60 protein-coding genes, 1 other RNA gene and 2 pseudogenes (1 of these 63 running past the window's edge) are annotated in these 54,496 nt (G+C 62.9%); 24 read left to right on the top strand and 39 right to left on the bottom strand.

The window, feature by feature from the left end:
• Positions 1-66 precede the first annotated feature (66 nt).
• The 3 genes from NKJ26_RS11610 to glmM form a co-directional block, all read right to left on the bottom strand.
• The gene (locus NKJ26_RS11610; protein WP_352600371.1) at positions 67-831 is read right to left on the bottom strand and encodes an outer membrane protein; all 765 of its coding nucleotides are present in this window, start codon (positions 829-831) and stop codon (positions 67-69) included.
• 213 nt (positions 832-1,044) lie between these two features.
• Positions 1,045-1,884 carry an outer membrane protein gene (locus tag NKJ26_RS11605; RefSeq protein WP_352600373.1) on the bottom strand — a complete coding sequence of 280 codons (840 nt, stop codon included), beginning with the start codon at positions 1,882-1,884 and terminating at the stop codon, positions 1,045-1,047.
• Positions 1,885-2,106: 222 nt separating this feature from the next.
• Positions 2,107-3,459, bottom strand: a complete 1,353-nt coding sequence (glmM, locus tag NKJ26_RS11600; RefSeq protein ID WP_352695343.1) for a phosphoglucosamine mutase — start codon at positions 3,457-3,459, stop codon at positions 2,107-2,109.
• 368 nt (positions 3,460-3,827) lie between these two features.
• Between glmM and NKJ26_RS11595 the strand changes: the two genes are divergently transcribed.
• On the top strand, positions 3,828-4,673 hold the full coding sequence (locus NKJ26_RS11595; RefSeq protein ID WP_352695342.1) for a hypothetical protein: 846 nt from the start codon (positions 3,828-3,830) through the stop codon (positions 4,671-4,673).
• A 101-nt stretch (positions 4,674-4,774) separates the two neighbouring features.
• Here the strand turns inward: NKJ26_RS11595 and NKJ26_RS11590 are convergent.
• The 11 genes and pseudogenes from NKJ26_RS11590 to ybgC all read right to left on the bottom strand — a co-directional run.
• Positions 4,775-5,013 (bottom strand): annotated as a pseudogene (locus NKJ26_RS11590) (transposase); the annotation flags it as partial.
• A gap of 276 nt (positions 5,014-5,289) precedes the next feature.
• A complete protein-coding gene (gene ftsH, locus NKJ26_RS11585) occupies positions 5,290-7,218 on the bottom strand; it encodes an ATP-dependent zinc metalloprotease FtsH (protein WP_027023575.1) in 1,929 nt (642 codons plus the stop codon).
• Positions 7,219-7,338: 120 nt separating this feature from the next.
• The gene (tilS, locus tag NKJ26_RS11580; protein ID WP_352695341.1) at positions 7,339-8,769 is read right to left on the bottom strand and encodes a tRNA lysidine(34) synthetase TilS; all 1,431 of its coding nucleotides are present in this window, start codon (positions 8,767-8,769) and stop codon (positions 7,339-7,341) included.
• 58 nt (positions 8,770-8,827) lie between these two features.
• On the bottom strand, positions 8,828-9,958 hold the full coding sequence (gene ybgF / locus NKJ26_RS11575) for a tol-pal system protein YbgF (RefSeq protein WP_352695340.1): 1,131 nt from the start codon (positions 9,956-9,958) through the stop codon (positions 8,828-8,830).
• Between the two features lie 228 nt (positions 9,959-10,186).
• The gene (gene pal / locus NKJ26_RS11570; RefSeq protein ID WP_352695339.1) at positions 10,187-10,693 is read right to left on the bottom strand and encodes a peptidoglycan-associated lipoprotein Pal; all 507 of its coding nucleotides are present in this window, start codon (positions 10,691-10,693) and stop codon (positions 10,187-10,189) included.
• Between the two features lie 94 nt (positions 10,694-10,787).
• Positions 10,788-11,327, bottom strand: a complete 540-nt coding sequence (locus NKJ26_RS11565; protein ID WP_352695338.1) for a four helix bundle protein — start codon at positions 11,325-11,327, stop codon at positions 10,788-10,790.
• Between the two features lie 32 nt (positions 11,328-11,359).
• Complete coding sequence (gene tolB / locus NKJ26_RS11560; RefSeq protein ID WP_352695337.1) at positions 11,360-12,670, bottom strand: Tol-Pal system beta propeller repeat protein TolB; 1,311 nt, start codon at positions 12,668-12,670, stop codon at positions 11,360-11,362.
• 40 nt (positions 12,671-12,710) lie between these two features.
• On the bottom strand, positions 12,711-13,871 hold the full coding sequence (gene tolA / locus NKJ26_RS11555) for a cell envelope integrity protein TolA (RefSeq protein ID WP_352695336.1): 1,161 nt from the start codon (positions 13,869-13,871) through the stop codon (positions 12,711-12,713).
• A gap of 7 nt (positions 13,872-13,878) precedes the next feature.
• Entirely contained in the window at positions 13,879-14,331 is a 453-nt protein-coding gene (gene tolR / locus NKJ26_RS11550; RefSeq protein ID WP_352600389.1) for a protein TolR, read from the bottom strand.
• Between the two features lie 11 nt (positions 14,332-14,342).
• Positions 14,343-15,053, bottom strand: a complete 711-nt coding sequence (gene tolQ, locus NKJ26_RS11545) for a protein TolQ (protein ID WP_352600391.1) — start codon at positions 15,051-15,053, stop codon at positions 14,343-14,345.
• Between the two features lie 281 nt (positions 15,054-15,334).
• Positions 15,335-15,805, bottom strand: coding sequence for a tol-pal system-associated acyl-CoA thioesterase (ybgC, locus tag NKJ26_RS11540; protein WP_352695335.1), 471 nt, complete (start codon positions 15,803-15,805; stop codon positions 15,335-15,337).
• A gap of 57 nt (positions 15,806-15,862) precedes the next feature.
• On the opposite strand from ybgC, the gene NKJ26_RS11535 reads away from it, so the two are divergent.
• Positions 15,863-17,113, top strand: coding sequence for a glycoside hydrolase family 5 protein (locus tag NKJ26_RS11535; RefSeq protein ID WP_352695334.1), 1,251 nt, complete (start codon positions 15,863-15,865; stop codon positions 17,111-17,113).
• Between the two features lie 4 nt (positions 17,114-17,117).
• Here the strand turns inward: NKJ26_RS11535 and NKJ26_RS11530 are convergent, their stop codons facing one another.
• From NKJ26_RS11530 to NKJ26_RS11505, 6 genes are all read right to left on the bottom strand, one after another.
• Positions 17,118-18,020, bottom strand: a complete 903-nt coding sequence (locus NKJ26_RS11530; RefSeq protein ID WP_352600395.1) for a metallophosphoesterase — start codon at positions 18,018-18,020, stop codon at positions 17,118-17,120.
• Between the two features lie 161 nt (positions 18,021-18,181).
• Complete coding sequence (gene ruvB, locus NKJ26_RS11525; protein WP_352695333.1) at positions 18,182-19,219, bottom strand: Holliday junction branch migration DNA helicase RuvB; 1,038 nt, start codon at positions 19,217-19,219, stop codon at positions 18,182-18,184.
• 43 nt (positions 19,220-19,262) lie between these two features.
• Positions 19,263-19,883 (bottom strand): Holliday junction branch migration protein RuvA, encoded by a 621-nt coding sequence (ruvA, locus tag NKJ26_RS11520; protein ID WP_352695332.1) that lies wholly within the window; start codon positions 19,881-19,883, stop codon positions 19,263-19,265.
• Between the two features lie 13 nt (positions 19,884-19,896).
• Positions 19,897-20,409 (bottom strand): crossover junction endodeoxyribonuclease RuvC, encoded by a 513-nt coding sequence (ruvC, locus tag NKJ26_RS11515; RefSeq protein WP_352600401.1) that lies wholly within the window; start codon positions 20,407-20,409, stop codon positions 19,897-19,899.
• 88 nt (positions 20,410-20,497) lie between these two features.
• Complete coding sequence (gene rcdA, locus NKJ26_RS11510) at positions 20,498-21,031, bottom strand: protease adaptor protein RcdA (protein WP_352695331.1); 534 nt, start codon at positions 21,029-21,031, stop codon at positions 20,498-20,500.
• 378 nt (positions 21,032-21,409) lie between these two features.
• Positions 21,410-21,790 carry a hypothetical protein gene (locus tag NKJ26_RS11505; protein ID WP_027027270.1) on the bottom strand — a complete coding sequence of 127 codons (381 nt, stop codon included), beginning with the start codon at positions 21,788-21,790 and terminating at the stop codon, positions 21,410-21,412.
• 334 nt (positions 21,791-22,124) lie between these two features.
• On the opposite strand from NKJ26_RS11505, the gene NKJ26_RS11500 reads away from it, so the two are divergent.
• Entirely contained in the window at positions 22,125-22,676 is a 552-nt protein-coding gene (locus NKJ26_RS11500; protein WP_352695330.1) for a DUF2269 family protein, read from the top strand.
• 42 nt (positions 22,677-22,718) lie between these two features.
• On the opposite strand, the gene NKJ26_RS11495 is transcribed toward NKJ26_RS11500, so the two are convergent.
• Together NKJ26_RS11495 and NKJ26_RS11490 are read right to left on the bottom strand one after the other, a co-directional pair.
• A complete protein-coding gene (locus NKJ26_RS11495; protein ID WP_352600407.1) occupies positions 22,719-23,489 on the bottom strand; it encodes a sulfite exporter TauE/SafE family protein in 771 nt (256 codons plus the stop codon).
• A 141-nt stretch (positions 23,490-23,630) separates the two neighbouring features.
• A complete protein-coding gene (locus NKJ26_RS11490; protein WP_352600409.1) occupies positions 23,631-24,110 on the bottom strand; it encodes an Lrp/AsnC family transcriptional regulator in 480 nt (159 codons plus the stop codon).
• A gap of 132 nt (positions 24,111-24,242) precedes the next feature.
• On the opposite strand from NKJ26_RS11490, the gene NKJ26_RS11485 reads away from it, so the two are divergent.
• From NKJ26_RS11485 to NKJ26_RS11445, 9 genes are all read left to right on the top strand, one after another.
• On the top strand, positions 24,243-25,148 hold the full coding sequence (locus tag NKJ26_RS11485) for a DMT family transporter (protein WP_352695329.1): 906 nt from the start codon (positions 24,243-24,245) through the stop codon (positions 25,146-25,148).
• A 145-nt stretch (positions 25,149-25,293) separates the two neighbouring features.
• Positions 25,294-25,941 (top strand): thiamine phosphate synthase, encoded by a 648-nt coding sequence (locus tag NKJ26_RS11480; RefSeq protein WP_352600413.1) that lies wholly within the window; start codon positions 25,294-25,296, stop codon positions 25,939-25,941.
• A 46-nt stretch (positions 25,942-25,987) separates the two neighbouring features.
• Positions 25,988-26,983, top strand: a complete 996-nt coding sequence (locus NKJ26_RS11475; RefSeq protein WP_352695371.1) for a tetratricopeptide repeat protein — start codon at positions 25,988-25,990, stop codon at positions 26,981-26,983.
• A 323-nt stretch (positions 26,984-27,306) separates the two neighbouring features.
• A complete protein-coding gene (locus NKJ26_RS11470; RefSeq protein WP_352695328.1) occupies positions 27,307-27,624 on the top strand; it encodes a UBP-type zinc finger domain-containing protein in 318 nt (105 codons plus the stop codon).
• 112 nt (positions 27,625-27,736) lie between these two features.
• Positions 27,737-28,303, top strand: coding sequence for an elongation factor P (gene efp / locus NKJ26_RS11465; protein ID WP_352600419.1), 567 nt, complete (start codon positions 27,737-27,739; stop codon positions 28,301-28,303).
• Positions 28,304-28,444: 141 nt separating this feature from the next.
• Positions 28,445-29,245: an inositol monophosphatase family protein gene (locus NKJ26_RS11460; protein WP_352600421.1), complete on the top strand. Its 801-nt coding sequence runs from the start codon at positions 28,445-28,447 to the stop codon at positions 29,243-29,245.
• A 103-nt stretch (positions 29,246-29,348) separates the two neighbouring features.
• On the top strand, positions 29,349-30,041 hold the full coding sequence (gene trhA / locus NKJ26_RS11455; protein WP_352600423.1) for a PAQR family membrane homeostasis protein TrhA: 693 nt from the start codon (positions 29,349-29,351) through the stop codon (positions 30,039-30,041).
• A gap of 463 nt (positions 30,042-30,504) precedes the next feature.
• Positions 30,505-31,530, top strand: a complete 1,026-nt coding sequence (locus NKJ26_RS11450) for a MotA/TolQ/ExbB proton channel family protein (protein ID WP_352600426.1) — start codon at positions 30,505-30,507, stop codon at positions 31,528-31,530.
• A 1-nt stretch (position 31,531) separates the two neighbouring features.
• On the top strand, positions 31,532-32,563 hold the full coding sequence (locus NKJ26_RS11445; protein WP_352695327.1) for a peptidoglycan -binding protein: 1,032 nt from the start codon (positions 31,532-31,534) through the stop codon (positions 32,561-32,563).
• A 96-nt stretch (positions 32,564-32,659) separates the two neighbouring features.
• Here NKJ26_RS11445 and NKJ26_RS11440 read toward each other — a convergent pair whose 3' ends face one another.
• The gene (locus NKJ26_RS11440; RefSeq protein ID WP_352600430.1) at positions 32,660-33,013 is read right to left on the bottom strand and encodes a DUF1304 domain-containing protein; all 354 of its coding nucleotides are present in this window, start codon (positions 33,011-33,013) and stop codon (positions 32,660-32,662) included.
• Positions 33,014-33,155: 142 nt separating this feature from the next.
• Here NKJ26_RS11440 and NKJ26_RS11435 point away from each other — a divergent pair, with 142 nt between their 5' ends.
• The 3 genes from NKJ26_RS11435 (at position 33,156) to NKJ26_RS11425 (ending at position 35,201) form a co-directional block, all read left to right on the top strand.
• On the top strand, positions 33,156-34,643 hold the full coding sequence (locus tag NKJ26_RS11435) for a carboxypeptidase M32 (RefSeq protein ID WP_352695326.1): 1,488 nt from the start codon (positions 33,156-33,158) through the stop codon (positions 34,641-34,643).
• Positions 34,644-34,707: 64 nt separating this feature from the next.
• Positions 34,708-34,989, top strand: a complete 282-nt coding sequence (locus NKJ26_RS11430; RefSeq protein WP_352695325.1) for a hypothetical protein — start codon at positions 34,708-34,710, stop codon at positions 34,987-34,989.
• Entirely contained in the window at positions 34,986-35,201 is a 216-nt protein-coding gene (locus tag NKJ26_RS11425; RefSeq protein WP_352695324.1) for a PIN domain-containing protein, read from the top strand. Before NKJ26_RS11430 ends, NKJ26_RS11425 begins: the two co-directional genes overlap by 4 nt.
• Positions 35,202-35,429: 228 nt before the next feature.
• Here the strand turns inward: NKJ26_RS11425 and NKJ26_RS11420 are convergent, their stop codons facing one another.
• Positions 35,430-37,229 (bottom strand): ABC transporter transmembrane domain-containing protein, encoded by a 1,800-nt coding sequence (locus NKJ26_RS11420; protein ID WP_352695323.1) that lies wholly within the window; start codon positions 37,227-37,229, stop codon positions 35,430-35,432.
• Between the two features lie 206 nt (positions 37,230-37,435).
• Between NKJ26_RS11420 and rpmE the strand changes: the two genes are divergently transcribed.
• Complete coding sequence (gene rpmE / locus NKJ26_RS11415) at positions 37,436-37,657, top strand: 50S ribosomal protein L31 (protein ID WP_006327661.1); 222 nt, start codon at positions 37,436-37,438, stop codon at positions 37,655-37,657.
• Positions 37,658-37,934: 277 nt separating this feature from the next.
• On the opposite strand, the gene NKJ26_RS11410 is transcribed toward rpmE, so the two are convergent.
• A complete protein-coding gene (locus NKJ26_RS11410) occupies positions 37,935-38,576 on the bottom strand; it encodes a TetR/AcrR family transcriptional regulator (RefSeq protein ID WP_352695322.1) in 642 nt (213 codons plus the stop codon).
• Positions 38,577-38,743: 167 nt separating this feature from the next.
• Here NKJ26_RS11410 and NKJ26_RS11405 point away from each other — a divergent pair, with 167 nt between their 5' ends.
• Both NKJ26_RS11405 and NKJ26_RS11400 read left to right on the top strand, forming a co-directional pair.
• A complete protein-coding gene (locus NKJ26_RS11405; protein WP_352695321.1) occupies positions 38,744-39,223 on the top strand; it encodes an anthrone oxygenase family protein in 480 nt (159 codons plus the stop codon).
• 71 nt (positions 39,224-39,294) lie between these two features.
• Positions 39,295-39,441, top strand: coding sequence for a glycine zipper domain-containing protein (locus tag NKJ26_RS11400; RefSeq protein WP_352600524.1), 147 nt, complete (start codon positions 39,295-39,297; stop codon positions 39,439-39,441).
• 16 nt (positions 39,442-39,457) lie between these two features.
• Here the strand turns inward: NKJ26_RS11400 and NKJ26_RS11395 are convergent, their stop codons facing one another.
• The 7 genes and pseudogenes from NKJ26_RS11395 to ssrS form a co-directional block, all read right to left on the bottom strand.
• Positions 39,458-39,754 (bottom strand): Rdx family protein, encoded by a 297-nt coding sequence (locus NKJ26_RS11395; RefSeq protein ID WP_352600444.1) that lies wholly within the window; start codon positions 39,752-39,754, stop codon positions 39,458-39,460.
• A gap of 12 nt (positions 39,755-39,766) precedes the next feature.
• Positions 39,767-40,516: a YebC/PmpR family DNA-binding transcriptional regulator gene (locus NKJ26_RS11390; RefSeq protein WP_352600446.1), complete on the bottom strand. Its 750-nt coding sequence runs from the start codon at positions 40,514-40,516 to the stop codon at positions 39,767-39,769.
• 213 nt (positions 40,517-40,729) lie between these two features.
• Positions 40,730-40,858 (bottom strand): annotated as a pseudogene (locus NKJ26_RS11385) (transcriptional regulator); the annotation flags it as partial.
• Between the two features lie 11 nt (positions 40,859-40,869).
• Positions 40,870-41,631 (bottom strand): TerC family protein, encoded by a 762-nt coding sequence (locus NKJ26_RS11380; protein ID WP_352600448.1) that lies wholly within the window; start codon positions 41,629-41,631, stop codon positions 40,870-40,872.
• 74 nt (positions 41,632-41,705) lie between these two features.
• Positions 41,706-42,530, bottom strand: coding sequence for a TIGR00282 family metallophosphoesterase (locus NKJ26_RS11375; RefSeq protein WP_352600450.1), 825 nt, complete (start codon positions 42,528-42,530; stop codon positions 41,706-41,708).
• Positions 42,531-42,594: 64 nt separating this feature from the next.
• Positions 42,595-43,182, bottom strand: a complete 588-nt coding sequence (locus tag NKJ26_RS11370) for a 5-formyltetrahydrofolate cyclo-ligase (protein ID WP_352695320.1) — start codon at positions 43,180-43,182, stop codon at positions 42,595-42,597.
• Positions 43,183-43,276: 94 nt separating this feature from the next.
• Positions 43,277-43,432, bottom strand: a non-coding RNA gene (gene ssrS / locus NKJ26_RS11365) — 6S RNA.
• A gap of 138 nt (positions 43,433-43,570) precedes the next feature.
• On the opposite strand from ssrS, the gene NKJ26_RS11360 reads away from it, so the two are divergent.
• From NKJ26_RS11360 to msrB, 6 genes are all read left to right on the top strand, one after another.
• Positions 43,571-44,410 (top strand): AAA family ATPase, encoded by an 840-nt coding sequence (locus NKJ26_RS11360; RefSeq protein ID WP_352695319.1) that lies wholly within the window; start codon positions 43,571-43,573, stop codon positions 44,408-44,410.
• A 90-nt stretch (positions 44,411-44,500) separates the two neighbouring features.
• Entirely contained in the window at positions 44,501-44,947 is a 447-nt protein-coding gene (locus tag NKJ26_RS11355) for a GNAT family N-acetyltransferase (RefSeq protein WP_352600454.1), read from the top strand.
• A gap of 61 nt (positions 44,948-45,008) precedes the next feature.
• Positions 45,009-45,203: a type II toxin-antitoxin system HicA family toxin gene (locus NKJ26_RS11350; protein WP_352600456.1), complete on the top strand. Its 195-nt coding sequence runs from the start codon at positions 45,009-45,011 to the stop codon at positions 45,201-45,203.
• Between the two features lie 11 nt (positions 45,204-45,214).
• Positions 45,215-45,619 carry a type II toxin-antitoxin system HicB family antitoxin gene (locus NKJ26_RS11345; RefSeq protein ID WP_352695318.1) on the top strand — a complete coding sequence of 135 codons (405 nt, stop codon included), beginning with the start codon at positions 45,215-45,217 and terminating at the stop codon, positions 45,617-45,619.
• Between the two features lie 6 nt (positions 45,620-45,625).
• Entirely contained in the window at positions 45,626-46,816 is a 1,191-nt protein-coding gene (locus NKJ26_RS11340) for a vWA domain-containing protein (RefSeq protein WP_352695317.1), read from the top strand.
• A 222-nt stretch (positions 46,817-47,038) separates the two neighbouring features.
• Complete coding sequence (msrB, locus tag NKJ26_RS11335) at positions 47,039-47,443, top strand: peptide-methionine (R)-S-oxide reductase MsrB (RefSeq protein ID WP_352695316.1); 405 nt, start codon at positions 47,039-47,041, stop codon at positions 47,441-47,443.
• 73 nt (positions 47,444-47,516) lie between these two features.
• Here the strand turns inward: msrB and NKJ26_RS11330 are convergent, their stop codons facing one another.
• From NKJ26_RS11330 to NKJ26_RS11300, 7 genes are all read right to left on the bottom strand, one after another.
• A complete protein-coding gene (locus NKJ26_RS11330; RefSeq protein WP_352695315.1) occupies positions 47,517-47,816 on the bottom strand; it encodes a hypothetical protein in 300 nt (99 codons plus the stop codon).
• A gap of 7 nt (positions 47,817-47,823) precedes the next feature.
• Positions 47,824-48,264, bottom strand: coding sequence for a hypothetical protein (locus NKJ26_RS11325; RefSeq protein ID WP_352600464.1), 441 nt, complete (start codon positions 48,262-48,264; stop codon positions 47,824-47,826).
• 50 nt (positions 48,265-48,314) lie between these two features.
• On the bottom strand, positions 48,315-48,575 hold the full coding sequence (locus NKJ26_RS11320; RefSeq protein ID WP_352695314.1) for a DUF2312 domain-containing protein: 261 nt from the start codon (positions 48,573-48,575) through the stop codon (positions 48,315-48,317).
• A gap of 163 nt (positions 48,576-48,738) precedes the next feature.
• A complete protein-coding gene (gene pyc / locus NKJ26_RS11315; protein ID WP_352695313.1) occupies positions 48,739-52,197 on the bottom strand; it encodes a pyruvate carboxylase in 3,459 nt (1,152 codons plus the stop codon).
• A gap of 275 nt (positions 52,198-52,472) precedes the next feature.
• A complete protein-coding gene (locus tag NKJ26_RS11310) occupies positions 52,473-53,591 on the bottom strand; it encodes a branched-chain amino acid ABC transporter substrate-binding protein (RefSeq protein ID WP_352695312.1) in 1,119 nt (372 codons plus the stop codon).
• A gap of 137 nt (positions 53,592-53,728) precedes the next feature.
• The gene (locus NKJ26_RS11305; protein ID WP_027027315.1) at positions 53,729-54,076 is read right to left on the bottom strand and encodes a DUF6867 family protein; all 348 of its coding nucleotides are present in this window, start codon (positions 54,074-54,076) and stop codon (positions 53,729-53,731) included.
• A gap of 17 nt (positions 54,077-54,093) precedes the next feature.
• Positions 54,094-54,496, bottom strand: partial view of an ABC transporter ATP-binding protein gene (locus NKJ26_RS11300; protein ID WP_352695311.1) — the 3' portion only. The gene runs 326 nt beyond the window's last position; only the last 403 of its 729 coding nucleotides appear in the window; its start codon lies beyond the right edge, outside the window; the stop codon is at positions 54,094-54,096.

Below are 54,496 nucleotides of genomic sequence, written 5' to 3'. Positions count from 1 at the left end.
GTGATTTTTCAAACGCAAACGGCGGACCGCAGGGATCCGCCGCCAAGGTCCCGGGCTGCCCCAGGCCTACCAGAGATCGTAGCGCAGCCCGAGCTTGACCTGATGGTTGCTGATGCCCTTGTGGACCGGATAGGAAGTCAGGCTTTCGGCCGTCACATATTCGGCATCCGGGGCGGAGAAATACTGATAGCCCAGATCGACGGAAACGTTCTTCGTCACCTGATAGGCCAGACCGGCATTCAGCGTATAGGCGAAGGAATACTGCGTCTTGTCTTCCTCCTGGACGAAATCGTCGGTGGGGTCGAAATTGTTGGTGAAATAGCTCGCCGAAAGCTTGTGCGTGCTCTGCACGATGCCGACGCCACCGCCCAGATAGGGTGTGATCCCGACATAAGTGCCGAGGTCGACGTAGCCGTTGAGCATGAGCGAGTACGCGTAGTTCTTCAGGTCAGCCGAGGCTTGGGTGTACGCTACCGTGCTCCCGGAATCGTCATAGCCGACGCCGATCTTGTTGCCGGGAAGATAGCCGAGATTGAGATCGGCGCGCAGATAATCGTTGAAGTGGTAGCCGAAGCCTATGCTGGCAAAGATCGGGTCTTCTTTTTCGTCGAAGCTCGCGGGCGTGAAGGCGAAATCATCGTTCTTGAAGCTCTTCTGCACCAGATAGGAAACATCGCCGCGCAGATACCAGCCGGAACCGACTTCGACCGGCACGTAGTCGGGCGCCTGATCGACATAGATCGGCGGATCGTAGTCGGCGGCGAGCACGGGGGTCAGCGGCATGAGGCCGAGTGCGGCTAGCGCCAGCACCATACGCGATGTGAGTGTCATGGTCCCCGACTCCCCGGATTTGGCGCCGCCCGCAACCGCGACGGCAGCCATCGTTTCAAGAGGCATTGTTAACCATAGTGGTTAAGTCGGGGTTAAGGCTAACAGAGCGTTAGCGAATTGATTTCCGAAGTGCCGGTTCATTTGCAAACGCGCAAACAAAAAACCGCCCGGCTGTTGCCGGGCGGTCGACGAATTCCTGGAACGGCGAGGCGATTACTTGGTGTAGATCGGTTCGGGTTCGGGCTGGTAGGCCACGACCGGTGCGGCGCATCCATTGTTGCCGCCGAACTGGTAGCGCAGGCCACCGCGCACCTCGTGGGTATTGAAGCCGCGATCGAAGCCGGGACCCGAGCTGCTCGCATCCCATTCGAACATGCGGCCGCCCTGAATATGGGAGAAGCGATAGCCCGCATCGAGGATGATCTTGTCGGTCAAGCAGTAGGAAGCGCCTGCCATCAGAGCGTAAGCGAAGCGCCAGTTGGCCGCACCGGGATTGTGTTCGGTGGTGTTCGGATCGTAGACATCGTCCCACTTGACGCGCGCACCACCGATACCGGCGCCGACATAGGGCGTGATGCCGTGATAGGTGCCGATATCGACATAGGCGTTGGCCAGCAGCAGCAAGGCGCTCATCTTCGACACTTCGGTCGAGGTCGTGGTGAGGTCCGAGGTTCCGCCGTCGAAGTTCGACTTGAACCAGTAGTCGGCGGTCAGATCCGTGCGGAAGTAGTCGTTGACCTTGTAACCGACACCGGCGCCGAGCGAGAAACCGCCCTTGAGCTTGCCGAAATCGAACGACCTGTCGCCAGGTGTGATGATGGTGGTGACGGGATCGACGGTGTAGGTCGTATAGTCGATGCCACGCACATCAGACTTGTGATAGTCGAGGTCGCCACGGATATACCAGCCGCCGACTTCGGCAGGCTGCTCATAGACCGCCGGCGGCGGAGCCTCTTCGACCACCGGCGGTTCCACGAAATCGGCTGCGAACACCGGCCATGCCAGGCCCGCGAACAGCGCGGCGAACAAGGCCTTCCTTGCTGTATTGAACATGCTTGTCACCCCTGAGAAGCTCGGAACGGCGATCGCGTCCGAAATGCGATTGGCTTTCAGTCGTGGATAATGAATTGCAAAGGTTAAAAGGCGTTTAACCCTGTTGCTTAACCACGAATCTCCAGATTTCGAGTCATTGGCCAACAAAAGAAGCCCGCCGGAGAGGCGGGCTTTACATGAGTGAAAGCGCTTCGGCGCGACACCCTTCCGGGCGCGCTGGATTTAGGCGGCGCTGCGGGTTTCGGAGATGACCTCGACAATGTCGTTGACGACGGCCTCGACCAGTTGCGGATCGTCGCCCTCGGCCATGACGCGGATCAGCGGCTCGGTACCGGATGGCCGGATGACCAGCCGTCCGGCCTTGCCGAGGCGATGGCGGCCATCTTCGATGGCGGCCTTGACCAGGGCTTCCTCGAGCGGCTTGCCGCCGACGATGCGCACGTTCTTCAAGAGTTGCGGCACCGGCTCGAATTTCTTCGACAGTTCGCTGACCGGCCGGCTCTGCCGTTTGATGCAGGCCAGCACCTGCAACGCGGAAACGAGGCCGTCGCCGGTGGTCGAGAAATCCGACAGCACGATGTGGCCCGACTGTTCGCCGCCGACATTGAGCCCATGCGCGCGCATATGCTCCACGACATAACGGTCGCCGACCTTGGTGCGGTGCAATTGCAGCTTCATGTCGCCGAGGAAGCGTTCGAGGCCGAGATTGGACATTACCGTCGAAACGACACCGCCGCCGGCGAGCCGCCCGTTCTGGTGCCAGGACTCGGCGATCAGCGCCATGATCTGGTCGCCATCGACGATCGCGCCGTTTTCATCGACGATGACGACGCGGTCGGCATCGCCGTCGAGCGCGATGCCGATGTCGGCGCGCACTTCGTGCACCTTCTTCTGCAAGCCGGCCGGATGGGTCGAGCCGCATTCCTTGTTGATGTTGAAGCCGTTGGGCTCGACATTGATGGCCACGACTTCCGCGCCCAGTTCCCACAGTGCCTCGGGCGCCACCTTGTAGGCGGCGCCATTGGCGCAATCGACCACGATCCTGAGGCCCGAAAGCGACATCGAGCGCGGCAAGGTGCGCTTGGCGAACTCGATATAGCGGTCATGGACGCCGTCGACACGCTTGGCGCGACCAAGCCCGTCGGAATCGGCGAGCGCCAGTTCGATGTCCTTGTCGAGCATGCTCTCGATGCGCTCTTCGATCTCGTCGGAGAGCTTGTAGCCGTCGGGTCCAAACAGCTTGATGCCGTTGTCGTAATAGGGATTGTGCGAAGCCGAGATCATGACGCCGATATCGGCGCGCAGCGAACGCACCAGCATGGCAACCGCCGGTGTCGGGATCGGGCCGAGCAGGAACACGTCCATGCCGGCCGCGCAAAGGCCGGCCACCATGGCGTTCTCGATCATATAGCCGGAGAGCCTGGTGTCCTTGCCGAGGACGACACGATGGCGGTGGCTGCCACGCTGGAACGACAGGCCGGCGGCCATGCCGACCCGCATGGCGATTTCCGCGGTCATTGGAAACTTGTTGGCGCGTCCGCGAATACCATCCGTGCCGAAGTAATTTCCTGCCATTCTAGCCTGTATCCCCGATCGTTCTTGCCCGGCACGTCATGCCACAATTGGCCGGTGCGCTATCATCACATTGTGTGATTATATGTTACCAATCCTTAGAAATTCATTGTTGTGCACTGCACACAACACTGCGCCGGCCCAGCATGGCGAGACTGTCCCGCCGCAATATACAAGTTACGCGAGCCATTCGGCGCGAATGCGCCGGGAAAACCTTGTCCTGAAGCCGGCAAGCGACAACAATTTCATCACCTTGCCGGGAGGCGCCGGTTTTCGGCGATATATACGTAACTTAGCATCTGGCGCAACCGGTCGTTGAGCGTTATTGATTTGCCGGGACGTATAATGGGCTGCTGCAACGGAGAAACGCTATGCTCATCCACCGACTTGCCACTTTGACCGGCCTCGCCGTAGTGACGTTGTTCCTGGCGGCACCAGCCAGCGCGCTGACGATGGCCGAATGCAGCACGAAATATAATGCCGCCAAGGACGCGGGGACGCTTTCCGGACAGACCTGGAACCAGTTCCGCAAGGCCCAGTGCGGTACCGATGCCGCGGCCGCGACCGATACCAAGGCAGCCGATACCAAGAAGGCCGCCGAAACGAAACCGGCCAAGGCGACAAAGGCCGCGGCGGCTGCCGATGACGGCACCGCGAAAGGCCTGACCGCCAAGGAATGCAGCGCCAAGTACCAGGCGGCAAAAACTGCCGGCACGCTGAACGGCATGAAGTGGAACGACTTCCGCAAGACCGAATGCGCCGCCGGTGCATCCGCCGCCGCCGAGACCACCAAGCCGGCGACCACCAAGGCTGCCGCGGCGGCTTCCGACGACGGCGGCAAGGGCCTGAGCATGGCCGAATGCAGCACCAAGTACCAGGCCGCGAAGACGGCGAATACGCTCAAAGGCATGAAGTGGAACGACTTCCGCAAGGCCGAATGCGGCGCCGCCGCCTCGGATGACGACACCGTGCCTGCCCCGAGCGAGGCAAACTATACCAAGGAGCCGGTAAAGCCGACAGCGGCTGCCCCCAAGGGCGTCACTTTCCCGTCCGCGATCTCGCCGAAATTCGCCGGCGAGACTCCGGCAAAGGGTCGGATGCATACCTGCCTCGAACAGTATTATGCCAACAAGGACGCCAACACGCTTGGCGGTCTCAAGTGGATCCAGAAAGGCGGCGGCTTCTACAGCCTCTGCAATGCCAAGCTGAAGAGCTGATCGGCCCATGTAGCTGAAGATCAAAAGGCCCGCGAACCGCAAGGTTGGCGGGCCGGTTTGTTGCCAATTGCCAGCGATCTATTCAGCCCTCGTTGCCGCCCCCTCCCCTGCGGAACCCGCAGCTCAAGCTTGCCGACACGGGTGACAAGGGTGCGGCCATGATAGCCTGAGCGGTAGCCAAGCCGCTCCGGCGTGCGTTCGCTCTTCGAAGCGCCTCGTCCATCTCGGCCTCGAGCACCTCTTGCATCACCGCACGGATCACTTCGTGCAATTCATCCGGGTTCGAAAGCAGAATGTCTTTGACGGCAGCGCTGGCGGTCTTACTTTCAGTCTTGGTCATGGTGGCGTTCCTTCGCGGGAATCAGGTGACGTTGAACATCACCAGCCTGCCATGACCGCCCTCGCTCAGCGAATTTGCAGAACTCTCAGCACACTACCCGGTCCACCCTCCGCAGCTGCAGCGCAGCTGCTGCGGAGGACGGGCAGGGCAATGAGGACCGGCGCCGACTTCAACAACTGGCCGGTCTTTGGCCGGGTGGATCACCAGCAAAGCCTCCGTTAACAAAAACGCCGCGGACCAGCCGCGGCGTTTTCGAAATCAGTCTCCCGGCAAAGCCTAGCTTGACGGCTGCGGCTCCATTCCGCCTTCGGGCTCGGGGCCCTTCTTGCGGCGGCCACCGGACTTCGGCACGGCTGAGCCACGGCTGGGCGGCGTGTCGTCACCGAGGTCACGCGCGGGCTTCTCGCCGGCGATCAGTTGCTTGATCTCGTCGCCCGACAGCGTCTCGTATTCGAGCAACCCTTGCGCCAGCGCGATCCATTCCTTCTTCTTCTTGGTCAGGATGGACTTCGCCGTCGAATAGGCCTCGTCGATCAGGCGGCGCACTTCGGCGTCGATGATCTGCGCCGTCTCTTCCGAGATGTTCTGCGTGCGCGCCACCGAGTGGCCGAGGAACACTTCCTCCTGGTTGTCGCCATAGGCGACATGGCCGAGCTTGTCGGAGAAGCCCCAGCGCGTGACCATGGCGCGCGCCAGCTTGGTTGCTTGCTCGATGTCGGAGGAAGCGCCCGACGTGATGTTCTCCTTGCCGAACTTGAACTCCTCGGCAACGCGGCCGCCCATCATGATGGCGAGGCGCGAGATCATGTACTTGTAGCTCATGGAATAGCGGTCGCCTTCCGGCAACTGCATGACCATGCCGAGCGCGCGGCCGCGCGGGATGATGGTGGCCTTGTGCAGCGGATCGGCCGACGGCACGTTGAGCGCCAGGATGGCGTGACCAGCTTCGTGATAGGCGGTCAGCTCCTTCTCGGCCTGGGTCATGGCCGAGGAGCGGCGCTCGGCGCCCATCATGATCTTGTCCTTGGCGTCCTCGAACTCGGCCATGGTGACGAGGCGCTTGTTGCGCCGCGCCGCCATCAGCGCCGATTCGTTGACGAGGTTCATCAGGTCGGCGCCGGAGAAGCCCGGCGTACCGCGGGCAACGACCTTGAGATCGACATTGGGCGCCAGCGGCACATTGCGCACATGCACCTTGAGGATCTTCTCGCGGCCGACGATGTCGGGGTTCGGCACCACGACCTGGCGGTCAAAGCGGCCCGGTCTGAGCAGCGCCGGATCGAGTACGTCGGGCCGGTTGGTGGCGGCGATCAGGATGATGCTTTCGTTGGATTCGAAGCCATCCATCTCGACCAGCAGCTGATTCAGCGTCTGCTCGCGCTCGTCATTACCGCCGCCGAGGCCTGCGCCGCGATGGCGGCCCACGGCGTCGATTTCGTCGATGAAGATAATGCAGGGCGCGTTCTTCTTGGCCTGGTCGAACATGTCGCGGACGCGGGATGCGCCGACGCCGACGAACATCTCGACGAAATCCGAACCGGAAATGGTGAAGAACGGCACGTTGGCTTCGCCGGCAACCGAGCGGGCGAGCAGCGTCTTGCCGGTACCCGGAGGGCCGACCAGCAGCACGCCGCGCGGGATCTTGCCGCCAAGGCGCTGGAATTTCTGCGGATCGCGCAGGAACTCGACGATCTCTTCCAGGTCTTCCTTGGCTTCATCGACGCCGGCGACGTCCTGGAAGGTGACGCGGCCATGCGCCTCGGTCAGAAGCTTGGCCTTCGATTTGCCGAAGCCCATGGCCCGGCCGGAGCCGGACTGCATCTGGCGCATGAAGAATATCCACACACCGAGGATCAGGATCATCGGCAGCCAGGAAATCAGATAGCCGAACAGCGAATTGGAACCATCGGTCTCGGGCCGCGCATTGATGGTGACGTTCTTGTCCTGCAGCCGCGAGACCAGCGACGGATCGCCGGGCGAATAGGTCTGGAACCCGCTGGAATTGTCGGTGTAATTGCCGGTGATGCGGGCGCCGGCGATCGTTACCGTCTTGACCCGGCCCGCCGCGACATCCTGCAGGAACTGCGAATAAGGCACATCGCTCGAAGCCCCACGCGTCTGCGGCGTCTGGAACAGATTGAAGAGGGCGATGAGCAGGACCGCTATGATCGCCCAGAGCGCGAGGTTGCGATAGTTCGGATTCATCAATTGTCCCGTTGGCGTCCGCGAGCGGACGCACGTCGTGAGAGGAAACTTGGGCCTAACATAGGGAGAGCACCCCCCATTGCCAAGCAGAACAGCATGTCTGGGTTAAGCTTTCGCCCATCATCGTCCGGCACTATGGCCGCGGAAAGGCGGGGCGGGAGGCGACGGCGCGCCGATCAGTTCCGCGACGGACCGCGCCGGCGCCAGATCGAAGGACGGCAGAAAACGGGCAAAGGGCGCAATGACCGGTCGCGCGACGAACCCTTGCGATGCTGGCCGGTCCTGCGGCAGGCCAGGGTTTTCAATGGCTTGCCGCGATGCCGGCTCGGCCGCTAGCGCGGCGCGCATCAGGCTTTGCGGTGCTTCCTCGTCGGCGATTGCCAGCCGCCTGGCCGCGACAGCCCCCAATGGCGCGATCAACAATGTGCCTGACCTGTCGTCCAATGTGATGCGGCGGCGGCCGTCCCAGACGGCGTCGTTGGCGACCATGGCGCCGAGCGGCAAGCCGCGCGCCTCGCGGCGCAGGAAGATGCCGGCGCGCCGGAAATCGACAACCGTCCGCGACAATGTGGCGCAAAAAAACTCGCCCCTCAGCCGGCCGAACAGTAGTTCTGCGCGGGCCCGGTCCGGGAGGAAAGCCACGCCTCCGGTCGTAGCCAGCAGAATGCGCAACGCGTAGACGGCCGCGCGATCGTCGCCATTCGAAAGCAAATGCGGGTCGAGGCGGATGAGGCCCGTGGCCGGCTGGCTGGCATAGCGATGGATCAGATCGGCGGCACCGAGACCGAGTTGCGTGCGCTCGGCGGCAACCCGGCTGGCCAGCGCCAGCGCATCGGCCATGCGCTGGACGCCATCGCCGGCCAGCGCTGCGCGCATGCGCGGCCGCTCGAAGGCTTCGTCGCTATTGGTCGGGTCTTCGGCCCAGCCGACATGCCGGCGCTTGAGGACGTCGCGCAATGCGGCGCGCCGGACCCCGAGAAGCGGCCTGACGATCCATTCGCGCCAGTCATAAAGCGTGGCTGGCGCCATGCCGGCCAGCCCCCGGCCGGCCGTGCCGGCAAACTCCTCGCCCCCGTCAGGCGCCAGTCCTTCTTCGTGCGCCAGTCCTTCTTCGCGTGCCAATCCCTCATCACGCGCTTGCCGCATCAGCACGGTCTCGGCCTGGTCGTCGGCGGTGTGGCCGGTCACGATCAGGCCGATGCCTTCCGCCCGCGCCGCATCTGCCAGCAGCCGGTAGCGCGCCTCGCGCGCCGCCGCCGGCAGGCCGGTCGAAGGCTTGCGTCCCGGCCAGACCAGGATGCGGTGAGCGATACCGCGCTCGGCGCACAGCTTCGCCACCGCTTCCGCTTCCGCCGCCGAGCCTAGCCGTAAGCCATGGTCGATCGTCACCGCCAGCAGTCTGGCGGATGGCGCAGTTCGGTCGAGATGCTGTTTGAGAAGGAGAAGCAGGGCGGTCGAGTCGCTGCCGCCGGACACGGCCGCAATGGCGCCGCTGGTAAAATCGATATGCGAAAAAAGGGTCTTCGAAAGATCAGGCTCGGTATCGAGCATCAATGCATGTCGCCCGAAAGTGGTCCCGGCTTTGGGACAGCGAGATGCACGGGAACGGTCAGCACGCAGCCAGAGCCTTCTCCTGTTTGACGCGTTCCTTGAGCGCGCTGGAAATGTCGGGGTAGCGCTTGCCGACCTCGCTGAAGGTGGCACAGGCCACGTCGTGCTGCTTGAGCCCGACCAGCGATACGCCGAGCTTCAGCAGCATGTCGGGAGCCTTCTTGGCCTTGGGATATTCCTTGCTGGCGGCAAGGAAGGTCTCGGCCGCGTCGCGGTATTTCTGCTGGCCAAGCAGCGACTCACCCAGCCAGTAATGCGCGTCCGCGGTCTTCGCATCCCGGGGGAAGCGGGCGATATGATCGCGAAATCCCTGTTCGGCGGTGCTGTAGTCGCCCGACAGGATGAACTGATAGGAATTCCGGTAGAGCTCTTCTGGGTCGTTGGTCGAGGGCAGCGCGGCAACCACCGTGCCGTCCGACTTGCCGGCCTTTGCCGGGGCGCCTGTGGCCGAAGGGGCGGTCGCCGGGGCGGTGTCCTGGGCCGGCGCGGTCGCCTGGGTACTGCCGCCGGCATCGACGACGTTGCCGTTCTTGTCGACGGTGATGGTGCCGAAGGTCTTTTCCGGCGCTCCCGTTCCAGGGACCACCTTGCCGGGGTCGCCGCTGGGCGATTCGACGATGACATCCTCGATGCTTTGGCCGCCGGCCGACTGGCCGGCTGCCTGGTTGCCGGTATCGGCTGGCGCCTGCTTGACCGGTGCCTCGGCCACGCCGTTACCGCTGTCGGTGGGCGCGGCCTCCGACTTCTTCTGGCCGGCCGGCTGCTGGGCTCCTTGCGATCCGCCTTCGAGCTGCTGGAAACGGAACTCGTTGTCTTCCTGCTGCTTGCGGATCTGCTCCTGCATCTGCAGGATCTGGAAATTGAGCTCCTCGATCTTGCCGTTCATCTGGCGCAGCTGATCCTCGAGCCCGGTGGCGCTGGCACCGGTCGACTGCTGCGCGAGTTGAACCTGGTCCGGTTTCTTCTTGTCGCCGAACAGGCCGGGCAACTCGATTGACGGCAGATGGAAGGAAAAGCCGCTGTCGGCTGGTTGCCCTGTGCCGTTGGCGCCCAAGCCGCCAGCCAAGGCGGTGACGCCTGATAGGAGCAGCAGCGCAAGCGTGCCGCTCAGAACCGATCTCAAATGCATGTGCCTCTCGCCGTGTGTCGTTAGTCTGTTCGCGCTTTCCAATCGGTGGAGACCAGCCAAGCGCCCTGGGCTCATAACAGGGCGCGAGACTTCGTCCAAATTTTGTTTCGGGCACCTGGATATGAAAAAGGCGGCCCTGAGGGCCGCCTTTCGCAAAGCTGTGTTGCATTTCTGCCGCTACGGCGCAGCCGGACGCTCTCTTGGCGCGCCGAGCGGCTCTCCGATGCCTCAGGAACCGGCGCCGCTGAGTGTGGTGACCGCGCGGCGGTTCTGCGACCAGCAGGAGATGTCGTCGCACACCGCGACTGGACGCTCCTTGCCGTAGGAAATCGTCTTCAGGCGGCTGCCGGAAACACCCTTGGAAACCAGGAAGTCCCGCGTGGCGGCCGCGCGGCGGGCGCCGAGCGCCAGATTGTACTCACGCGTGCCGCGTTCGTCGGCATGGCCTTCGACGACGATCGCATATTGCTTGTACTGGTTCAGCCACTGCGCCTGGCGGGCAAGCGTCGTCTGCGCGTCGGCGCGGATCGAGGACGAGTCCGTGTCGAAGAAGATGCGGTCGCCGATGTTGACGGTGAAGTCCTGCGCCGAGCCGGGCGTTGCCGCGCCGGCACCGTTGAGGCCGAGATCGGCCGCGCTGTTCGGGGTCTTCTTCGAGGCGCAACCGGCGATGGCGAGCATTGCCACCAGCGCGATCATGACCGGGTTTCTGGTAAGTGCTGCGATACGGCCCATGCCGCCTCTCCTTCGCATTTCGAGTGATTTCGTTGATCACCCAGTAACCACGTTTGGGTTAACCGGCATTCAAGAAACACGGTTAAAATTTGGTTTAGGTTGGTTTGGGCCGCCCGTCCGCAACCTCTTGGTCCGGGGCCACAGTTGGCGCGGACCCTAGGCGGAAATGCGGCCAAAACGCGACCGAGATGTGAAAAAAAGGGAATTGGAGAGTTGAGGAATTGAAGAAATGACGAGGCCCCCGGACGAGAGAGTTCACGTCAGCTTCTCTCTCAGATTGACCAGCATTCCATGGACATGGGCGGTAGGATCGCAGCCATTCGTCGAGCTGCTTTTGCTTTATATACTCAAGGTCGAACGCATACGAAACCCAAGTCTCCACTTCACTGCACGACCCTATGGCCATCGAGATGAACCGTGCGAATTCGGCCTTGGAATGGGTCTGCTTGGCAAAACCCTCCGCCAGATTGGCGCAAATGGCCTTGCTGGAGCGGCGCATCTGATCGGCCAGCGCGTACTGCTCTATTTTCGGGAAAGCGAGCGTGGCTTTGTGCACTTCGAGAGAAACCGCATAGGCGCGCTTGTAGACCTCCAGGTCCTTCGCTCGCTTAACGTAGCCCCCTGCTTTCTCCATCTCTTCAATTCTTCAATTCTTCAATTCCTGTCCTATTCCAGGAGCGGCGACCAAGCCGGATCGGAAGCGAAGTTCGCCGTCGGGATCGATTGTTCGTTGCGGCCGGTGAGATCGACCGAGATCAGTTTGGGGCCACCGGCGGAGTCGCGGAAGAACATCAGCACGCGGCCGTTCGGCGCCCAGGTCGGGCCTTCCTGCTGGAAGCCGGACGACAGGATGCGTTCGCCCGAGCCGTCGGTCTTCATGACGCCGATCTGGAATTCGCCGCCGGTCTGTTTGGTGAAAGCGATGAGGTCGCCGCGCGGCGACCACACCGGGGTCGAATAGACGCCGTCGCCGAAGGAGATGCGGGTCTGGCCCGAGCCATCGGCGCCCATCACATAGATCTGCGCGCGGCCGCCACGGTCGGAGGTGAACACCACCTTGCTGCCGTCGGGCGAATAGGACGGCGATGTGTCGATCGCGGCCGAATTGGTCAACCTTGTCGTCGAGCGGCTGCGCAAATCCATGGCGAAGATGTTGGAATTGCCGTCGTCGCGCAGCAGGCTCATGATCACCTTCTGGCCGTCTGGCGAGAAGCGCGGGGCGAAGGTCATGCCGGGGAAATTGCCGACCAGTTCGCGCTGTCCGGTCTCGATCTGCAGGAGATAGACACGCGGCTGTCCGCTTTCATAGGACATATAGGTGATTTCCTGCCGGTTCGGCGAGAAACGCGGCGTCAGCACGATCGACTTGCCGTTCGAGAGATAGCGGACGTTGGCGCCGTCCTGGTCCATGATGGCGAGGCGCTTCTTGCGGGCGTTCTTGGCGCCGGATTCGTCGATGAAGACGACGCGCGTGTCGAAATAGCCTTTCTCGCCGGTGAGCCGCTCATAGATGGCATCGGCGATGATGTGAGCGACGCGCCGCTGATTGGCGTCATTGGCGAAGAACTGCTCGCCGGCCATCTGCTGGCCGGCAAAGGTGTCCCACAGCCGGTATTGGGCGCGGATGCGGCCGTCGGCTTCCTTGCTGACGCTGCCGGTGACCAGCGCCTGCGCGTTGATGACCTTCCAGTCGTCGAAGCGCGGGGCGGCGTCCGGGTTGGTGATCTTCTCGATGAAGGCGCTTTTGTCGATTGGCGCGAATAGGCCTGAGCGCTTGAGATCGGCGGTGACGATCTCGGAAATCTGGGCGCCAAGCGCATCGCCGCCCTGGAAATCGGTGATGGCGATCGGCAGCGGCTCGACATTGCCCTTGTTGACGTTGAGCTCGACGAGAGCCCATGCAGGCATGGGAACGACCGCCGTCATGCCCAGCGCCATCGCTGCAATCGCCAGGAGCGGCTTGAGGAAAGATCTCATATCTTTTCGCTTCTCTTCATTGACTGTGTGGACGCCAGGCCTAGAGGCCGAGCATTTCCCTTGGATCGAATGTGACCCGGATATCGGACCAGATGTCTTGCTTGCCGGCGGGAACCTGCAGGCCGGCCACGTCGCATTTTTGAACCGCGCGCACGGCGCTTTCATCGAACTGCCGGTTGCCGCTCGACTGTTCAACGGATGGACGGCCGTTGAGTTTGCCGGAAGTGTCCAGATTGAAGCGGACGACGACAATGAAATTCTCCGAGCCTTCCACGCCGGCCGGCAAGGTCCAGCAACCACCCAACTGACTTTCCAAGGCCCCCTGCTCCGACCTCGACAGCTTCTGGCCCTGATCCTTCTCGCCGCCGAGCGAAGACTGCTGGGTCGAGCGCTTGGCGCCGCCGCCGGACGGTTTCTGCTTGTCGAGCAGCGCAGAGATCTCGTCTGCATTGAACTGCTTGTCGTCGGATTTCGGTTTCGACGAGGCCTCCTTGACCGGCTTGTCGGCATCCTTGCGGTCGGGCGCCTTGGCGCTTTCAGCCTGCGCCGGCTGCGGCTGCGGCTTCGGCCGCGCTTGCGGGGCGGGCGCGGAGTCCGGAAGCTGGGCGTCGTAAGGCTGGTCTTTGGCGATCGCCTGGGCAACGGCGTCGGGCTTCACCTCGGGCGTCGGTTCGATGGCAGCGGTCTTGTCTTGAGGCGGCGTCGGCGTCGGCTCCTTGGCCGGCGTCGGCTTGGGCTCCGTCTGCTTGACCGGCTCGGGCTTCACCTCTTCCTTGGGCTGCGGTGCCGGCGCCACTTCGGTCGCAGGCACCGGTTTGGGCTTCTCCTGCGGCTTCGGAACGTCCTCGGTCTTGGGCTTCTCGGCCGGGGTCGGCGACGGCGGCGGAGCCGATGTGGTGTCGACGGGCTTCGGCTTGGCTTCCGGCGTTATCGGCTTGTCGGTGTCGACGCTGTTTTCACCGACCTTCTGTGCATCCGGCACGATGTCCGGGCGCTGCGTCGGCAGCGGCGCCGGCTTTTCATGCATGACGGCCTTCTTGTCGCCCTGCAACGTCTGCGCGATAGCTTCCATCGGCACGATGTCGACCGCGACCGACTCGACATCGGCCGACGGGAGCGCGGCCGGCGCCGACAGGGTGAACAGGCCGAAGGCCAGCACCGCCGCATGCAGTATCACCGATGTGGTGAGGCCGGTCCTCATCGTGCGTCTATTGATCCTGTTCCTGCAATGAAACCAGGCCGATATTCTTGTAACCGGCGGCCGAAATGCGGGCCATCACCTTCATCGCCGTGCCATAATCCGTGGACTTGTCGCCGCGGATGAAGATGCGTTCTTCGTAGCCGGTCTTGGAAATCGCCTGCAGCTTGGCCACCAGTTCCTCGATCGGAATCTCGGTTTCCTGCAGATAGATCTGGCCCTCGGCGTTGATCGAGACGGTGATCGGCTGCGTGTCGGCATTCATGGCCTTGGCCTGCGTATCGGGCAGGTCGATCGGCACGCCGACCGTCAGCATCGGCGCCGCGACCATGAAGATGATCAGCAGCACCAGCATGACGTCGACCATCGGCGTGACGTTGATCTCCGACATCAGTCCATGGTGACGGCCGCGCCGCCTGTGGCCGCGCCCGCCGCGTCCCGCTATGCCTACGGACATACCCATTCTGTTGCTCCTCAGGCCTTCGGCGCGACTTTTTCATCGATTTGGCGCGAGAGTATGGCGGAGAACTCGTCGGAGAACCCTTCCATGCGCACCGCGATCTTGTTCGCGTCGGACGACAGCTTGTTGTAGGCGATGACGGCGGGGATGGCGGCGAGCAGGCCGATGGCCGTCGCCAGCAATGCCTCGGCAATGCCGGGCGCAACCACCGCAAGGCTGGTGTTCTTGGATCCGGCGATCGCCTGGAACGAGGTCATGATGCCGATGACGGTGCCGAACAGGCCGATAAAGGGCGCCGCCGAACCTGTCGTGGCAAGAAAGCCGAGGCGCCCCTCGAGCTTCTCCATCTCTCGGGTCAGCGCCAGGTCCATCGCCTTGTCGATGCGGGTCTGCAGGCCGAGCGGCGACTTGGCGCCCTTCTCGAAGCTCTTCTTCCATTCGCGCATGGCGGCGACGAAAATTGCGCCCATGCCTGACGTCTTGCGGTCGGCGAGCGTGCGGTAGAGTTCCTCCAGTGACTGCCCGGACCAGAACACCTGCTCGAAGCGGTTCAGCGCCAGCCGCATGCGGGCATAGGCAACCAGCTTGTCGACGATGATCGCCCAGGTCCAGACCGAAGCGCAGAGCAAACCGATCATGACCAGCTTGACCACCCAGCTGGCCTGCATGAACAGCGCCCAAATCGACAATTGCGCGCCCGGTTCGGCGAGTGCGATATTTTCCATCGTTACGTCCTTAAGATTTCCAGGCGAGCTGGCGGCTGGCCCATGGCATCCCTTGTGGTCGGTTCGCACGAAGCTACCGGAACAACCCCAAACTGTGCCGTTGGCGGCCTTTTCGGAGCAAATATTGGTGAAACGAAGGCGCTGAATCCCGCCAATCTTCACCAATATCTTCATGAACCGTTATGGTTAAGGATGGGTTAGTTCTGGAAGCGCGGCGCATTGCCACGCCCGCGCACCGCAAGACCATCGTCCAGACGCTGCGCCAGGGCATTACCTGAATGTCAGCATGCCCGAGGTATGAAGGCTGCGATCCACTCCCTGGGGAAGCGCCTTGGCCGGCCATCCGCGCCGATGATCGCCGCCTCGACCTTGGCCTCGACCAGCACCTCGTCGCCGCGTTTGAGCTGTTGCGCCATGAAGATGCGCGCGCCGGAAATCTTCTCGGTGCGGGTGTCGACAGTCAGGATGTCGTCGATGCGGGCGGGGATTCGAAAGTCGATCTCCATGCGGCGCACCACCCAGACGATCTTCTCGCCGTGCTTGCCGTCGGCAAGTTCGGTGTGATGCACGCCGGTGAGCCTCAGATAATCGGAACGGCCGCGCTCGAGAAATTCGAGATAGCGTGCGTGGTAGACGACGCCCGAGAAATCGGTGTCCGCATAATAGACCCGCGCCATCAGCCGATGGCCGAACTCCGTCAGCGCGCCGGAAAGCCCGGCCAGCAGCGTCGCCGATTCACCATGATCGCCCATTGCGCTTCCTTTTTCAGTTCCGGCGGCGCACCTGTTCCCCGCGTGACATGGCATCGGATGGCACCGTTGACGGCGATGATCAAGACCTTGATGGCGGCGCTGCTTCTGCTGGTGGCTTTTGCCTGGCCCGGCCACGCGGCAACTTTCACGTTGAAGCGCGGCCTCAACCTGGACCAATGGGTGACCTGGCCGGGTGAGAACCAGTGGAGCGATGCCAAGGCCATCCTGCCCTACCCGGAATGGCGGAAATTCCTTGGCGATGACGATCTGAAGGCCTTGAAGAACGCCGGCTTCGATTTCCTGCGCATGCCGGTCGACCCCTCGCCTTTGCTGTCCGACCAGACCGTGGCCCTGCGCGACGACCTCTATGCCAGCGTGCTGGACTCGGTCCGCATGATCAACCGCGCCGGGCTGAATGTGATCGTCGACATGCACCTGATCCCGGCCGGCGGCAGCCGCAACATCGGCATGGCCGAGGTGATGGACGATCCGCTGACCTTCGACCGCTACATCGAAATGGTGCGCAAGATGGCACGCACGCTGGCCGGCGAAGGTCCCGAAAAGATCGCTCTCGAACCGATGAACGAACCGATCGTCGATTGCGACAGCGGCGGCACCAGCCTGTGGCCGGACCGCCAGCGCAAGCTGTTCGCGGCGGCGCGTTCCTCGGCGACGAAACTCACCCTTGTGCTGACAGGCGCCTGCTATTCCGCGGCTTCGTCACTGGAGAAGATCGACCCGACGGCAATTCCGGACGACAACGTCATATGGACCTTCCATTCCTACGATCCGTTTCTGCTGACCCATCAAGGCGCGACCTGGGCCGGCGACTTCATTCCTTACGTGACCGGCCTGCCTTATCCGCTGACCGCGATGCCACAGGCGCAGCTCGAAGTGACACTGGACACCATCCGCGCCAGGATCAAGGCCGAGGCGCCATGGACACGCCAGAGCGGCCTTCTTGCCTATCTCGACGAACAGGTCGCCAGCATGGAGAGTCCCGACAAGCTGCTTGGCCTGATGGATGCGCCGTTCAAGAAGGTTGCGGCATGGGCGAAGGCCAACGGCATCAAACCGGAAAACATCACGCTGGGCGAGTTCGGCATGATCCGCCAGGAATACGGCAATGCCTATGTGGTGCCGGCCGAATACCGGGCCGCCTATGTCAGGGATATGATCGCGCGCTCCGAAGCGCACGGCTTCTCATGGTCGGTATGGAGCTACGGCGGCGCCTTCGGCATCGTCGATGCTTTCAACGGCGACAAGGCCGAGCCCGATGTGATGGACGTGATCCGCGGACTGCATTGACCGTTCAGCCAAGATCGATCGACAGGATTTCAGGGCGGACGCCGAAACGAACAGGCATGATGCTGAAGCCGAGTCCGCCCGAGACGATCAGATTGCGGTCATTTTCGACGACATGGCCATAGGCATAGCGGTTGCCGAAACGCGACGGCACGACAGGAGAATAACCGAACAGCCGAATTTGTCCGCCATGGGTATGGCCCGACAGGGTCAGTGAAACCCGGTGCGGCACCTTTGGAAAAATGTCGGGCTCGTGCGCGAGAAGAATGACCGGCGAGGCGTCGCTGACCTTGGCCAGCGTGCCGTCGAGATCGTCCAGGCCTTGGAAACCGGTACGGCCCAAGGCTTTGGCTGGTCGCAATGCCAGCTGGTCGGCGAGTCCGGCAAGCCAGAAGCCATGCCCGTCCTTTTCCAGGCGCACGACATCGTTCTCCAGCACAGGAATGCCGACGGCCTCCAGCGCTTTGCGAGAAATCGTCGGCCCGGCCCCGGCCTGCTGCGCGGCACGATCCGCCCACCAATCATGGTTGCCGAGGATCGACCAGACGCCGAGCGGGGCCTTGAGGCCGGACAGAGCAGGCGCCCATTCCGACGCATCGACCCAGTCGGTCACCAGGCGGATGCCGGCCGGATAATCTCCGAGCATGACGGTCACATCCGGCTGAAGCGTGTTTGCCTCGGCGGCTAGCAAAGCAATTCGCTCCGGCGTCATCCATGGCCGGCAGGCATGAATGTCGGCGAGCACAACGATGCGCAGCTTCAGTCCGGCAGGCCAATGCGATGGCGTCAGGGCATAGCGCTTCACATGCGTCAGGAGCATCGGCTCGATGCCGGCAGCATAGGCGCCGAGCGCCGCGACGGAGAGAAGCGAGCCTCCAAGGAATTTCAGGAACCCACGTCTGGTGATCATGGCTCAGCTCCGGCACTCACTCGGAGCAAGCGCGCCGACGTAGCGACGCCGTTAGAGGCCAGGATTGTGCCGGCAAGCCGGCGAAGATTAGGAGATTTTGCGCAGGCCCGCTCACTGATGCTTGATCGGCGCCAGCAGGCCAGCCGCCAATGCGCAGCCGTTCATTCTTCCTGGAACAGGTTGATCTGCTGCTGCGCAAGGTCCTTCGGCTCATTGAGACCGAGATGCCGCCAGGCATTGGCCGTCAGCACACGGCCGCGCGGCGTGCGCTGAATGAAACCCTGCTGGATCAGATAGGGCTCGATAATGTCCTCGATGGCGTCGCGCGGCTCCGACAGGCCGGCGGCGATCGTCTCGATGCCGACCGGCCCGCCGCCGAAATTGCGGGCGATCATCGACAGATACCGCCGGTCGAGCGCGTCCAGGCCGAGCGCGTCCACCTCCAGCCGGGTCAATGCCTCATCGGCGATCAGGCGGTCGACATGGCCATCGCCGGCGACCGATGCGAAATCGCGCACACGGCGCAGCAGTCGTCCGGCGATGCGCGGCGTGCCGCGTGCGCGTCGCGCGATCTCCAGCGCGCCGTCGTCGCCGAGCGGCATGTGCATGATGCGGGCGCCGCGCCGCACGATCTGCTCCAGCTCTTCGACCGTATAGAAATTGAGCCGCACCGGAATGCCGAAACGGTCGCGCAACGGATTGGTCAGCAGGCCAAGCCGCGTGGTGGCCGCGACCAGGGTGAAGCGGGCAAGGTCGATCTTCACCGAGCGCGCGGCCGGCCCCTCGCCAATGATCAGGTCGAGCTGGAAATCCTCCATCGCCGGATAGAGGATTTCCTCCACCGCCGGGCTCAGCCGATGGATCTCGTCGATGAACAGCACGTCGCCTTCTTCGAGATTGGTGAGCAGTGCCGCCAGATCGCCGGCCTTGGCGATGACCGGGCCGGAGGTCGAGCGGAAATTGACGCCGAGTTCGCGCGCCATGATCTGCGCCAGCGTCGTCTTGCCGAGACCGGGCGGCCCGACGAACAGCACATGGTCGAGCGCCTCGTTGCGTCCCTTCGCGGCCTCGATGAACACTTTGAGATTGGCTCGCACCGCCGCCTGGCCGACGAAATCGTCAAGCGTCTGCGGACGCAAGGTCTGCTCGGCATCCTCGCCGCGTTTTTCCGGAGCAATGAGGCGGGGGGACGGGCTCATGCCGCCTTCCTCGCATATGGCCGGGAACCGGACAAGCGAGCGCTCACCGCGCCAGTTCCTTCAGCCCAAAACGGATCAGCTTCGGCGCATCCGCATCCTCGCCCGCCGTCTTCAGCGCCGCCGCCACCGCATTAGCCGCGGTGTCGCGTGAATAGCCGAGATTGACCAGCGCCGAGACGGCGTCGGCGATCGGCGCGGCCGCCACGCCTTCTCCGAGTTCCTGCTTCAGGCCGATGGTGCCCGAGGCAGTGCCGGCATAGGCCGGCGCCTTGTTCTTCAACTCGGTAACGATGCGCTCGGCCACCTTCTTTCCGACGCCTGGCGCGCGAGAAACCATGGCGATGTCGCGCAGCGCAATGGCGTTGGCGAGATCGGCGGGCGCCAGCGTCGACAGGATGGCCAGCGCCACCTTGGCGCCGACGCCTTGCACATTGCTCATCAGCAGCCGGAACCATTCCCGCTCCAGCACCGACTGGAAGCCGTAGAGCCTGATCATATCCTCACGTACATAGGTCTCGATGAACAGCACAACCGCTTCGCCGGGCGAGGGCAGCGCGGCCAGCGTGCGCGAGGAGCAATAGGCGACATAGCCGACGCCATGTACATCGACCAGGCAATGATCCTCGTCGATCTCGTCCAGCGTGCCCTTGAGCTTGCCGATCATGCCGAACAATCCCTCACGATGCCAATGCCGCCATACGGTAGGCCACGCTCTGCCGGTGATGCGCGTGGCAGATGGCGATGGCGAGCGCGTCGGCGGCATGTTCGGTGTCGAAGGTCGCTTTCGGCAGCAGCACCTTGACCATCATGTGGATCTGCTTCTTGTCGCCATGGCCGACGCCGATCACCGCCTTCTTGACGGCATTGGGCGCATATTCGGCAACGACGAGGCCGGCGCGCGCCGGCACCAGCATGGCAATGCCGCGTGCCTGGCCGAGCTTCAGCGTCGCCACCGCATCCTTGTTGACGAAGGTCTGTTCGACGGCCGCCTCGTGCGGCATGGCCGTATGCAGGATTTCGGCCAGCCCGTCGTGCAACTGGCACAGCCGCGTCGCCAGCGCCGCCTTATCCTCGGAACGCACCGTGCCGGAGGCGATGAAGCGCAACGAATTGCCGAGGCTCTCGACGATGCCCCAGCCGGTGCGCCTGAGCCCCGGATCGATACCAATGATGCGAATCGCGTCCCCCATCCGGTCAGTCTACCTCCGGTGGACAGCGATGCCAGCGAAATGTGAACAAACCGGAAACGAGACCTTGCGGGGATGCCTCAGAGCTCGCTTAATTGCGCGCGAAAGCCGTGTTGAGCAGGCTGATCTGGTCGGAGACCGGATTGGGTCTGCGGCCGACCGGTTGCATGTCGATCACCGCGCCGGCGCCGTAAATCTCGTCGTCCATGCGGCGCACCAGCGCCTGCAGGCGCAGCGACCCGTCGACGAGGTCGAGGAAATCCTTCGGCAGTTCGGCCCAGCCGACGGCTTCGTCATGGGCGGAAGCAGTGTCGAGGCGCACCTTGGATTTTTCCGACGCGACCTGGTCGCGGGTCATTTCGCCGGAATTCGCCGCGCGCTGCAAAAGCAGCCAGGAAGCAACCTGCATCAGCCTGGTGGTCAGCCGCATCGATTCGGCGGCATAGAGCGTAGCCGCCAGCCTGGACAGCTTCTTCGCCTCGGCGCGGCCCTTGCCGTCGAGATATTCCGCCGCCTGTTCGACCAGGCCCATGCCCTCCTGGTAAAGCGGCTTGAAGGAGTGCGAAAAAACCCGGCGTTCCGCCAGCTTGACGGTTTTTTCACTGCCCTTCGAAAGCTCGTTCATTGATACGCCCCTGCACTTGCAACCGGGCGATTCGGCCCCTGCGGTTACGTCCGGCACCCTATATGACTGAGGCTTGAAAATGCGCTTCGTCGTGGGCGAAGGCAAGCACATGTTTAACAGAAGGTTAACGGCGAGCCGGTGCGCGGCTACCGCTGGAATGCGGACAAAAAAAGAGCCGCGGATAAGGCGGCTCTCAGGAGTTTAACAGGGAGGCGTCAAACAAAGTGGCTCCAACCACTCGGTAAGAATCCAGATCACTGGATGAACATAGTAAACACCTGTAAAGCTTAATGAATGCTTAACGGCGCCGATGTTTTTTGACCAAACCTCCCGATCTGTGCCGTAACAGCACAGCACCAAGCCTCATTCCAGTTCAGCTCAGGCCGTCTTCCAGACCGTCGGCAGGGAGATGACGGCAAACAGCAGCATGGCAGCGTAGAAGCCCATTGAAGAGGCGGCCACCAGCGGTTCGATCGCGGCATTGCCGGCGAGCAGGAAATAGAGGCCGATCAGCAAGCCGATGCCGCTGACCGCCGTCAGCCAGAAGTGAACGAGCGCGAGCGTCTTTTGCCCGGCCGCTGGAAACAGATGGTAGAAGAAGGCGAAGACCAGCGACATCAGCCATCCGGCGACCATGGTGTGCGCGTGCGTCGGCATCTGGCCATGATCCTGGCTGATCGCCATGTGCAGGCCTAGCGCCATGCCGCACAACGAATAGATGATGGCCAGTGTGAAGAAATTTCGTGCTACCCCTTGCATATATGTTCCCCTCGAATTGCCTTTTCCCGTTTTCGGGAATGGGTTGATCGTCAGGCGATTGTTGTCGCCACCGGACTCCGGCGTCGGCGCACTCGCAACGGCCTATTTCCGGACGACGTCGCGCCGACCCCTCCCGACGCTTTGCATATTAGCAGAAAATGAGGTTGCGCGTTCGTTATCTCAGCGGCCTTTTCCGTTGGCTGGGAGACCGGAAACAGAGCCGAATTTTCGCGACATCGTTCCGAAACACGCGCCACGCTAAACGCCCGCTCCTCTGACGGCTGGAGCAAATCAGCTCCACCCAAGCCCACCAGAAACACCTCAGGAGCAACTCATGGACTGGTATTCTATCGTCAAATTCCTCCACGTCGCCTCGGCCATTCTGTGGGTCGGCGGCGGCTTCGTGCTGTTCCTGCTCGGCATGCTCGCCGAACGCGCGGACAACATCGAGGACAAGCTGCAGGCGATCTGCGCCAGCGGGCGGCTGGGCGGCACGTTTTTCGCGCCGCTGTCGATGCTGACCCTGATCTTCGGCCTCATCATGTGCGGCTTCTGGGTCGGCTTCTCCGATCTGTGGATCATCATCGGTCTGGTCGGCTACGCCACAACGTTTTCGATCGGCATGTTCATCTTCAAGCCAACCGGCGAACGCATGGGCGCGATGATCGCCAAGGAGGGTGTAACGCCGGCCGCTCTCGCCATCGCGCAGCGCATGATGAGCACGGCGCGGTTCGACTACGCGGTGATGCTGGTGATCGTCGCCGATATGGTGCTCAAGCCGACCGCGCAGGACATCGCCATCCTCGCCGGCATGGCGCTGGTCGTCGTGGCGGGCGCCACGCTGGCCCTTGGCGGCAACCGTCGTCTCGTGCCGAGCCCTGCCTGATGCCGCCCCTATGGTGAGTGCGGCTGCGGCCGCCTCACCCGCTTACATCAGGCCGGCAACGCCGTCCCACAGCAGCTTGACCGCTACCACGGCCACCGTGGCGTAGGTGAAGGGATAGAAAATCTCGGGCCGCATCCGCCGCACCAGCCACGCACCGGCAATGGTCGCCAGCGGCGCCAGCGGCATCAGCACGGCGGAAGCCGTCAGATTGGCGGTGTCGAACTGGCCGAGCGCGAAATAGGGCACAAGCTTCAGCGCATTGGTGGCCGCGAAGAAGATCGCCGCGGTGCCCGACAACACCTTGGGATCGAGCCGGATCGGCAGCGCGTAGACCTGGAAGGGCGGGCCGCCGACATGGGCGACGAAGCTGGTGAAACCGGCGACCGTGCCCCACAGGGCGGCGGCCGCCCGGTTGGGTTCGGCTGCGTGGCCGGCGCCATGGCGAAACTGCAAATAGAGCCAGCGCAGCACGAAGATGATGGCGACGGCGCCGACGATGAGGCGCACCGCCTCTTCGGTGACCAGTGCGGCCGTCAGCCATCCCAGTCCAATGCCGATGACCGCGCCCGGCATCATATCGACCAGCATCTTGCGGTCGTAGATACCCCGCCATGTCCACACAGAGACGATGTCCATCAGGCACAGGATGGGCAGCAGGATCGCCGCCGCCTGCACTGGCGGCATGGTCAGCGCCATCAGCGGCACGCCGACGAAACCGACAGCGCCGCCGAAGCCGCCCTTGGACAGGCCGACCAGAACGACCGCCGGAATGGCAGCCGCGTAGAACCACGGATCTGAAAGCAGGCCTGACATGGGAGGAACTGGTCTGGAGGGAAAGCGCGTCAACGCCTGAATAACCCAGATTGCCGAGCGGAGCGACAGCAAAAACAGGCATGGCCGCAGCAAACGATCCGGCACTGAGCCCTGAAGCCAGGCCGGTTCACCTGGTCTTGTTCAGGAAGTCTGCAAGACCTTGGCCCGGTCGCGAGGCGAGGCTGCCTCAAGCGGTGGCGGCCGGCGCCGGATCGGCTGCGCCTTGATGATGGCGGTGCTGGTCTCCGCCTTGTCGGCGATGCGGTCGAGAATGCCGTCGAGGTCGCCGATCGAGCGCACGAACAGACGCGCGACGAAGCAGTCGTCGCCCGTCACCTTGTCGCATTCGCCGAATTCGGGGATTTCCTCGATCAGCTTCTGGACGATATGCAGCTTGCCCGGCAGAGGCCGGATCCGCACGATTGCCTGCAAGGTATAACCGAGCGCCAGCGGATCGATCTCCACGGTGAACGCCCGGATGACGCCGCGCTCCTCAAGCCGGCGAAGCCGCTCCGAAACGCTTGGCGACGACAGCCCGACCTGGCTGGCCAGGTCCTTCAATGAAGTGCGCGCATCCTTGACCAGGATTTCGAGCAGACCTCGGTCGAGATCGTCCAGCATTTACATTCCTCACAAATTCGCGACCTTAGCCTAATATGATTAGGCCATTCACCGCTATCACCTTTCTAATTCGATGGAAAGCGCCGCAACGGCATGAGATTATCCGGCATCGAAGAATTCGGAGGGTTTGTTGTGAACGAGACAGCGCGTGGCACGATCGAAATGTCCGCCGCAATGGCGATCCTGGGAACGATCGGATGGTTCGTCATCCTGTCCGGCCAGCCGATCATGGATGTGGTGTTCTGGCGTTGTGCATTCGGCGCGCTGACGCTGCTCGTCATCTGCGCGTCGCTGGGATTGCTGCGAAACAGATTGTCGCTGCGTGTCATCTGCATCGCCGCGCTCGGCGGCGCCGCCATCGTTATCAACTGGCTGCTCCTGTTCAGCGCCTTCTCGCGCGCGTCGATCTCGATCGCCACCGCTGTCTACAACACGCAGCCCTTCATGCTGGTCGGCTTCGGCGCGCTGTTCTTCGCCGAGCGGCTGACCCTGACTAAGCTGACCTGGCTGGCCATCGCCTTCGCCGGCATGGTGCTGATCATTCAAGCCGCGCCCGATGCCGGTGATGTCGGCACGAACTATTTTGCCGGCATCCTGATGGCGCTGGCCGCGGCCTTCTTCTGGGCCGTCGCGGCAATCGTCACCAAGAAGCTCAAGGGCACGCCGCCGCATTTGATAGCGCTTATCCAGGTTTGTGTCGGCGTCGTCATGCTGGCGCCCTTCGCCAAACTTTCGCAGCTTCCCACTGATCCGTGGAGCTGGGCCATGCTGGCGACGCTCGGCATCGTCCACACCGGCCTGATGTACATCCTGATGTACGGTGCCATCCAGAAGCTCCCGACGCATCTTCAGGGATCGTTGTCCTTCATCTATCCCGTCGTCGCCATTCTGGTCGATGTGGTGGCTTTCGGCCATCGGCTGCATCCAACCCAAATCGTCGGCGCCACCGCCATCCTGATCGCCGCCGCCGGCATGAATCTCGGCTGGAAGCTGTGGAAACCGAGACCGTCCACCGTGGGCCCGCACCCGATCAAATGACGCAGCATCAAATGACGCAGCCCGGCGGCTGAGCGCCGGCCAAATCACGATCCCGCTTGCCCGCCTGTTCAAAGCGGGCACTTTGCTCTATGCCGCAATCCAACCATCTTCGCCCGGCATAGGCGAAACTCGGGACCGAACAACCATGAATGACGCAACGCCCCCCAATCGCTGTCGCATCGTGCTGATCGCGCCGCCTGGCGTGTCGGCGGCCCGCATCGCGACCGCGTTCGAAGGCGGCGACGTCGCCTCGCTGATCCTGCCCGAGAACGGCATGGACGAGGCTTCCTTCCAGGCCTTTGCCGAACAGATCGTGCCGGCAGCGCAGGGAGCGGGCGTGGCTGTCATCATCGCCGGCGACACCCGCATAGCGGGCCGCGTCCAGGCCGACGGCATCCATGTCGAGGTCTCCAAGGCCGAACTCGCCGAGACGATCGAGCACTTGCAGGCAAAAATGATGGTCGGCGCCGGCGGCGCCAAGACGCGTGACGATGCGCTCGAACTCGGTGAAACCAGGCCCGACTACATCTTCTTCGGCCGCTTCGGCTACGACAACAAGCCCGAGCCGCATCCGCGCAACCTGTCGCTGGGCGAATGGTGGGCGCGGATGATCCAGATCCCTTGCATCGTCATGGCCGGGTCGGATCTCGCCTCCGTAGAAGCAGTCGCCGCCACCGGCGCCGAGTTCGTCGCGCTGTCGAGCGCGGTGTTCGCCGATGGCGTCGATCCGAAAGCGGCGATCGCCCGCGCCAACGCCCTGCTCGACGAAACCGCGCCACGCTTCGAGGATTGACGTGGCTGCGGCGACGTTTCCCCTTCAGGTCCTGCTTGCCGCGGTCATGATCCAGGCCGCCGCCGCCGAAACGATTCCCCTGCCGCAGTCCAAGCCGGCTGCCGGCGCCCACGCCGACAAGCCGATCGAAAAGCAGCTGCCGCAGCCCGCCACCACCACCGAGCCGGCCCCGCTGCCGACGGTCGACGCGGTCAATCCCGATCGCTTCGGCGCCAAGCCGGCTGACGCTGCCTATGGCGCCTTCCAGCGCGGGCTCTACAAGACGGCCTACAACCTCGCGCTGGTTCGGGCGCAAAATGGCGACCCGGCGGCACAGACGCTGGTGGCCGAGATATTGTCGCGCGGACTGGGCGTGCCGTTGAATTCAGCTGAAGCAGCGAAATGGTATGCTCTCGCCGCCGAACAGGGCGTGCCGGAATCGCAGTTCCAATACGCCCTGATGCTGCTCGACGGCCGCTACGTCAAGAAAGACGAGAAGGAGGCCTACGCGCTGATGCAGGCCGCCGCCGAAGCCGGCAACCGGCTGGCGCAGTTCAATTTCGCGCAGATGCTGGTCCAGCAGGATCCCGGCGACGCGGGCTTGGCCAAAGCGGTTTCCTACTATGAGCGCGCCGCCGCGACCGGCCTCGCCGATGCGCAATATGCGATGTCGCAAATCTACGCCAATGGCGTCGGCGGCAAGCCGCGAGACGACGCACAGGCACGGCGCCTGCTGGCGCAGGCGGCACGGCAGAACTACGACACGGCACAGATCGATCTCGCCGCCTGGATGATCGAGGGACGCGGCGGGGGACGCGACCTGAAATCGGCCTTCGGCTGGATGAAGCAGGCGGCGGAAGGCGGCAATGTCGCCGCCCAGAACCGCCTGGCAAAACTCTACATGGGCGGCATCGGCACCGACCCCGATCTCGTGCTTGCCGGCGCCTGGTACATCGTCGCCCGCCGCGCCGGCCTCATCGATCCGCAGATGGACGATTTTCTGCAAGGACTGAGCGACGACCAGACCAAGCAGGCGTTGCAGAAGGCAAACCGCCTGCCCTGACGGCGGTGCGCGAAATCACCGCGTATGATCGAGGACGACCTTGCCGAAGGGTGAGCCCTGCTCGAGATGGTGAAAGGCCGCCGCCATGGCCTCGGCCTGATGCCTGAGCGCCTTCTCCGGCGACATATGCCGGAGGGTGTTGTGCTGGTCGAAACGGAAACCTCGACCTTTCCATGCAGGTCGTTATCATGCGGTCGCCACATATCCATCGGCTGGCAACGGTCGCCGACGCCATTGCCGAGGCGGTTGGCGCGGTTATCAATCGGTGAAATCGCCGGTGCCTGTGGCGGCATCGCACCCGCTGGCAGCGAGGAAAGGACAACATGGCTTCGCATGGCAAGCAATGCACGCATGGCGCTTCCATCCGCAAGGTGACGCCCAGTGCCGAGGGTTGCGAGGAATGCCTGGAGATCGGCTCCTGGTGGGTGCACCTGCGGCTCTGCCGGACCTGCGGCCATGTCGGCTGTTGCGACAGTTCGCCGAACCGCCACGCCACCGGACATTTCCATGCGACCAGCCATCCCATCATCGAAGCCTATGACCCTCCCGAGACCTGGGGCTGGTGTTACGTCGATGAGGTCATGCTCGATTTCTCGCAGGACAAGACACCGCAGCGCGGCACCATTCCACGCTTCGACTGATCCTTTGCACGGCACTGTCGCTCAGCCTCAGCTTGCCTCTTCGGGTGTTTTGTGGTCTTGGGAGCCGAAAATCGCGCTCTCCGCGAAAATCTCACTCCCGGATCACACCATCATGGCCAAGATCAATGGCAACGAAATCCGTCCCGGCTACGTCATCGAGCACGATGGCGGCCTCTGGGTGGCGGTCAGGACCAACACCGTCAAGCCCGGCAAGGGCGGCGCCTACAACCAGGTCGAGCTGAAGAACCTCATCAACGGCACCAAGCTCAACGAACGCTTCCGTTCGGCCGAGACGGTCGAGCAAATCCGGCTTGACCTGAAGGATTTTTCCTTCCTCTACGAACAGGACGAGGCGCTGGTCTTCATGGATACCCAGAGCTATGAACAGCTCGAACTGAACAAGGATTTCGTCGGCGATCGCTCCGCTTTCCTGCAGGACGGCATGATGGTGACGGTCCAGCTCTATGAGGACAGGCCGATCGGCATTTCGTTGCCCGACTATGTCACGCTGACCATCACCGAGGCGGATCCGGTGGTGAAAGGCCAGACGGCGGCATCTTCCTACAAGCCGGCGATTCTGGAAAACGGCATCCGGGTGCTGGTGCCGCCATTCATCGGCGCCGGCGAGCGCATCATCGTCGACACCAACGAAATCACCTATGTGCGCCGCGCCGACTAGAGCATGATCTCGAACCGAAGGTCAGCGCAGCAAAAAGTTGCAGACTTTCGGGCAAGATCATGCGTGAAAAGACAAGCAGATGAAGCCGGGCCGCGATCCAATTTAGGTTGATCCACCCCAGGCTTTTGGAGTTTCAACAATATGGCACGCTCAGCCCTTCTCAACGTCATGGTCCAGGCCGCAATGAAGGCCGGCCGCTCGCTGTCGCGCGACTTCGGCGAGGTCCAGAACCTGCAGGTCTCGATGAAGGGGCCGGGCGATTATGTCAGCCAGGCCGATCGCAAGGCCGAGGACATCGTCTTTGCCGAACTGTCGAAGGCGCGGCCCGGCTATTCCTTCCTGATGGAAGAGCGCGGCGTGGTCGAAGGCGATGACAGCCAGCACCGCTGGATCGTCGACCCGCTCGACGGCACCACCAATTTCCTGCATGGCATTCCGCTCTTCGCGGTCTCGATCGCGCTGGAGCGCCAGGGCCAGATCGTTGCCGGCGTCATCTACAATCCGGCGATGGACGAACTCTATACCACTGAGCGCGGCGGCGGCGCCTTCATGAACGATCGGCGTTTGCGTGTCGCCGGCCGCACCAAGCTGGTCGACACCGTGGTCGGCTGCGGAGTGCCGCATCTGGGACGCGGCCATCACGGCAATTTCCTCGTCGAACTGCGCAATGTCATGGCGGAAGTGTCCGGCGTCCGTCGCATGGGTGCCGTTTCGCTCGATCTCGCCTATGTCGCCGCCGGACGTATGGACGGCTTCTGGGAAACCGGCCTGGCCGCATGGGATATGGCCGCCGGCCTGCTTTTGATCCGCGAGGCGGGTGGCTTCGTTTCGGACATGGATGGCGGACAGGACATGCTCGACAACGGCTCGGTGGTCGCCGGCAACGAAGTGATCCAGCGCGCTTTGCTCAAGACGGTAAAAAGACCGCTCACGTCGCGCTGACCGGCCGCCGCGCTGAAGCGCCGCAGTCGTAAAACCGCAAACAAGACTTGAAATACTGCCCGGCGAGCGCCCAGATTGTGATGGGCGGCGCAGGAACACGGCAGTGAACGACATCAGGCCCACCCCCGACATCGACATCCCGTTCATCGGACGCTGGCATTATTCGCGCGCCGAGATGATCGCCGACGGCATCGTCCACGCCGTCGGCATCGTGCTGGCGATCGCGGCCGGCTCGACGCTGCTGGCCTTGGCGGCGTTTCGGGTCGGACCTGGCGAATATATCGCCGCCGCCTTCTATGTCGTTTCGCTGCTCACCGTGCTTTCGGTATCGCTGGCCTACAATCTGTGGCCGGTGTCGTCGCCGGTCAAATGGGTCCTGCGGCGTTTCGATCACGCCGCGATCTATCTTCTGATCGCTGCCACCTACACGCCTTTTCTCGCCCAGCTCGACGGTTCCCCGCTGGCCAGCTGGATGATCGTCCTGGTCTGGACAGCGGCGGCAACGGGCATCGCCATCAAGGTGTTTCTCCCCGGCCGCTTCGACCGGCTGGCCATTCTCTTTTATCTCGCCATCGGCTGGAGCGGCATCATCCTGGTCAGGCCGCTCGTCGAGACGCTGCCGACGACGTCGATCGTGCTCATCGTCGCCGGTGGTATCGTCTATTCCTGCGGCGTCATCTTCTTCGCCTGGAAGGGGCTGCGCTTCCACAATGCGCTGTGGCACGGCTTCGTCGTCACCGGCGCCGGCCTGCATTTGGCAGCCATGGTCGACTGCCTGGTCATCAATCACCTCTGATGGTGCACGTGATCTCGGAATGTCCGGATAGGGATCATGTGCCGACCTGATCCATGGTGCTGGAGCAGCCATGCGCGTCCAATCAGACGCACGGCGCTCTAACCAGGGCTCCGAACTCCAGGTTAGAAAAATGCCTGATGACGGACAACACCGGCGGTGCCGACAGCTTTTTGTGCCCGCAGCTTTTCATGATAGGAATTTTTTCTTGACAGGGTGAGTGCAGCTATGGTACATATTTGCCCATGGTGCAGATTTGCGCCAAGGACCCGCGGCACAGGCAGGTCTTTCGTTTGATGCTTCTCAACCAACGCGCCGGCAACGCTCCAGAGCAGCCCGTTAACCGGGATTCGTTGCCCTGGCGCTCTAACTGGCAATATTGCCAGCGCCATTCAATTTGGTCACAATTCCGTTTAGAGTCGCGAATTACGTGATCGGCGGCAGCGGCATCGGAAACGGGGCACGGATGGCTTTTCTCAGATCCTTCGGCATGGGCAGACGCTCCGACGTCCTGATCTACGATCCACATAAACTGTCGAGCCCGCAGGTCTTCCTGCTGACCATGGTCATCTTCCTGGCCATAGTGGCGTTTATTGCCGCTATATTGACCCGCCAGATCTCGACCGCTTTCGTAACCAATCCTGGGCTGAACGGCCTGATCGTCGGCGTGCTCGTCGTCGGTATCCTGCTGGCCTTCGTCCAAGTCGGGCGACTGTTTCGCGAAGTTCGGTGGGTCAACTCTTTCCGCGCCGGCTCCGAGACCATCGAACCGGTGCTGCTGGCACCGATGAAGGCGATGATCGGACGCTCCGCGAGCATGGCCTTCTCGACCAGTTCGATGCGGACGATGCTCGATTCTATCGCCACGCGTCTCGATGAAAGCCGCGACACCTCGCGCTATCTCGTCGGCCTGCTGGTTTTCCTCGGTCTGCTCGGCACCTTCTGGGGGCTGTTGAACACGATCGGCTCGATCCGCGAAACCATCGAATCGCTCGATCCTGGCACAGGTGACGCGGCCGCGGTGCTCGATTCGCTGAAGCAGGGGCTGTCGGCGCCGCTGGCCGGCATGGGCACCGCCTTCTCGTCCTCCCTGTTCGGCCTCTCCGGTTCGCTGGTGCTTGGCTTCCTCGATCTGCAGGCCGGCCGCGCCCAGACCCGCTTCTACACCGAGCTCGAAAACTGGCTGTCCTCGGTCACCGATCTATCGTCCGACATCATCGTTTCCGACTCGGCCAGGACCGAACCTTCCGACGAGATCCGCCTGCTGTCGGAGAGACTGCGCAGCATGCAGGAGAACGGCGGCGGCTCGAACCCGCGCGTCGCCACCGCGATGGCCAATCTCGCCGACGGCATTTCCGGCCTGGTCAAGAACATGCGCTCCGAGCAGCAGATCATGCGCGACTGGGTCGAGGCCCAGTCCGATGAACAGAAGGCCATGCGCACCACGCTGGAAAAGATCGCCGACGCCCTGAAGAAGCCCGGAGTCCACTAGCATGGCGCTCGCCAGGGGCCGGCGTACCGACCGCCGCATCGATTACTGGCCGGGTTTCGTCGATGCGCTGTCGACGCTGCTGCTGGCCATCATGTTCCTGCTCACGGTCTTCGTGCTGGCGCAGTTCCTGCTCGGCCGCGAGATCTCCGGCAAGGACACGGCGCTCTCGCGCCTCAACTCGCAGATCAACGAACTGACCCAACTGCTGGCGCTTGAGCGCTCGACGGCGCAGGACAAGGAGGATTCGCTCGCCAATCTGCAGGCGTCGCTGTCGGCGGCGGAAGCCGAAAAGAGCCGCCTCGAACAGTTGCTGGCGCAAGGCGCGGGCGCCGGCGACGCCGCCAACCAGCGCGCGACGGCTCTTTCGGGCGAACTCGACAGCCAGCGCCAGATCAGCCAGCAGGCGCTGAGCCAGGTCGAGATCCTCAACCAGCAGATCGCCGCATTGCGCAAGCAGATCGGCGCGCTCGAGGATGCGCTCAACGTTTCCGAAGCCCGCGACCGCGATTCCAATACCAAGATCGCCGATCTCGGCCGCCGCCTGAACGTGGCGCTGGCGCAGCGTGTGCAGGAACTGAATCGCTACCGCTCGGATTTCTTCGGCCGCTTGCGCGAGATCCTCGCCGACCGTGAGAACATCCGTATCGTCGGCGACCGTTTCGTCTTCCAGTCGGAAGTGCTGTTCCCGACCGGCTCCGAGGTGATCAACGACGCCGGCAAGGTCGAGATGAAAAAGCTCGCCGACGCCATTATCGAGCTGCAAAAAGAGATCCCGCCCGAGATCAGCTGGGTGCTCCGGGTCGACGGCCATACCGACAACAAGCCGCTGTCGGGTACCGGCCGTTATCGCGACAACTGGGAACTGTCGACGGCGCGCTCGACCTCGGTGGTGAAGTTCCTGATCGAGAACGGCGTGCCGGCCAACCGGCTGGTTGCCGCCGGCTTCGGCGAGTTCCAGCCGCTCGACCCCGCAGACACCGAAGAGGCGCGCAACAAGAACCGCCGTATTGAACTGAAGCTCACCGAACGTTGACCTATCATCACGCAGTATCACGCGAATCTGTTCGTCGGTTCAACTGCAGGGCGTAATCGATGCCGGCAAGGCCCTGGTCCCGCCGGCGTCCTTTCCCTACCAGCCGAGCCACACCGCAATCAGGGCGACCACCGCCGGCACGGTCTGGACGAACAGGATCTTGCGGCCAACCGTGGCGGCGCCATAGAGGCCGGCAATGGCCACGCAAGCCAGGAAGAAAACCTTGACCTGAAAACCGGCCGCGCCGAGGTAAAGCCCCCAGATCAGGCCGGCGGCGAGAAATCCGTTGTAGAGGCCCTGATTGGCGGCGAGCACTTTCGAGGCGCTGGCGAATTCCGGCGTCAACCGGAACGTCTTGTGTCCGCGTGGTGTGTCCCACAGCACCATCTCCAGGTAGACGATGTAGACATGGATCAAGGCCACGAGCCCGACCAGGATGTTGCCGACCATTCCGTTCCCCCTTCATGTGTCGTCGGCAGCATTTCACGCGTCGGCTCGCCAGCGCAAGACGCATATGACGAGCGGCGCCCGAGGGTTGCAAACGCTCTTGCGTTGGTATCTTTTCGCGCCGTCCCCAATCACGGAAGCAGCCATGTCCTTTCAGAAACTCGACGACCTCGGCCACAAGCTCGAAGCACTTGAGCATGCGCTGGCCATCCTCGGCGCCGATGAAGCGACCCACATGGCCGTCGGCGGCGGCGAGAAGCGCGCCGAGGCGATGTCGGCGCTGGCCGGCATGTATCACACAAGGGCGACCGCGCCGGAGATCGCCGACTGGATCGCCGCGGCCGAAGGCGAGGTGCTCGACGACCAGCAGCGGGCTGCCCTGGCCGAGCTGCGGCGGCAATACACCAACCTGACCTGCCTGCCGGTCGAATTCGTCGAACGCCAGACGACGGCGCGCATGCGTTGCGAGCAATTGTGGCGCGACCTGCGCGCCAAGAACGACTGGGCCGGCTTCCAGCCTGCGCTCGAGGGCGTGGTGGCGCTGGTGCGCGAAGAAGCGGCTCTGCGTGCCGACGTGCTCGGTCTCGCCCCCTACGACGCGCTGATGGAGCAGTACGACCCCGGCAACCGCACCGCCGACATCACTCCTGTGTTCGCCGACCTGAAGAGTTTCCTGAGAGGCTTCGTGCCGGAAGCATTGGCGATCCAGGAAGCGCGGCTGCGCAAGCATCCACTGAAGCCGCTTTCGGGCACTTATGCGATCGACCGCCAACGCGAACTCGGCCTTGCCATGATGGCGGCGGTCGGCTTCGACCTGACGCACGGCTCGCTGTCGGTGTCGCACCATCCGTTCTGCGGCGGTGTGCCGAGCGACGTGCGCATCACCACCCGCTACAAGACTTCCGATTTCCTGTCGGCGCTGATGGGCGTGCTGCACGAGACCGGCCATGCACTCTACGAGCAGAACCTGCCGAAGGCGTGGTCGCACTGGCCGCTCGGCAAGGCGCGCGGCATGGCGGTGCATGAAAGCCAGAGCCTGTTCGTCGAAAAGCAGATCGGCCGCAATCCAGCCTTCTGGCGCTGGGCGCTGCCGGTCGTGGAAAAGCATCTCGGCGAAGCCTGGACGCTGGATGATATCCTGCCGCATGTGCATCGCGTCGAGCGCGGCCTGATCCGTGTCGATGCCGACGAGGTGACTTACCCGCTGCATGTCGTCCTGCGCTACGAGCTGGAGCAGGAACTCGTCTCGGGCAGGCTGGAGGTGGCCGACTTGCCCGAGGCCTGGGACGCCAAGATGCGCGACTATCTCGGCCTCTCAACCCTCGACAATCCCGCCGACGGGCCGATGCAGGACGTGCATTGGCCGGGTGCTGCCTTCGGCTATTTCCCCTCCTACACGCTTGGCGCGATGATGGCGGCACAGCAATGGGCGGCGTTGACGCGCGAGCATGCTTCCACGGACGACGATCTTGCCAAAGGCAATTTCGAAGCGATCAACGCCTGGCGACGCGACAGAATCTGGTCGCAGGGATCACGTTGGTCGACGCCAAACCTGCTCGAACGCGCCACCGGCGAAAAGCTCAACGCCGTGTATTTCACCGAACATTTACGCAAACGCTATGGAGCCGCGTGAGCCGCATTAGCGTTTCATATCCTCAGCGCATATATTTTAGTGTGAGGAATTGGGAGAACGCATCGTGGGAATTTCCCCTCCAAAGGAGCGCGCTACTTTTTCGATCGCCGCAGAAATAAAGAACCGGCTTGAGGACGAAGTTCCAAAAAGCGAAAGGTCACGTTTCGTGGAAACCGCAATCGATCAAGCGTTGCGCGCAGTCGCCGTCAAGCGCCTCAAGAAAACCCTGGATGACCTGCCGCGCGGAGCCAACCCCAAAAGCGAAAGCACCACCGACTTTCTGCACGCTCAGCGCGTGAAGTGGGACGGCCGATCCCCTGACATCCTCGACGGCCCCAGGAAATGATCATCGTCGACGCTTCCGTCTTCGTGAAACTTTTCAAGCAGGAAGAAGACAGCCAGGCAGCTCGCAACTTGATCGATCACATGGTGGACCAGGGCCAAGGCTATCTTGCTCCGTCGGTGGTGCTGTACGAGGCTCTTTCGGACGCGTTGCACGTCGAATTGCCGCTCGCGACGGTTGGCCAGCTTTTCGACCAATTTCGAGAACTGGGCTAGCGATCGAAGAGCCGACGGCGCAGGATCTGGCAACGGCGGAGAAAATTGCCACATCAGCCGTGCCCGGCAATGGTTGTCCTACCTCGTTCGACAGCATCTATCACGCAATGGCGATAGAACGCGGCGCCACCTTTGTTACGGCCGATCAGCGCCACTTTGCCAAGGCCTCGCACTTTGGCAGCGTCGTGCTGCTGAAGGATTGGCGAGCCAACTGACGCCTTCTTTTCTTTACTCGGCCGCGCCCCTGAAGGCGCTGGCACCGGTTTCGAACTGCAGCTTGGCTAGTCGCGCATAGATGCCGCCTTTGGTGACCAGGCTCTGATGCGTGCCTTCCTCGACGATGCTTCCGCCATCCATCACCAGGATCCTGTCGGCCTTCAGCACCGTTGCCAGGCGGTGGGCGATGACGATGGTGGTGCGGCCCCGCATCAGCCGCTCGAGTGCCGTCTGCACCAGCGTCTCGCTCTCGGCGTCGAGCGCCGAAGTCGCCTCGTCGAGCAAAAGGATCGGCGCGTCGCGCAGAATGGCGCGGGCGATCGCCACCCGCTGGCGCTGGCCGCCGGAGAGCGTCACGCCACGCTCGCCAAGCTGGCTGGCATAGCCTTTGTCGAGTTTGAGAATGAATTCATCGGCCAGCGCATCCCTGGCCGCCGCTTCGATCTCGGCATCGCTGGCCCCCGGCCGGCCAAAGCCGATATTGTCGCGCGCGCTTGCCGCGAAAATGGTGACGTCCTGCGGCACGATGGCGATGCGCTCGCGAACCGAAGCAGGATCGGCTTCGCGCACGTTGACGCCATCGATCAGGATCCTGCCTGCTTCCGGATCGTAGAAGCGCAGGATCAGCGAAAAGACCGTGCTCTTGCCGGCGCCCGACGGACCAACGATCGCCACCGTCTCGCCGGGCATTACCTCAAAGCTCAAGCCATGCACGGCGGCGCGATCGGGTCTTGCCGGATAGGAGAAGAATACGGCGTCGAAAACGATCGCACCCTTGGCGGCTGCCGGCAGCGGCTTGGGATCGGCCGGAGCCTGGATCGCCGGCTTCTCGGCCAGGATCTCGGTCAGCCGCTCGGCGGCACCGGCCGCCTGCGCAAGTTCGCCCCAGACTTCGGACAGCGCGCCGAGCGCGCCGGCGGCGAACACCGAATAGAGCAGGAACTGGCCGAGCGTGCCGGGAGACAGCGTGCCGTCGAGAACATCGCGCGAACCGAACCACAGTACCGCCACGACGGAGGAAAAGATGGCGAAGATGGCGAAGAAGGTGAGGAACGAGCGCGCGAAGATCGAGGCGCGCGCTGCCTCGAAAGCGGCATCCACCGCGCCCGAGAAGTGGCCGGTGACCAGCTTTTCGTTGGTGAAGGCCTGCAGCGTGCGCACCGCGCCGATCTGCTCGCTGGCATAGGCGGTCGCCTCCGCCAACGTGTCCTGCGCCTGCCGCGATTTGCGCCGCACCGATCGGCCGAAGGCGACCAGCGGCAGGACGACGACGGGTATGGCCGCAATGACCAGGCCGGACAGTTTCGGACTGGTGACGACCATCATCGCCACGGCTCCAAGGCCAAGGATGACATTGCGCAGCGCCACCGAAGCGGTGGCGCCGACAGCCGACTTGACCTGCGTGGTGTCGGCGGAGAGCCGCGACACGATCTCGCCCGATTGAGCGCTGTCGAAGAAGGCCGGCGACAATGTGGTGACGTGCGCGAAGACGTCGCGCCTGATATCGGCGACGACGCGCTCGCCGAGCGTGATGACGAAATAGTAGCGGCCGGCCGACGCCGCCGCCAGCAGCGCGGCCATCGCCACCAACGCGGCAAAATATTCGGCGATCAAGATCGTGCCGGAAGGCGTAAATCCGTGGTCGATCATCCGCCGTACGGCAAGTGGCAGCGCCAGCGTCGTCACCGCCGCGACAGTCAGCGAGATGACGGCGCCGGCCACCATTTTGCGGTAGCGGCCGATATAGGGGAACAGACGTCTGAGCGGCTTGAGCGAGCGCCGGCGCTCGTCTGCGCTGCTGGTTTGCGCCATCCCAGTGTTTCCTCTAGCCGCCTTGAGCGTATGCGCCTCAATATGCGCGTGCCGCGGCCTTGTGATTCAATTCCGGCTGATGTATAGGCTCGCCGACCGTTTTAGAAGCCGTGGCTCCTCAATAGCTGCGGCTTCGAGTTTTAAAAAGGGGCGCATCGACGCAGGCTTATGCCCGTCAGCCGCGCCGGCAAGCCAGGAACAGAGCGATGAAAACCGATATCCATCCCGACTACCACACCATCAAGGTCGTCATGACCGACGGCACCGAATACATGACCCGTTCGACCTGGGGCAAGGAAGGCGATACGATGAACCTCGATATCGACCCGACGACCCACCCGGCCTGGACCGGCGGCCAGCAGACCCTGCTCGACCGCGGCGGCCGCCTGTCGAAGTTCAAGAAGCGCTTCGAAGGTTTCGGCCTCTAAGCCGCACCCGGCCTTTCGCAGATCAGAAAAACCCGCCTGGTGGCGGGTTTTTGTTGCGACGAGGTGGCTCGCCTCAAGCTGGCGGTCGCGCCCTACCTTCCCCTTGTGGAGGTCGGACCGAAGGTCCGGGGGGGCTGGCGCCGCCCCCCCCCCCCGGGGGTTGGGGGCCCCACCCCCCGTGCTGCGGCCGCCCCCCCCCCCCCCCCCGGGGGGCTGGCGCCGCCCCCACCCCGCTGCTTTGCAGCGACCCACCCACGAGAGGGAGGGTGGGAGCATTCTACCTGTCCAGCAATTCTCGTAGCGCCATGCGCTTGTAGGCAGCGACCAGCCTGTCGCCCTCCTGCCGCTCGACCGAGATCGCCAGCCGCATAGCCGCCTCGCCCATCTGCCAGACGAGAAGTGCCGATGTGTCGAGAGCCACCGGATCGGCGCTGGGATGCAGCCGCTTCAGTACCTTTGTGAGGAATTCGGCGTTGGCCCGGCTGTCGGCGAGTTCGAGCTGGCGCAGCGCCTTGTCGGCTTGGGTCCCCGACCAAATGTCGCGCATCACCGGCTCGGCCAGGAACAGCGCGTAATAGATATCGACCAGTTCCGAAAACGCTTGGCCCAGGCCCTCGGCGTCGCTGACGCCGGCGAGCGCCGCAGAGATACAGGCCTGGCTCTCGGCGGTGTAGCGCTCGGCCAACGCCCAGATGATCGCCCGCTTGTCCGGAAAGAACTGGTAGAGCGAACCGATCGACACCCCCGCCCGTTCCGCGACTTCCCCCATGCGCATGGCATCGCTGCCTTGCTCGGCGATCAGTGCCGAGGCCGCCGCCAGCATGCGTTCGACCCGCTCGCGGCTGCGCCGCTGGCTCGGCGCCCGGCGCGGCGAAGCGATCTGCTCTTGGGGGGACATGTGCGTGGCGGTGTCGTCCATGACTGGCTCCCGATCCGACAAAATTGCTTGACTCGCTAAATACGAGGGTTTATCACGTTTTGCAAATGTGAGGACATCTCATGTTTTGATGCAGAGGAAGCCAGTTCGTCGCCGCGTCGCGACGCATTCAACCGAAACCGCGGCAAATCGGCCAATGGAGCACTGACATGATCACGAAACTTCTCCCCACCTTGATCTTCCTCGCTGCGGTCGGCTCGGGCATTGTCGGCGGCGTGTTCTTCGCCTTTTCCAACTTCGTCATGCCGGCGCTCGCCCGCTTGCCGGCAGCAGGCGGCATCGCCGCGATGAATTCGATCAACGTCACCGTCATCACCCCGGCATTCATGACCGCGCTTTTCGGCACCGGCCTGGTCTGCCTCGTGCTCATCGCCGGCGCGATCATCGGCTGGAACCAGCCGGGCTCGTTCTGGCTGCTTGCCGGCGCGCTGATCTACATCGTCGGCAACCCGATCGTGACCATGCTCTTCAACGTGCCGCTCAACGACGCACTCGCCGCCGTCGATCCAGCCAGCAGCGAAGGCGCTAGCCTGTGGTCGCGCTACCTCGATGAGTGGGTGATGTGGAACCATGTCCGTACTCTCACCGGCATAGCAGCGCTGGCATCCTTCTGGTTCGCCGCGCGTTGACGACGAGCGGAAGCCGACGGCATGGGGTCTCCGCCCCGAAAAGATCAGGTGGATCGTCCGGGAGACACGCCTTGAAGGATCAATACTCGAACATGGGCTTCGGCATGGCAATCGGCGTTGGCGTCGGGGCGGCGATCGGCGCCGCGCTCGACGACCTGCCCACGGGCATAGCCATGGGCATTGCCGTTGGCGCCGCTCTCGGGGCCTGGCGACGTTAGTGACGGCCGGCGATCTTCAGGCTTTTGTTTTTCGATCGGAATGGCCGAGATCGCGATCCGGATCGATCACGTCCCGGACCAGCTGCTTGAGCTTGGCCGCGTCCGGAAAGCCACCATCGCGCTTGCGGTCCCAGACCAGCACGTCGTTGCAGGAAATCGTGAAGATGCCACCGGTGCCGGGCACCAGCGCCACTTCGCCGAGATCGGCGCCGAAGGTGGAGAGCAGTTCCTGCGCCATCCAGCCGGCACGCAGCAGCCACTGGCACTGCGTGCAATAGGTGATGCGGATGGTGGGCAGCGGATTTTCGGTCATGTCAGGCTTTGTTCACGCCGCGCTGAGCTTGGCCATGGTCTCGTCGTCGACTTCGAAGTTGGCGTAGACGCTTTGAACGTCATCGTCGTCCTCTAGTGTGGCGACCAGCTTCATCAGCGACTGTGCCCGTTCCTCGTCGACCGGGACATTGTTCTGCGGCCGCCAGATCGGCTTCACCGATTCGGCCTCGCCGAGCGAACCTTCCAGTGCTTTCGACACCTCGCCAAGGCTCTCGAACGCGCAATAGATGGTGTGGCCTTCCTCGTCCGATTCGACATCGTCGGCGCCGGCCTCGATCGCCGCGTCCATGACCTTGTCGGCGCTGCCGGCCGATGCCGGATAATAGATCTCGCCGGCGCGGTCCCACATGAACGACACCGAACCGGTTTCGCCCATTGCCCCCCCTGCCTTGGTGAAGGCGGCACGCACGTTCGACGCCGAACGGTTGCGGTTGTCGGTCAAGGCCTCGACGATAACGGCGACACCGCCTGGGCCGTAGCCCTCATAGCGCACGGCTTCATAGTTTTCGGCGTCGCCCATCGAGGCTTTGTTGACGGCACGCTGGATGTTGTCCTTCGGCATCGACACCGCCTTGGCGTTCTGGATAGCCAGTCGCAGGCGCGGGTTCATCGATGGATCGGGCGTGCCGCTCTTGGCGGCGACGGTGATTTCGCGCGCCAGCTTGGAAAACATTTTCGACCGCACCGCGTCCTGACGGCCCTTGCGGTGCATGATGTTCTTGAACTGTGAATGGCCAGCCATGGCACCCCTGTCGTGTTCGGCTAGAGCATGCTGCGGCCAGGCGACATTGCCCGATATTCGCAAAAATGCTCGAATTCAAAATTTCAGAGCGTCCCGGGTGCAACTCGCGGAAGCACGGCGTTCTCTGTCGGAATGGCCGGCTTATAGATAAATCGGCTCAATTCGTCCAGCCGCGCCGCGTTCGCGAAGCACGATCAGAGCAGCAACAACCGCTCACGCCTCGAGGTCCGGCTTCAGCCGGTCGATGATACCGAGCGCATGGCCGGCATACTGGCTGATCCAGCGGTCGTGGATGTGCTTGATCGGCAGCGCGTCGAGATGGTTCCAGCGCTCGCGGCCTTGGTGGTCATAGCTCAATGTCCGCCGCCCGCCTTCTTGCGGCGCCGCGCCAGCATGTTGAGCCCCTCGACCAGCGCGGAAAAACCCATCGCCGCGTAGATGTAGCCCTTTGGCACGTGATAGCCCATGCCGTCGGCGATCAGCGTCATGCCGATCATCAGCAGGAAGCCCAGGGCCAGCATGACGATGCTGGGGTTCTTGGCGATGAAGTCCGCCAGCGGCCCGGCCGCCAGCATCATGACGCTGACCGCGACGATGACGGCAATGTACATGATCGCGATCTCGTCGGTCATGCCGACCGCGGTGATGATCGAATCGATCGAGAAGACAAGGTCGAGCAGCAGGATCTGGAAGATGGCGCCGGCGAGCGAGATCTGCAGCGTTTCGCCGAGCATCGTATCCTTGTGGTCATCGGGGTCGACCGTGTGGTGGATTTCCTTCGTCGCCTTCCAGACGAGGAACAGGCCGCCGGCGATCAGGATCAGGTCGCGCCACGAGAAGCCGTGGCCTAAAGCGGTGAACACCGGCGTCGTCAGCTGGACGATGATGGAGATGGTGGCCAGCAGCACCAGCCGCATGATCAATGCCGCCGAGATGCCGAGCCGGCGGGCGCGGGCCCGTTGTGCCACCGGCAGCTTGTTGGTCAGGATCGAAATGAAGATCAGATTGTCGATGCCGAGCACGATCTCCAGCACCACCAGCGTCAGCAGCGCGACCCAGGCCGTTGGGTCGGACACGAATTGAAAATGCGGCGCCAGGAACTCGAAAAGCTGCATGGAGGTCGTCCCCTCTTGTAACGATCTAGAGCAGTGTCGCCGCCAGTTAGGTACTGCGTGCGCCTATATCAATGTTACAACCAGAAGGATGGTGCGGTTTCCTCCAGCCGCGGCCCGCGACGAAACGGCGCGATCCTCTCGGTCAGTCCCGTGCGGTCGGAAATATCGACGCCGACGCCGCACAAGGTCGCCGGTCCGGTCGCTGCCTCGAAGCGCCCTTTCGGCACTTTCGACAGGAACCGGTTGAGCGGCTCTTCCTTGTCCATGCCGAGCGAGGAATCGTAGTCGCCGCACATGCCGGCGTCGGAGATGTAACCGGTCCCGCCATTGAGGATCTGGTGATCGCCGGTCGGCTGGTGCGTGTGGGTGCCGACGACCAGACTGGCGCGGCCATCGACGAAATGCGCGAAGCACATTTTTTCCGAGGTCGCCTCGGCGTGGAAGTCGATGACCACCGCATCCGCCTGCTCGCCGAGCGGACAGGCGGCAAGCTCGCGTTCGCCGGCCTGGAATGGATCGTCGAGTTCGGGATGCATGAACACCCGGCCCATGATGTTGGCGACCAGCACGCGCGCGCCGCTCCTGGCGATGTAGACGCCGGAGCCGCGTCCGGGCGTACCCTTGGGAAAATTGGACGGGCGCAGGAAGCGCTCCTCGCGCGGCGCGAAGGCCAGCGCGTCGCGCTGGTCCCAGACATGGTTGCCGGTGGTGACAACATCGGCGCCGGCCGCGATCGTCTCGCGAAAGATCTCTTCGGTGATGCCGAAGCCGCCGGCGGCGTTCTCGCCGTTGACGATAACGAAATCCAGTCCGAAATCCGAGATCAGGCCAGGCAGTTGTTCCCAAACCGCCGTGCGTCCCGTCTTGCCAACCATGTCGCCGAGGAAAAGGAGTCTCATCTAGGTCCTGAAAAGCTGCATGCCCTTTCGGAAAAGATCACGCATCTAGAGATAAACAAACTATCTACAATTTTGGCGCGAAGCGGCGCAACCCGCTCTCGGTGAGTATTTCGGTGAGGACCACGTCGTGCTCCTCATTCGGCACCAGCTCCACTTCCTGGCAGTCGAAGGCGATGCCGACAAGCCGCGGCTGCTGCCCCTTGTCGACCAGCCTGGCGATGGCGCGGTCGTAATAGCCGGCGCCATAGCCGATGCGATGGCCGCGTGCATCGAAGGCGGCGAGCGGTACCAGCATCACCGAGGGGTCGAGCACCTCGGCTTGCTCATGCGGGCCGATCGTACCGAAGCCCATTTCGACCATCGGCGCGCCACGCACAAGCTCGCGAAAGACGATGGTGGTCTTGTCGAGGATGGCGGGCAGGCAAAGCCTTGCACCTTTCTCGCGCAAGGCGAACATCAGCGGCCGGACGTCGACTTCCGAACGCATCGGCCAGAAGCCGGAGACGATCTGCCCCGGCTCGACGGCGAGGTGATCACGCGCCGTCTCGGCCATTTCAAGGGCGACCTCCACCCGCCAGAACTCGTCGAGCGCATCGCGGCGTCCGAGTGCTCCGAGCCGAAGTTCTTTTTTCAAGTCTTTTGAGGAGGTCATGCCCAGACGATAGAAAGGTCAGATTTGGATGACGTTTTAGGAGCGACGTTTTCTACCGCAACATCCGCCGAAATGCGCGGATGCAGGCAATAAGCGACGATCCACACGACCGGTGGAGAAGTCGATCCCGGGTGCCTACAAAGTAGGTGGGTGCCGTGTGAGAAAACCCACGGGTCTTCCCAGGGACAGCTCCCTAAGGATCGTTAAGGCCCCGGGGAAATGTGTCTCCTGCCGGGAAGCGCAGACCGTCAGCCCCAATATAGGCCCGTGACTCCCCAAGCGCCAGTGAGATGCACACAGAGAGATGCCATTCTTTCCATCGCCCACTCACCCTTGCGCGGACCAGGCCTGCTGCCTACGGTCGTCTGGCGCGAACCAAGGAGCAAAAATGCGTTTCGAAGGCACGGCGTCCTATGTCGCCGACAAGGATCTGATGGTGGCGGTCAACGCGGCGATCGCGCTGGAGCGGCCCTTGCTGGTAAAGGGCGAGCCCGGCACCGGCAAGACGGAACTCGCCCGCCAGGTGGCGGCCGCCCTTGGCCTCGATCTGATCGAGTGGCACGTCAAATCGACTACCAGGGCGCAGCAAGGTCTTTACGAATATGACGCCGTCTCGCGGCTACGCGACAGCCAGCTGGGTGACGAGCGCTTCAACGACATCAAAAACTACATCAAACGCGGCAAATTGTGGGAAGCGTTCGCGGCCGGCAGGAAGGTCGTGCTTCTGATCGATGAGATCGACAAGGCCGACATCGAATTCCCCAACGACCTGTTGCAGGAACTGGATCGGATGGAGTTCTTCGTCTACGAAACCGGCGAGACCATCCGCGCCACGGTCAGGCCGATCGTCATCATCACCTCCAACAACGAGAAGGAACTGCCGGACGCCTTCCTGCGCCGCTGCTTCTTCCACTACATCCGCTTTCCCGACGTCGATACGCTGCACAGAATCGTCGACGTCCACTACCCCGGCATCAAGCAGAATCTGGTGCGCGCGGCGCTCACCCAGTTCTACGAGATCCGCGACGTGCCAGGGCTGAAGAAGAAGCCCTCGACCTCCGAAGCGCTCGACTGGATCCGCCTGCTCGTCGCCGACGACATTGCGCCGGAGGATCTGCGCGCCGACCCGAAGAACGCGCTGCCCAAGCTGCATGGCGCGTTGCTGAAGAACGAGCAGGACGTGCATCTGTTCGAGCGCCTGGCCTTCATGGCAAGAAGGCAGCAATAGGGCGGCAGCAGTAGCGCTTTCCCCGCTGTGGACCGTTGCCGCCCACAGAACAGAAAGGCAGGTTCATCCGAAGACTTTGGAGGAAATGAAATGACCGAGATCACCGTCCGTCCGCTCGCTCAATCCGACCACGCCGACTGGCGCCGGCTTTGGACCGCTTACCTTACCTTCTACGAAACCAAGCTGCCCGAAGACGTCTATGAGGTCACCTGGAAGCGCCTGTTCACGGAAGGTGAGTTCGAGCCCAAGGGCTTCGTCGCCATCCTCGACGGCAAGGCTGTCGGCCTCACGCACTATCTGTATCATCGCTCTTGCTGGTCTGAGAAAAACAACTGCTACTTGCAGGATCTGTTCGCCGACCCCGAAGTGCGCGGCAAGGGGATCGGCGCTGCCCTGATCGAAGCGGTGAAGCAGGAAGCCGGCAAGATCGGCGTCAAGAACGTCTACTGGATGACCCATGAGACCAACGCCACGGCGCGCAAGCTCTACGACCATGTGGCGCGGCGCACGGGGTTCATCGAATATGATCTATTGTAGCAAGATCGACGATTGAAACCGCTGTATTTACGCAATATATTGCGCATGGTTGAGGACGCCGATGCCGCTGATCGAAACCAACACGCGCAAGATTGTCACAAGGCTTTTGCGCGATGGTTGGGTAAGCGTCAGCGGCGGCAAGCACGACAAGTATGAGCATCCGGACAGGCCTGAGGTGATGATCATCGTGCCTCGTCATCGTGAACAATCTCCCGGTGTCGCTCGGTCGATCGCTCGGCTGGCTGGATGGATTTGAGGACAAACCGCATGACGCACTATGTCGGAATTCTCGATGGCATAGAGGATGTCTGGGGCGTACGGGTCCCTGACGTCCCCGGTTGTCACGGAGGCGGCGCAAGCCCCGAAGCGGCCATTGCCGATGCGACCTCCGCTGTGCGCGAATGGACAGAAGCACGCTTGGCGAAACACTTGCCATTGCCAAGATCGAGTACGGTTGCTGAGCTACTCAAACAGGGGGTAATCGACAGCGCCTCTGGTGAATCCGCCGTGATGATTCCGGTACTGATCGACTCCGGACGCCCTGTTCGGGCCAATCTGTCGCTCGATGCTGGCCTGTTGGCGGCGATCGATGAAGAGGCAGGTCGGCGCGGCCTGACGCGTTCCGCCTTTATCGCGAGCGCCGCACGAGAGAAGATCGAAGGCCACCGATAGGCGGTCATGTTCATCCCCTTCTTCCTCGAACTCAAGGCAGCACGTGTTCCCGTCTCGCTCCGGGAATATCTGTCGCTGCTGGAGGGGCTGGAGGCCGGATTGGTCGACTATGACGTCGAGGGTTTTTACTATCTCGCCCGCACCGCACTGGTGAAGGACGAGCGCCATATCGACAGCTTCGACCAGGTCTTTGCGCATGTCTTCAGGGGTATCGAAGCGCTGGGCGGGCCGGATGCGGTGGACGTTGCGAACATCCCGGAGGAGTGGCTGCGCCGACTGGCCGAAAAGCACCTGACCGATGAGGAGAAAAAGCTGGTCGAGGCGCTCGGCGGTTTCGACAGACTGATGGAAACGCTGAAGCAGCGGCTGGAAGAGCAAAAAGGCCGCCACCAGGGCGGTTCGAAATGGATCGGCACCGGCGGCACCTCGCCCTTCGGCGCCTATGGCTACAATCCCGAAGGCGTGCGTGTCGGCCAGCATGAAAGCCGAAACCGTCGTGCGGTGAAGGTCTGGGACAAGCGCGAGTTCAGGAATTTCGACGATGCCGTCGAACTCGGCACCCGCAATATTAAGATCGCGCTGAAGCGTTTGCGCCGCTGGGTGCGGGAGGGCGCCGAGGAGGAGTTCGACCTGCCCGGCACCATTCACGCCACCGCCGAGCACGGCTATCTCGACGTCCGGACGCGGCCCGAACGCCGCAACGCGGTGAAGCTCCTGATGTTCTTCGATGTCGGCGGCTCGATGGACGACCACATCAAGAGCGTCGAGGAGCTGTTTTCGGCCGCCCGCGCCGAATTCCGCCAGCTCGAGTATTTCTATTTCCACAACTGCCTCTACGAGGGCGTGTGGAAGGACAATCGCCGTCGCCACGCCGAGACGATCCCAACCTTCGACCTCATTCGCAAATACGGTCCCGACTACAAGGTGATCGTCGTCGGCGACGCCTCGATGAGTCCTTACGAGATCGCGCATCCGGGTGGGTCAGTGGAACACTGGAATCCCGAGGCCGGCGCCGTCTGGCTCGGCCGCCTGCTGCGGCAATGGCCGAATGCCGTATGGCTCAATCCCGAGAGCGAAAAGAACTGGGGCTTTACCCATTCGATCGCGATGATTCGCGATATCTTCGGCGGCCGCATGTTCCCCCTGACGTTGGCCGGGCTGGAAGCCGCGACGAGAGAGCTTTCAAGGAAGCATTAGTTTTAGAGAGGTGCGGGATTATCGCTTCAGAGATCAGCGTCCCTCGCCCCGTTTGCGGGGAGAGGATGCCGGGGGTGAGGGGCGGCGCAGGCGCTTGAAAGAAGGCCAATGCGGCGAATTCGGCTCGGGAATGCCGGCACTGGGCGAACCCGTAACAAACGCCTATCTTGTTGCGAATAGAGATTGCAACCAACAACGAGCCGCCAAGGCTGAGGAGATCAAATGGACACCCACGCCTATCCCGTCACTCGCACAGACGCCGAATGGCGCGCCCGGCTGACGCCGGAGCAATATGCCGTCATGCGCGGCCATGGCACCGAGCGGCCGGGAAGCTGCGCCCTGCTCTACGAAAAGCGCGCCGGCACCTTTTCCTGCGTCGGCTGCGACCAGCCATTGTTCGAATCCAAGCTGAAGTACGAGAGCGGTACCGGCTGGCCGAGCTTCAACGATCCGGTACCCGGTTCGGTCGAGAACACGGTCGACCGCAGCTACGGCATGGTCCGCACCGAGTGCCATTGCGCCCGCTGCGGCAGCCATCTCGGCCATGTCTTCGAGGATGGCCCACCGCCGACCGGCCTGCGCTACTGCATCAACGGCGTGGCTTTGAAATTCGAGCCGGCCGCCTGAACGGCATGGCATTGTATCGCACGAAGGGCGGCTTTGGCCGCCCTTTTTTCGTATGCGGCGGGTGACGCTCTCTTCAGACCACCGCCGTGGCGATCAGCCAGAGCGCGGAGCCCAGCATTATTAGCGAGGCCTTGGCACCGCCCGATGTCTCAACCGTTCGCCAGACGCAAATGGTCAGGAAGATATTGTAGGGCACCGGCGCGAAATGCACCGCCAGAACCAGCGCAAGCGGCAGCTTGAGCCCGAGCAGGATGAGCGCGGCCACCGAGGACGCAAGGTTTATCACGGTGCCTGCGAGCACCATGTCGCGCCAGAACAGCCGGTCCAGCGGCACCCGGCCAAGCCAGCGCGAGCGGAAGAAGTCCGCACGCACCGGCGACCTACTCCTGCCCCAGGACTTCGGCAACGGCACGCTCGACACGCGAGCATTCGGTCACCAGCCAATCGGCCATAGCCGGCCAATTGTCCTCGGCAAAGCAGTTCACCCGCCACATGGAATTGATGCCGAGGTCCTCGCAACTCTGTTCCGGCCTGAGCTTCAACCAGTCTTCGATCGCCGGTTGGAACGGTTTCAACCGCGACCAGGCTTGCGTGGCACCGAACTTCTCGTTGCGGCCGAAAAAGACGCCGACATGGTTCTGCGCCGGCGCCACGTACATGGAAAGGACCAATGCGAAGTTGGGCAACCCGCGTTGCCAGAACCAGGGTCCGCGCCTCGCCAGCCGAGCCCTTTCCTCCGGATGCCGTTCGTCGAATAGCGTCCAGAAGGCGCGATGGCGGAATTCAGAAGCGCGGCGGGCGCCGAAGTCGAATTCGCTCATGGTTCAAACCGTATCTCCGGCAACCGTATCGGACGCCGGGCCGGTTAGTGTTACACCATGCCGAGAGCGGCCTTGTAGAGGTCGAGGATGGTTTCCTCCTCCTGCCGCTCGGCCTGGTCCTTCTTGCGCAGCCTGATGATCGTGCGCATCGCCTTGGTGTCGAAGCCGGTGCCCTTGGCCTCGGCGAACACTTCCTTGATGTCGTCGGCGATGGTCTTCTTCTCTTCCTCAAGCCGCTCAATGCGCTCGATGAAGGCACGCAGCTGGCCGGCGGCAACAGTCTGGCTGGTCTCGGTGATATCGTCGGCCATGTTTTTCTCCAAAAGATCGGTGCTGCGCCGCGACTCGGGGAAGCGAGCGGCGGCGAATTCAGCGGTTCGATGCCCGACCGGGGGCGGTGGGTCAAGCCGTTATCGACGCGACATGAAGGGCTGCCGCCAAACGCCGACAGCTCCTCGCGGCCAACAGCCTTGTTTACCCAAAAGTGATCAGCAGGTCCTTGGCGTCGATCTGGTCGCCGGCCTTGACCAGCACCTCGGCGACCGTGCCGTCGCGCTCGGCATGCAGCGCCGTTTCCATCTTCATCGCCTCGATGGAGAGCAGCACGTCACCGGCCTTCACGGCCTGGCCGGCGGCGACCGAAAGCGCCGAGACGACGCCCGGCATCGGCGCACCGACATGCGCCTCGTTGCCCGGCTCGGCCTTGCGGCGGGCCTTGGCAGCCGACGCACCGTGCGCACGGTCCGGCACCTTCACGCGGCGCGGCTGGCCGTTGAGTTCGAAGAACACGGTGACCATGCCCTTCTCGTCGACATCGCCGATCGCAAGACAACGCACAACCAGCGTCTTGCCCTTCTCGATGTCGACGAAAATCTCGTCTTCCGGCTTCATGCCGTAGAAATAGGTCGGCGTCGGCAGCACGCTGACCGGGCCGTAGGTCTCCTGCGCGGCCGCGAAATCGGCGAAGACCTTCGGATACATCAGCCACGAAGCGAATTCGTATTCACTGATCTTGCGCTCGAGCTTCTGTTCGATCTCCTTGCGGCTGGCCTTGAGGTCCGCTGTCTTCAAAAGCGAACCCGGCCGCACGGTGATTGGCTTGTCGCCCTTCAGCGCCTTCTTCTGCAGCGGCGCCGGCCAACCGCCCGGCGACTGGCCGAGGTCGCCGCGCAGCATCGAGACGACCGAATCCGGGAAGGCGATGTCCCTAGCCGGGTTCTCGACATCGGCAACAGTCAAATCCTGGCTCACCATCATCAGCGCCATGTCGCCGACCACCTTGGACGACGGCGTCACCTTGACGATGTCGCCGAACATCAGGTTGACGTCGTGATAGGTCTGCGCCACTTCGTGCCAGCGTGTCTCCAGCCCAAGCGAACGCGCCTGCTCCTTGAGGTTGGTGAACTGTCCGCCCGGCATTTCGTGCAGATAGACTTCCGAAGCCGGTCCCTTGAGGTCGCTTTCGAAAGCAGCGTACTGGTTGCGTACCGCTTCCCAGTAAAACGAGATTTTCCGGATCCATTGCGGATCCAGGCCCGGATCGCGGTCGGTGCCCTTCAGCGCCTCGACGATCGAGCCCAGGCATGGCTGCGACGTGTTGCCGGAGAATGCGTCCATCGCCGCGTCGATGGCGTCGACGCCGCTCTCCACCGCCGCCAGCACCGTCGCCGCCGAAAGACCCGACGTATCATGGGTGTGAAAATGGATCGGCAGGTCGGTCGCCTCGCGCAGCGCCTTGAACAGCACGCGCGCGGCGGAAGGCTTCAATAGGCCGGCCATGTCCTTGACGGCGATGATATGGGCGCCGGCGGCCTGCAATTCCCCGGCCAGGCCGACATAGTATTTCAGGTCGTACTTCGCCCTGGCCGGATCGAGAATGTCGCCGGTGTAGCAGATCGCCGCCTCGATCAACTTGCCTTCGGCGCCGACCGCGTCCATGGCGACGCGCATGTTCTCCACCCAGTTCAGGCAGTCGAACACCCGGAACAGGTCGATCCCCCCGTTAGCCGCCTGGCGGACGAAGTGCTGCACGACATTGTCGGGATAGTTGGTGTAGCCGACGCCGTTGGCGCCGCGCAAAAGCATCTGCAGCAGCAAATTGGGCGCTGCCTCGCGCACCAGCGACAGCCGCTCCCAGGGATCCTCGGTGAGGAAGCGCATGGCGACGTCGAAAGTGGCGCCGCCCCAGCATTCCAGTGACAGAAGCTGCGGCAAGGCACGCGCATAGGTGCCGGCGATGCCGGCAATATCATGCGTGCGCACGCGCGTCGCCAGCAGCGACTGGTGGCCATCGCGCATCGTCGTGTCGGTGACCAGCACCTCTTTGCGGTCGCGCATCCAGGCGGCGAATTTCTCCGGCCCAAGCACGTCGAGCTTCTGCTTGCTGCCATCAGGCACATTGCCGTTGAGGTAAGGCACGATGGGGGCGGCCGCGTCGGCCTTCGGCTGCGGCCGGCCGCGTGTTTCGGGATGACCGTTGACCGACACATCGGCCAGATAATTGATGAGCTTGGTCGCGCGGTCCTGCCGCTTGACCTGCTGGAACAGCTCCGGCGTCGTGTCGATGAACCGGGTCGTGTAGGAATTGTCGGCGAAGCTCGGGTGGTTGATGATCGCTTCGAGGAAGGTAAGGTTGGTCGCCACGCCACGGATGCGGAATTCGCGCAGCGCCCGGTTCATGCGCGCGATCGTCTCGGCCGGCGTCGGCGCCCACGCCGTCACCTTCTCCAGCAGCGGATCGTAAAAGCGAGTAATGACCGCGCCGGAATAGGCGGTGCCGCCATCGAGGCGGATGCCGAAGCCCGTCGCCCCGCGATAGGCGGTGATGCGGCCATAGTCCGGGATGAAGTTATGCTCGGGATCTTCCGTGGTGATGCGGCACTGCAAGGCGTGGCCGTTCAGCCTGATGTCCTTCTGCGCCGGCACGCCCGAATCCGGCGTACCGATGGCGAAGCCGTCGAGGATATGGATTTGCGCCTTGACGATGTCGATGCCGGTCACCTGTTCGGTGACGGTATGCTCGACCTGGATGCGCGGATTGACCTCGATGAAATAGAATTTGCCCGTATCGGCATCCTGCAGGAACTCGACCGTGCCGGCACCGACATAGCTGGTCTCTCGCGCGATCTTCAGCGCGTAACCGCAAAGCTCCTGGCGCAAATCCTCGCCGAGATAGGGAGCCGGCGCCCGCTCGACGACCTTCTGGTTGCGGCGCTGGATCGAGCAGTCGCGCTCGAACAGATGCACGACATTGCCATGCGTGTCGCCCAGCACCTGCACCTCGACATGGCGCGCGCGCTCGATCAGCTTTTCGAGATAGACTTCGTCCTTGCCGAAGGCGGCTTTCGCCTCGCGCTTGCCTTCCGTGACCTCACGGGCGAGATCGGCCTCGGAACGGATGGCACGCATGCCGCGTCCGCCGCCGCCCCATGACGCCTTCAGCATCACGGGATAGCCGATCCCTTTGGCCAGGTCCTTGACCGCGTCCATGTCGTCGGGCAGCGGATCTGTGGCTGGGATCACCGGTACGCCGACCTCGATCGCCAGATTGCGCGCGGCGACCTTGTTGCCGAGCCGGCGCATCGTATCGGGCCTGGGGCCGATGAAGGTGATGCCCGCTTGCGCGCAGGCTTCGGCGAATTCAGGGCTTTCCGACAACAGGCCGTAACCCGGGTGGATGGCATCGGCGCCCGAAAGCCTGGCGACGCGGATCACCTCCTCGATCGACAGGTAGCTTTCGATCGGGCCCATATCCCTGGTCAAGTGCGGGCCGCGTCCGACTTGATAACTCTCGTCCGCCTTGAAGCGGTGAAGGGAATATTTGTCCTCTTCGGCCCAGATCGCCACGGTTTTGAGGCCGAGTTCGTTGGCCGCGCGAAAGACGCGGATGGCGATTTCAGACCGGTTGGCGACGAGGATCTTCGTAATGGCCAAGGATGGGGCTCCAGCAGCGGAAGAGAAGAGAAATCGGCGTCATGATTAGCGTGAAAATGCTGCAGTGCAAACAAAATCGGCGCTGATTTAAACCGATTTAAATCGATTCTTTGCTGATGCCGGGTTGGCAGATGCCTGAATGCCCGGTCGAGTGCCCCTCTTTCCCGGCTAAAGAACCACCGAGAAGCGAGCGCAATGTCTGCACGCCTCTGCGACCAAAGAAAATGCCCGGCGCGAGGCGCCGGGCATTTTCGTAAGCTTCGAGGAGGACAGGCTTACATCTTCTGGATGTAGGTGTACTTGCCGTCGTCGCCCTTCTTCCACTCGTACATGACGTAGCCGGGCAGCGTCGGGTCGCCCTTGGCGTCGTAGGAGAGGTCGCCGAGCACGGTCTTGAACGGGCCGTTTTCATGCAGCGCCTTGGCGACTGCCTGCGGGTCGTTCGACTTGGCGATGGTCGCGGCTTCCGCGATCGCCTGCATGGCGGCGTAGGAGTACAGCGTGTAGGCTTCCGGCTCGAAGCCCTGCGCGCGGAACTTCTCGACCAGTTCCTTGTTGGTCGGGATCAGGCGCGGGTCCGGGCCGAACGTGTTGAGCGTGCCCGCGACCGCGTCGCCCGCGATCGAAGCCAGTTCGTTCGACACGATGCCGTCGCCGGAGACCAGCGTTGCCTTGAGGCCCTGGTCGGCCGCCTGGCGGATGATCAGGCCGGCTTCGGTGTGCAAGCCGCCCCAGTAGATGATGGAAACGCCGGCTTCCTTCATCTTGGCGATCAGCGCCGAGAAGTCCTTGTCGCCGACGTTGACGCCTTCATACATGACTTCCGTCAGGCCTTTGGCGTTCATGGCCTTCTTGGTTTCGTCGGCAAGGCCCTGGCCGTAGGTGGTCTTGTCGTGAATGACGGCGATCTTGGCGTCCTTGAAGTTCGCGGCGAGATAAGCGCCGGCAATGCTACCCTGCTGGTCATCGCGTCCGCAGGTGCGGAACACGTTCCACAGGCCGCGCTCGGTGAACTGCGGGTTGGTCGCGGCCGGCGTGATCTCGACGATGCCGTTTTCGGCATAGACTTCCGAGGCCGGGATCGAGACGCCCGAGTTGAAGTGGCCGACCACGAACTTGACGCCGTCGCCGACGAACTTGTTGGCGACCGAGATGCCCTGCTTCGGATCCGACACGTCGTCGCCGACTTCGAGCTTGATCTGCTCGCCGTTGATGCCGCCCTTGGCATTGAGATCGGCGACGGCCTGTTCGGCGCCCTTCTGCAGCTGAGCGCCGAAGGCGGCGTTCGGACCGGTGATCGGACCGGCAACGCCGATCAATACGTCAGCCCACGCGTTGCCGCCGAACGCGACCAGCGCGGTCAGGGCGACGGCGGACAAAAGTGACTTTTTCATGTAAACGCTCCCATTAACGGAGTGGGCGTGGATGAAGCTTTCATGCGATGCCCACCCTTATCGCAGAAAGCATAGTTTGCCGATTTTCAGGCACTTGTCACGCCGATTCAATTTCGAAGCGGCGTTAATGATGAACGTCAACCTTTCGGTTTCCAGCTCAAGATTGAAGCTCTTTCGTAGAGCCAATTATACTGTGTGACCATCTGGTTGGTTCGTGTGTATTGATAGCCGACGAAGCCCAGTATCATCAGCACGATGGTGTCGACGATATAGTAGTGCAGCGAAAACATCGTGCCGCCGAACAGCGCGTGATGGATGAAGCGGATGCCGATGCCGAGAACCAGCAGATAGGCGAACAGCTGGATGAAGCTGCGCCATGTCTGGGCGCTGGCCTTGCCCGTCATCCATGCCGCCCAGCCGCCCAGCAGGCAGGTGACGAAGAAGAACTGCCAGATCGACGGTTCCTCGTAGAGAATGCCTTGCATGGTGAAGACTCCTGAATTCAGTGGTGTCCGCCTTCGAGATAGGCGGCGCGCACTTCCGGATTGGCGAGCAGTTCCTTGCCGGTGCCGCTCATCGTCACATTGCCGTTGACCATGACATAGCCGCGGTTGGCGAGCTTGAGCGCGCCGAAGGCGTTCTGTTCGACCAGGAAAACCGTCAGCCCCTGGCTACGGTTCAATTCGCGGATGGCGTCGAAGATCTGCTTGACGATCAGCGGCGCCAGACCCAGCGACGGCTCATCAAGCAGAAGCAGCTTCGGCCGCGCCATCAGCGCGCGTGCGATTGAAAGCATCTGCTGCTCGCCGCCCGACAGCGTGCCGCCGCGCTGGGCGATGCGCTCCTTCAGCCTCGGGAACAGCGCGAACACCTTCTCGACGTCCTCGTCATAGTGCTTGAGATTG

Origin of the sequence: Mesorhizobium sp. M0152 (genome assembly GCF_040322415.1) — a bacterium.
In the GTDB taxonomy this organism is placed as follows: domain Bacteria; phylum Pseudomonadota; class Alphaproteobacteria; order Rhizobiales; family Rhizobiaceae; genus Mesorhizobium.
Note: the sequence above shows the minus strand (reverse complement) of the source record. Positions and strands in the feature narration are given on the sequence as shown.

Coding starts and splice junctions, on each gene's coding strand:
- NKJ26_RS11500 (WP_352695330.1), top strand. CDS start 22,125: ATGGACTGGTATTCTATCGTCAAATTCCTCCACGTCGCCTCGGCCATT.
- NKJ26_RS11310 (WP_352695312.1), bottom strand. CDS start 53,591: ATGAAAAAGTCACTTTTGTCCGCCGTCGCCCTGACCGCGCTGGTCGCG.
- NKJ26_RS11370 (WP_352695320.1), bottom strand. CDS start 43,182: ATGACCTCCTCAAAAGACTTGAAAAAAGAACTTCGGCTCGGAGCACTC.
- NKJ26_RS11420 (WP_352695323.1), bottom strand. CDS start 37,229: ATGGCGCAAACCAGCAGCGCAGACGAGCGCCGGCGCTCGCTCAAGCCG.
- NKJ26_RS11445 (WP_352695327.1), top strand. CDS start 31,532: ATGGCGCTCGCCAGGGGCCGGCGTACCGACCGCCGCATCGATTACTGG.
- NKJ26_RS11610 (WP_352600371.1), bottom strand. CDS start 831: ATGACACTCACATCGCGTATGGTGCTGGCGCTAGCCGCACTCGGCCTC.
- NKJ26_RS11305 (WP_027027315.1), bottom strand. CDS start 54,076: ATGCAAGGCATTCTCTACGAGGAACCGTCGATCTGGCAGTTCTTCTTC.
- NKJ26_RS11470 (WP_352695328.1), top strand. CDS start 27,307: ATGGCTTCGCATGGCAAGCAATGCACGCATGGCGCTTCCATCCGCAAG.
- NKJ26_RS11350 (WP_352600456.1), top strand. CDS start 45,009: ATGCCGCTGATCGAAACCAACACGCGCAAGATTGTCACAAGGCTTTTG.
- NKJ26_RS11460 (WP_352600421.1), top strand. CDS start 28,445: ATGGCACGCTCAGCCCTTCTCAACGTCATGGTCCAGGCCGCAATGAAG.
- NKJ26_RS11450 (WP_352600426.1), top strand. CDS start 30,505: ATGGCTTTTCTCAGATCCTTCGGCATGGGCAGACGCTCCGACGTCCTG.
- NKJ26_RS11565 (WP_352695338.1), bottom strand. CDS start 11,327: ATGGAGAAAGCAGGGGGCTACGTTAAGCGAGCGAAGGACCTGGAGGTC.
- efp (WP_352600419.1), top strand. CDS start 27,737: ATGGCCAAGATCAATGGCAACGAAATCCGTCCCGGCTACGTCATCGAG.
- NKJ26_RS11320 (WP_352695314.1), bottom strand. CDS start 48,575: ATGGCCGACGATATCACCGAGACCAGCCAGACTGTTGCCGCCGGCCAG.
- NKJ26_RS11360 (WP_352695319.1), top strand. CDS start 43,571: ATGCGTTTCGAAGGCACGGCGTCCTATGTCGCCGACAAGGATCTGATG.
- NKJ26_RS11530 (WP_352600395.1), bottom strand. CDS start 18,020: ATGATCACCAGACGTGGGTTCCTGAAATTCCTTGGAGGCTCGCTTCTC.
- tolR (WP_352600389.1), bottom strand. CDS start 14,331: ATGGGTATGTCCGTAGGCATAGCGGGACGCGGCGGGCGCGGCCACAGG.
- rpmE (WP_006327661.1), top strand. CDS start 37,436: ATGAAAACCGATATCCATCCCGACTACCACACCATCAAGGTCGTCATG.
- NKJ26_RS11325 (WP_352600464.1), bottom strand. CDS start 48,264: ATGAGCGAATTCGACTTCGGCGCCCGCCGCGCTTCTGAATTCCGCCAT.
- glmM (WP_352695343.1), bottom strand. CDS start 3,459: ATGGCAGGAAATTACTTCGGCACGGATGGTATTCGCGGACGCGCCAAC.
- msrB (WP_352695316.1), top strand. CDS start 47,039: ATGGACACCCACGCCTATCCCGTCACTCGCACAGACGCCGAATGGCGC.
- NKJ26_RS11440 (WP_352600430.1), bottom strand. CDS start 33,013: ATGGTCGGCAACATCCTGGTCGGGCTCGTGGCCTTGATCCATGTCTAC.
- tilS (WP_352695341.1), bottom strand. CDS start 8,769: ATGCTCGATACCGAGCCTGATCTTTCGAAGACCCTTTTTTCGCATATC.
- pal (WP_352695339.1), bottom strand. CDS start 10,693: ATGGGCCGTATCGCAGCACTTACCAGAAACCCGGTCATGATCGCGCTG.
- NKJ26_RS11475 (WP_352695371.1), top strand. CDS start 25,988: ATGATCCAGGCCGCCGCCGCCGAAACGATTCCCCTGCCGCAGTCCAAG.
- NKJ26_RS11380 (WP_352600448.1), bottom strand. CDS start 41,631: ATGCAGCTTTTCGAGTTCCTGGCGCCGCATTTTCAATTCGTGTCCGAC.
- NKJ26_RS11480 (WP_352600413.1), top strand. CDS start 25,294: ATGAATGACGCAACGCCCCCCAATCGCTGTCGCATCGTGCTGATCGCG.
- tolA (WP_352695336.1), bottom strand. CDS start 13,871: ATGAGGACCGGCCTCACCACATCGGTGATACTGCATGCGGCGGTGCTG.
- NKJ26_RS11605 (WP_352600373.1), bottom strand. CDS start 1,884: ATGTTCAATACAGCAAGGAAGGCCTTGTTCGCCGCGCTGTTCGCGGGC.
- NKJ26_RS11490 (WP_352600409.1), bottom strand. CDS start 24,110: ATGCTGGACGATCTCGACCGAGGTCTGCTCGAAATCCTGGTCAAGGAT.
- NKJ26_RS11595 (WP_352695342.1), top strand. CDS start 3,828: ATGCTCATCCACCGACTTGCCACTTTGACCGGCCTCGCCGTAGTGACG.
- ybgF (WP_352695340.1), bottom strand. CDS start 9,958: ATGCATTTGAGATCGGTTCTGAGCGGCACGCTTGCGCTGCTGCTCCTA.
- NKJ26_RS11345 (WP_352695318.1), top strand. CDS start 45,215: ATGACGCACTATGTCGGAATTCTCGATGGCATAGAGGATGTCTGGGGC.
- ybgC (WP_352695335.1), bottom strand. CDS start 15,805: ATGGGCGATCATGGTGAATCGGCGACGCTGCTGGCCGGGCTTTCCGGC.
- NKJ26_RS11495 (WP_352600407.1), bottom strand. CDS start 23,489: ATGTCAGGCCTGCTTTCAGATCCGTGGTTCTACGCGGCTGCCATTCCG.
- ftsH (WP_027023575.1), bottom strand. CDS start 7,218: ATGAATCCGAACTATCGCAACCTCGCGCTCTGGGCGATCATAGCGGTC.
- ruvC (WP_352600401.1), bottom strand. CDS start 20,409: ATGGGGGACGCGATTCGCATCATTGGTATCGATCCGGGGCTCAGGCGC.
- NKJ26_RS11395 (WP_352600444.1), bottom strand. CDS start 39,754: ATGACCGAAAATCCGCTGCCCACCATCCGCATCACCTATTGCACGCAG.
- tolQ (WP_352600391.1), bottom strand. CDS start 15,053: ATGGAAAATATCGCACTCGCCGAACCGGGCGCGCAATTGTCGATTTGG.
- NKJ26_RS11535 (WP_352695334.1), top strand. CDS start 15,863: ATGGCACCGTTGACGGCGATGATCAAGACCTTGATGGCGGCGCTGCTT.
- NKJ26_RS11340 (WP_352695317.1), top strand. CDS start 45,626: ATGTTCATCCCCTTCTTCCTCGAACTCAAGGCAGCACGTGTTCCCGTC.
- NKJ26_RS11390 (WP_352600446.1), bottom strand. CDS start 40,516: ATGGCTGGCCATTCACAGTTCAAGAACATCATGCACCGCAAGGGCCGT.
- NKJ26_RS11405 (WP_352695321.1), top strand. CDS start 38,744: ATGATCACGAAACTTCTCCCCACCTTGATCTTCCTCGCTGCGGTCGGC.
- ruvB (WP_352695333.1), bottom strand. CDS start 19,219: ATGAGCCCGTCCCCCCGCCTCATTGCTCCGGAAAAACGCGGCGAGGAT.
- NKJ26_RS11505 (WP_027027270.1), bottom strand. CDS start 21,790: ATGCAAGGGGTAGCACGAAATTTCTTCACACTGGCCATCATCTATTCG.
- rcdA (WP_352695331.1), bottom strand. CDS start 21,031: ATGAACGAGCTTTCGAAGGGCAGTGAAAAAACCGTCAAGCTGGCGGAA.
- tolB (WP_352695337.1), bottom strand. CDS start 12,670: ATGAGATCTTTCCTCAAGCCGCTCCTGGCGATTGCAGCGATGGCGCTG.
- ruvA (WP_352695332.1), bottom strand. CDS start 19,883: ATGATCGGCAAGCTCAAGGGCACGCTGGACGAGATCGACGAGGATCAT.
- NKJ26_RS11375 (WP_352600450.1), bottom strand. CDS start 42,530: ATGAGACTCCTTTTCCTCGGCGACATGGTTGGCAAGACGGGACGCACG.
- NKJ26_RS11355 (WP_352600454.1), top strand. CDS start 44,501: ATGACCGAGATCACCGTCCGTCCGCTCGCTCAATCCGACCACGCCGAC.
- NKJ26_RS11435 (WP_352695326.1), top strand. CDS start 33,156: ATGTCCTTTCAGAAACTCGACGACCTCGGCCACAAGCTCGAAGCACTT.
- NKJ26_RS11425 (WP_352695324.1), top strand. CDS start 34,986: ATGATCATCGTCGACGCTTCCGTCTTCGTGAAACTTTTCAAGCAGGAA.
- NKJ26_RS11410 (WP_352695322.1), bottom strand. CDS start 38,576: ATGGACGACACCGCCACGCACATGTCCCCCCAAGAGCAGATCGCTTCG.